Here is a 57,671-nt window from a genome sequence, read left to right as displayed (position 1 = left end):
CGGTGAACTGGAGCCTCGACACGCCGCCGTCCGCGTTGTCGGCCCCGGACGCACACGGCCGCCCGCTCTACGGCATCGGCGCCGACGTGTCGGTCGACACCGGTACGCTGACGATCCGCCAGGGCGTGCTGAGCAACGTGCGCTTCCTGCGCGACTTCAACGGCGGCGCCACGATTCCGCAACAGATCCTCACCGCGCCGACGGTTCAGGGCGGCACCGCGCAATGGCAACGCGACCGGATCGACGGCGCGCCCGGCTATGCGCTGCGCATCACGCTGCGCGACGGCGGCAGCATCGCGCCGGCAGCGGGCGGCAAGCTCGTGCTGAGCGCGCCGACGGGCTCGCACACGCTGAAGCTGCACATCGACGCGCTGTCGGGCGAGACGCCGCTGTCGCCGATCACGCACGCCGACCTGTTCGCCCCGTCCGTGAATCCCGATCCGGTCAGCCAGAACGTGCTCGAATTCCTCAGCTTCAACGACAAGCTGCTGGCCGGCTCGTGGCAGTACGACACGTACTTCGGCCGCGACACGCTGATCTCGGTGCGCATGCTGATGCCCGTGCTCGAACCGGCGGCGATCGAGGCCGGGCTGTCGTCGGTGTTGAGCCGCCTGTCGGCCGACGGCAAGGTCGCGCACGAGGAAGGCATCGGCGAGTTCGCGCTGATCGACAACCAGAAGAACGGGCGGCCGAACGATGCGACACCGACCTACGACTACAAGATGATCGACAGCGACTACCTGCTCGCGCCGATCGCGGCCGCGTGGCTGATCGACGATACGCGCGGCCAGGCGCGCGCGGCCGCGTACCTGGCGCAGCGCGGCAGCGACGGGCAGACCAACGGCAGCCGCCTCGTGGTCAATCTGCTGCACGTCGCGACGACCGCGCAGCCGTTCGCGCAGCAGCCGTCGGTCGCGAACCTGATCCATCTGCGGCCAGGCGAAATCGTCGGCAACTGGCGCGACAGCACCGACGGCCTCGGCGGCGGCGTGTACCCGTACGACGTGAACGCGGTGCTCGTGCCGGCCGCGCTGCGCGCGGCGAACGCGTTCCTCGCCCGCGGCCTGCTCGATCCGTACCTCGATGCCGGGCAGCGCGCAACGCTCGCCAACACGGCGAACGAAGCGGCTACCTGGGAAACGCAGGCGCCGCCGCTGTTCCAGGTCAGCGTGCCGGCCGCGCAGGCGGCCACCGACGTGTCGGCCTATGCGCCATCCGCCGGCGTGCCGGCCGGCGCCGCGCCTGCCGCACCGCTGGCCTTCTACGCGCTGTCGCTCGACCAGCAGGGCAACCCGATTCCGGTGATGAATTCCGACGGCGGCTTCGCGCTGCTGTTCGGCACGCCGCCCGACGACCAGCTTCAGCGGATCGTCGCCGACGTCACGCGGCCGTTCCCGAGCGGGCTCGTGACCGATGTCGGGATGCTGATCGCGAACCCCGCGTATGCGAACCCGTCGCTGTGGCCGAAGTTCACGAGCTCCGCGTATCACGGCACGGTGATCTGGTCGTGGCAGCAGGCGATGTGGGTGGCCGGGCTCGATCGCCAGCTTGCGCGCCAGGACCTGTCGGCCGCGACGCGCACGCTGCTCACGCAGGCGCGGCAGACGATCTGGCAGGTGATCTCGAACGGGCGCGACATGCGCACGTCGGAAATGTGGACGTGGTCCTACGTGAACGGCAAGTACCAGACCGACGCATTCGGCACGCGCAGCGCCGACGCGACCGAAGCCAACGCGGCGCAGCTCTGGAGTACGACGTATCTCGCGATCCGCGATCCGCAGCAGCGCGCGGGCAAGTACTGGTGGCAGGCGTCGCAGCCGATACAGGACGGACAGCCGAAGCAGGCGACGGCGGTGGCGTCGCGCTAACGCGTCGCTGCGGGTGTGCCCGGCGTGCCACCCGGCGTGCCCGGCGTGCCCGGCGTGCCGGGTGTGCCGGGTGTGCCGGGTGTGCCGGTGTGCCGGCCGGCACCGGCCCCGGCCTGCAAAAGCCCCGGTGGCGCTCCCGCCGCCGGGGCGTCGGCGAAATACGGATCATCGCGACACCACGCGATTGCGCCCTTCCCGCTTCGCCTGGTACAGCCGCTCGTCGACCACCCGCAGCAGCGCATCGACCGTGCCGCCGTCGATGCCGTATTGCGCGACGCCGACGCTGACCGTCACCTGCACGCGCTTGAAGTCGAGCCCGAACGGCGCACTCGCGATCGACGAACGCATGCGCTCGGCCGTCATCCGCGCGCCTTCGAGCGGCATCTCCGGCAACAGCGCCATGAACTCCTCGCCGCCGACCCGCGCAAGCGCGCCCGCCGGCCGGATCGCCTCGAGGCATTGGCGCACGACGCCGCGCAGCACCTCGTCGCCGATCTGGTGCCCGTATGCATCGTTGATGTTCTTGAAATTGTCGAGATCGAGCGCGAGCAGGCAGAACGGCGTGCCGTCGCGCTCGGCCCGCACGATCTCGCGCTCGACCTGTGCGATGAACTGGCGGCGGTTCGACGCCCCCGTCATCGGGTCGGTCGCGGCCATGTACTCGAGCTTCTGGTTCGTGCGCCGCAGCTCCTGCAGCGCGCTTTCGGTGCGCGCCATCGATTCCGACAGCCGGCTCATCAGATCTTCCTGGCTATAAATCGCCGAGAACGAGCGCGTCGTCTGCAGCGCCTGCACGACGCCGTAGCTGAGCAGGAAGAATCCGCCCGCGAAGATCGCATGCGCGAGCCACCACATGTGATTCCACGGCTTGCCGAGAATGAACGCGAGCGACGACAGCGCGAACGCCATGATCGACACGCCGTAGATCACCATCAGCGGCGAACGGATCCGCCGCGCGAGCAGCACGCACACGTTCAGCAGCGAGAGCACCAGCGCGCCGCCTTCCATCGACAGCCGCGTGCCGAGCGCGCCCGCGATCGGCGAATACGCGATGTACGCGACCGCCACGTTGACGATCACGAAGAACACGATCCACGGCAGCCACGTCCGCACGCTCGTGCGCTTGTCGATCCGGTCGGGCGGACGCGAATACGACAGCAGGCCCGTGAGCAGCAGCGCCGACATCACGAAACGCGACGCGGGCCCGTACAGCAGGAACAGCCAGATGTTGTGGTGCGCCATCCCGGTGAATGCACCGTGCAACGCATAGATCATCGCGAAGCCGAGAAAGCCGAGCGTCAGCCAGCGCAGCAGCGGCTCGCCCGACGACCGGTAGCACACCCACGTCACGTAGGTGACGAACGCACCTTCGATCGTCGCCGCCGCGATCGCGATTTCGTGGAAGGCGTGGCTCTCGAACACGACGCTCCGGTCGCTGAAGAACCACAGATAGGCAATCAGATAGGCAGGCAGCAACGCGAATCCGACCAGCAGGCATTTCGCGTAGAGCCTCGCGGCCGCGCTGACGACGCGCGGCGGTTCCCCGGCTGCATAGGTCGTACTCATTCGGTCCCCGGTCGGTCTGCTGCGTTGATTCGAATCTTCGCGGCGCGGATCGCGCGACGCACGATCCGGCCCATCGTGCCGAAAGGCAAATGTCAGAGCAAGTATAGGTGGGGCAATTCGTTTGACAAGTCAGGGGAAACGGCATTGCCGGGTGCATGCCGTTTGCTTCCCCGCCGTCGCGAATGGCGCGTCGGCCGCGCCGATTCGCTGCGGCGGCGTGCGGCCGCGCCAAAGCGTCGCCGCGGCCGCTACTCAAAGATCAGAGGATTTCGAACAGCCCGGCCGCGCCCTGCCCGCCGCCGATGCACATCGTGACGACCACGTACTTCACGCCGCGCCGCTTGCCTTCGATCAGCGCATGGCCGGTCAGGCGCGCGCCCGACACGCCGTACGGATGGCCGACCGCGATCGCGCCGCCGTTCACGTTCAGGCGATCCTCGGGAATCCCGAGCGTGTCGCGGCAGTACAGCACCTGCACCGCGAACGCCTCGTTCAGCTCCCACAGGCCGATGTCGTCGACTGTCAGCCCGGCCTGCTTCAGCAGCTTGGGCACCGCGAACACCGGGCCGATGCCCATTTCGTCCGGTTCGCAGCCGGCCACCGCGAAGCCGCGGAACGCGCCCAGCGGATGCAGCCCGTCGCGCTGCGCGGCGGCGGCGCTCATCACGACGCAGGCCGACGCGCCGTCCGAGAACTGGCTCGCATTGCCTGCGGTGATCACGCCGCCCGGCACGGCCGAACGGATCTTCGACACGCCTTCGAGCGTCGTGTCGGGGCGGATGCCTTCGTCGGCCGACACCGTCACTTCCTGCGTGAACAGGCGGCCCGTCGCCTTGTCGGCGATGCCCGCCAGCACGGTGATCGGCACGATCTCGTCGCGGAAACGCCCGGCTTCCTGCGCGGCCGCGGCGCGCAGTTGCGACTGCACGCCGTACGCGTCCTGCCGCTCCTTCGAGATGCCGTAGCGCTTCGCGACGTTCTCGGCGGTCTGCAGCATGTTCCAGTAGATCTCGGGCTTGTGCTCGACGAGCCAGCCTTCCTGGATCATGTGCCGGTTCATCTCGTTCTGCACGCACGAGATCGATTCGACACCGCCGGCCACATAGATTTCACCTTCGCCCGCGATGATCCGCTGCGCGGCCAGCGCGATGGTCTGCAGCCCCGACGAACAGAAGCGGTTCACCGTCATCCCCGGCACGCTCACCGGCAAGCCGGCGCGCAGCGCGATCTGCCGCGCGATGTTCGCGCCCGTCGCGCCTTCGGGGTTCGCGCAGCCCATGATCACGTCCTCGACGCGCGCCGGGTCGAGCTTCGCGCGTTCGAGCGCGGCCGCGACCACGTGGCCGCCGAGCGTCGCGCCGTGCGTCATGTTGAAGGCACCGCGCCAGGATTTCGCCAGCGGCGTGCGTGCGGTCGATACGATTACGGCTTCGGTCATGCGAGTCTCCTTCGGTCCTGCTTCATGTCCTGAATCGGATGGGGAATGCGCTACGCCGTCGGGCGCGCGCCCGCGGACGTCGCATGTACGACGCCCGCTGCCTGCATCTGCTGCCATGCGTGTGCGAGCGACCCGTTCAGGTCGATCGCACGGCACGCATCGTTGATCACCGCGGCTTCGAAACCGGCCGCGCGCGCATCGAGCGCCGACCACGCGACGCAATAGTCGGTCGCGAGCCCGCAGCACCACACGCGCTTCGCGCCGAGTTCGCGCAGGTAGCCCGCGAGCCCCGTGCGCGTCGTGCGGTCGGCTTCGACGAACGCGGAATAGCTGTCGACCTGTGCGTCGCCGCCCTTGCGGATCACCAGCCGCGCGTGCGGGATGTCGAGGTCGCGATGCAGCGCCGCGCCGTCGGTGCCCTGCACGCAGTGCACGGGCCACAGCACCTGCTCGCCGTACGGCAGCGCGAGCGTCGAAAACGGCTCGCGGCCCGGATGGTTCGCCGCGAACGACACGTGCTCGCGCGGGTGCCAGTCCTGCGTGAGCACGACCTGGTCGAAGCGTTGCGCGAGCGCGTTGATCACGGGCACGACCGCATCGCCGTCGGGCACCGCGAGCGCGCCGCCCGGCATGAAGTCGTATTGCACGTCGATCACGAGCAGGACGTCGTCGGTGCGTTTCATTGCGTGTCTCCAGACAGGATCGGACGCGCCGCGATGCGGCGGCGTCAGCCGTTGAACCCGCGGCCGGCCTTCGCCAGTTCCGCGATCGACGGCGCGAGCCGCCAGGCGTCGCCGTTCGGCGCCGCCGCATAGCGGCGAATCGCGCGCTCGACGTTGTAGAGGCCGACCGTGTCCGCGTACAGCATCGGGCCGCCGCGCCACAGCGGGAAGCCATAGCCGGTCAGGTAGACCATGTCGATGTCGGACGCCTTCGACGCGATCTTCTCTTCGAGAATCTTCGCGCCTTCGTTGACCAGCGCGAACACCAGCCGCTCGACGATCTCGTCGTCGCCGATCTTGCGCCGCTCGACGCCGCGCTCCTTCGAATACGCGACGACCATCTCGTCGACGAGCGACGATGGCTTCGCCTTGCGATCGCCCGACACGTAGTCGTACCAGCCGGCGCCCGTCTTCTGGCCGAAGCGGCCCTGTTCGCACAGGCGGTCGGCGATCTTCGAATACTGCAGCTCGGGCTGCTCGACGTAGCGCCGCTTGCGGATCGCCCAGCCGATGTCGTTGCCGGCGAGGTCGCTCATCCGGAACGGCCCCATCGCGAACCCGAACTTCTCGATCGCGCGATCGACCTGCGCGGGCAGCGCGCCTTCCTCGAGCATGAACAGCGCCTGGCGGATGTACTGCTCGATCATCCGGTTGCCGATGAAGCCGTCGCACACGCCCGACACGACCGCCGTCTTGCGGATCTTCTTCGCGACCGCCATCACGGTCGCAAGCACGTCCTTCGCGGTCTGCGCGCCGCGCACGACCTCGAGCAGCTTCATCACGTTCGCCGGGCTGAAGAAGTGCATGCCGACCACGTCCTGCGGACGCTTCGTGAACGCCGCGATCTTGTCGACGTCGAGCGTCGACGTGTTCGACGCGAGGATCGCACCCGGCTTCGCGACTTCGTCCAGCTTGCGGAACACCTGCTCCTTCACGCCGAGTTCCTCGAACACGGCCTCGACGATCAGGTCGGCGTCCTTCAGGTCGTCGTAAGACAGCGTCGGCGCGATCAGCGCCATGCGCGCGTCGAGCTTCTCCTGCGTGAGCTTGCCCTTCTTCACCTGCGCGTCGTAATTCTTGCGGATCGTCGCGAGGCCGCGCTCGAGCGCCTCCTGCTTCGTTTCGAGCAGCGTGACGGGCAGCCCCGCGTTGACGAAGTTCATCGCGATCCCGCCGCCCATCGTGCCGGCGCCGATCACGCCGACCCGGCGGATCTCGCGCAGCGGCGTATCGGCCGGCACGTCGGGAATCTTGCTCGCCGCGCGCTCGCCGAAGAACGCATGGCGCAGCGCGCGGCTTTCCGGCGTCATCATCAGCGCGACGAAACCTTCGCGCTCGGCGATGCTGCCCTTGTCGAAACCGTTCAGCACGCCGGCCTCGATCGCGTCGATGCACTTGTGCGGCGCGGGGAAATTCGGCGCGGCGGCCCGCGCGGAATTGCGTGCGAACTGGATGAAGCCCGCCGCGTTCTCGTGGACGATCTTGCGATCGCGCACGCGCGGATGCGGCCCCTTCTGCGCGCCGACCTTGCGTGCGAACGCGACGGCCGCGTCGAGCAGGTCGCCGTCGGCCATTTCGTCGAACAGCCCGCTCTTCGCGAGTTGCTCCGACGGCACGGGCGCGCCCGACACGATCATGTTCAGCGCGGTTTCGAGCCCGACCGCGCGCGGCAGGCGTTGCGTGCCGCCCGCGCCCGGCAGCAGCCCGAGCTTCACTTCGGGCAGCGCGACCTGCGCGCCGGGCGACGCGACGCGGTAATGCGCGCCGAGCGCGAGCTCCAGGCCGCCGCCCATCACGACGCTGTGCAGCGCCGCGACGACCGGCTTCGCGCTCGCCTCCACCGCACGGATCACGGTGTGCAGCGTCGGCTCCTGCAGGGCCTTCGGCGTATTGAATTCGGTGATGTCGGCACCGCCCGAAAACGCGCGGCCCGCGCCGGTCAGCACGATGGCCGTGACCGACGGATCCTGCGCGGCGCGATCGAGCGCGTCCATGACGCCCTGGCGGGTCGACAGGCCGAGCCCGTTGACGGGCGGGTTGTTGAGCGTGACGACGGCCACGCCGTCGCGAGTCGAGTAGTCCACTGCCATCTGCCTGCCTCCATGCATCGCGCGCCGGATTGGCTGCGCTTCATTGTGCGCGGTCGAACGGCCGCATGTCCGGATGAACGCAGGCAGCATACAACGAAAAAGCACGGTCGTTCAATTTGAATTTCGTTCCCGATCCGGGGACGGATCGGGCGACCGGTTCGCAGGCAGGGAACGGCCCGGGCGTCGGGCTTACGGCTCGCACACCGCCGTCGGCAACACGTAATCGCGGAACGTCTCGCGCAGCTTCAGCTTCTGCAGCTTGCCGGTCGCGGTGTGCGGCAGCGATTCGACGAACACGACGTCGTCGGGAATCCACCATTTCGCGACCTTGCCCTCGTAGAACGCGAGCAGCGTGTCGCGGCTCAGGTTCGCGCCTTCGCGCGGCACCACGACGAGCAGCGGCCGCTCGGTCCATTTCGGGTGCGCGCAGGCGATGCAGGCGGCTTCGGCCACCCCCGGGTGCGCGATCGCGACGTTCTCGATGTCGATCGAGCTGATCCACTCGCCGCCCGACTTGATCACGTCCTTGCTGCGGTCGGTGATCTGCAGGAAGCCGTCGGGGTCGATCGTCGCGACGTCGCCGGTCGGAAACCAGCCGTCCGACAGCGGCGACGCGTCGCCGCGAAAGTAGTGGTCGATCACCCACGGCCCACGCACCTGCAGCTCGCCGAACGCGACGCCGTCCCACGGCAGCTCGCGACCGTCCTCCCCGACGATGCGCATGTCGACGCCGCAGATCACGCGCCCCTGCTTCTCGAGCAAGCGGCGCTGCGCGTCGAGCGGCCGCTGCGACTGCGCCCAGTTGAGCTTCGCGAGCGTGCCGAGCGGCGACAGCTCGGTCATCCCCCACGCATGGATCACGCGCACGCCGTATTCGTCCTCGAACGTGCGCAGCATCGCGGGCGGGCACGCGGAGCCGCCGATCACCGTGCGGTTCAGCGTCGAGAAACGCACGCCGGCTTCGCGCATGTAGTTCAGCAGGCCGAGCCACACGGTCGGCACGCCCGCGGAAAACGTCACGCGCTCGGCCTCCATCAGCTCGTACAGCGACTTCCCGTCGAGATCCTTGCCGGGCAGCACCAGCTTGCCGCCCGTCAGCGGCACCGCGTACGGCAACCCCCATGCGTTGACGTGGAACATCGGCACGACGGGCAGCACGGCGTCCATCGCGGACAGGTTCATCGCGTCGGGCAGCGCGGCGCCGTACGCATGCAGCACGGTCGAGCGATTCGAATACAGCACGCCCTTCGGATTGCCGGTCGTGCCGGACGTGTAGCAGAGCCCCGACGCCTGCTGCTCGTCGAGACGCGGCCAGTCGTAGCGGCCGTCCTCCGCTTCGACGAGCGTTTCGTAGCAGAGGAACGGCGTGGCGCCGGACGGCAGATGCGCGGCGTCCGTCATCGCGATCCAGCCCTTCACGTGCGGGCATTGCGGCGCGATCGCGTCGACGAGCGGCGCGAAATTGATGTCGAACAGGACGTAGCGGTCTTCCGCGTGATTGACGATGTACGCGATCTGTTCGGGAAACAGGCGCGGGTTGATCGTGTGGCACACGGCGCCCATCCCGCCGATCCCGTAATACGCCTCCAGATGCCGGTAGCCGTTCCACGCCAGCGTGCCGACGCGGTCGCCGGTTTCGACGCCGAGCCGCACGAGCGCCTGCGCCAGCTGCTTCGCGCGGCGTTCGCAATCGCGGTACGTGTAGCGGTGCAGGTGGCCTTCCACGCGCTTCGACACGATCTCCGTGTCGCCGGCGTGCCGCGCCGCATGCGAAATCAGCGACGACACCAGCAGCGGCACATCCATCATCTGGCCCAGCAACGGCTTACTCATCGTCTTGTTCTCCCCGAGGATGCGAATCGGTGACCGTCCTGCGGGCCGTTTCCGTCCGGAAGCAGTCCCGCTGCGCGCCCGTCGGCGGCCCCGGACGGGCGTGGCGCGCGATGCGCGGGCCGCCATGCGGGCGGCGCGGCGCCGCCTTACAATATCGGCTTACCCAGAGGCGCTCAACATGTCGTTTTCCCGAAGCGCAGCCGATGCGGCTGACACCCTGCCCGACCTCGCCGCGACGCTCGGCGCGCCCGCCGAACATGCATTCGTCACGCTCGGCGACGCGTTTCATACGCGGCTGCCGGCCGCGCCGCTTGCCGCACCGTACGTCGTCGGCTTTTCCGACGAAGTCGCCCAACTGCTCGACCTGCCGCCCGCGATCGCCGCGCAGCCCGGCTTCGCCGAGCTGTTCGCCGGCAACCCGACGCGCGACTGGCCCGCGCACGCGATGCCGTACGCGTCGGTCTATTCCGGCCATCAGTTCGGCGTGTGGGCCGGCCAGCTCGGCGACGGCCGCGCACTGACGATCGGCGAATTGCCCGGCACCGACGGCCGGCGCTACGAACTGCAGCTCAAGGGCGGCGGCCGCACGCCGTACTCGCGGATGGGCGACGGCCGTGCGGTGCTGCGCTCGTCGATTCGCGAATTCCTGTGCTCGGAAGCGATGCACCACCTCGGCATCCCGACCACGCGCGCGCTGACGGTGATCGGTTCCGACCAGCCGGTGGTGCGCGAGGAGATCGAGACGGCGGCCGTCGTCACGCGCGTGTCGGAGAGTTTCGTGCGTTTCGGCCACTTCGAGCACTTCTTCTCGAACGATCGCCCCGATCTGCTGCGCCAGCTTGCCGATCACGTGATCGACCGCTTCTATCCGGCCTGCCGCGACGCGGACGATCCGTACCTCGCGCTGCTCGAAGCCGCGACGCTGCGCACGGCCGACCTCGTCGCGCAGTGGCAGGCCGTCGGCTTCTGCCACGGCGTGATGAACACCGACAACATGTCGATCCTCGGCGTGACCATCGATTACGGTCCGTTCGGCTTCGTCGACGCATTCGACGCGAACCACATCTGCAACCATTCCGATACCGGCGGCCGCTATGCGTACCGGATGCAGCCGCGCATCGCGCACTGGAACTGCTACTGCCTCGCGCAGGCGCTGCTGCCGCTGATCGGGCTGCAGCACGGCATCGCCGACGACGATGCGCGCGCCGAGCGCGCGGTGGACGATGCACAGGCCGTGCTCGCGACGTTTCCGGAGCGCTTCGGTCCCGCACTCGAGCGCGCGATGCGCGCGAAGCTCGGCCTCGAGCTCGAGCGCGAGCACGACGCCGATCTCGCGAACAAGCTGCTCGAGACGATGCATGCGAGCCGCGCGGATTTCACGTTGACGTTCCGCCGGCTCGCGCAGGTCTCGAAGCACGACGCAAGCCGCGACGCGCCCGTGCGCGACCTGTTCATCGATCGCGAAGCGTTCGACGCATGGGCGAACCTCTACCGCGCGCGGCTGTCCGAGGAAACGCGCGACGACGCGGCTCGCGCGGTTGCAATGAACCGCGCGAACCCCAAATACGTGCTTCGCAACCATCTCGCCGAAGTCGCGATCCGGCGCGCGAAGGAAAAGGATTTTTCGGAAGTCGAACGGCTCGCGCGGATCCTGCGCCGCCCGTTCGACGAACAACCGGAACATGAAGCGTATGCGGCATTGCCGCCCGACTGGGCCGGGTCGCTCGAAGTGAGCTGCTCGTCGTGACCGCACGACGCGTCCGACCCGACCGACCGATCAGGAGAACCCTCACATGTCACACGATTCCGACGACAAGACCTACCCGTACCAGAAGGACGACGCCGAACTGCGCCGCCGGCTCACGCCGATGCAGTACGAGGTCACGCAGCACGCGGCGACCGAGCGCGCGTTCACCGGCGAATACACCGACACCGAGGATGCCGGCATCTACAAGTGCGTCGTCTGCAGCACGCCGCTGTTCGAATCCGGCGCCAAGTTCCACTCGGGCTGCGGCTGGCCCAGCTACTTCAAGCCGCTCAACAGCGAGGTGATCGACGAGAAGATCGACTACTCGCACGGGATGGTGCGCGTCGAGGTGCGCTGCAACCATTGCGGCGCGCATCTGGGCCACGTGTTCGAGGACGGCCCGCGCGACCAGACCGGTTTGCGGTACTGCATCAATTCGGCTGCGTTAAACTTCGAGTCCCGACCCGAAAACGAATGAGCGGCGCCGGGCGGATCTGCCGGGCGGCCAGCCGCGGGCCGGACCGCCCCGATCCGCGACGGCGATGTCTGGCGGGTCCCTACAACGATGACAGGCCGCGCCGGCGGCCCGTCACGCAGCTGCGAGCGCCATGAAATTCCTGTTCGATCTGTTTCCGATCATCCTGTTTTTTGTCGCCTTCAAGGTCTGGGGCATCTTTACCGCCACCGCCGTCGCGATCGTCGCGACGCTGGCCCAGGTCGCATGGGTCGCCTTCCGGCACCGGAAGGTCGACACGATGCTGTGGGTCAGCCTCGGCGTGATCGTCGTGTTCGGTGGCGCCACGCTCGTCCTGCATGACGAGAAATTCATTCAATGGAAACCGACCGTGCTGTACTGGCTGTTTGCGATCGGGTTGCTCGCCGCGCGTTATGCGTTCAGCAAGAACCTGATCGAGAAGATGATGGGCAAGCAGCTCACGCTGCCGTCCCCCGTGTGGGACAAGCTGAATCTCGCGTGGGCGCTGTTCTTCGCGGTGCTCGGCATCGCGAACCTGTACGTGGTGCACAACTTCACCGAATCGCAATGGGTGAATTTCAAGCTGTTCGGTACGACGGGCGCGATGGTCGTATTCATCATCCTGCAGAGCCTGTGGCTCACGAAGTACCTGAAGGACGAGTGACATGAGCGACGCCTTTCTCCACGCTTCCCCCGACGAACGCATCGCGCTGATCGAAGCACGCCTCACCGCGTCGCTCGCGCCGCTGTCGCTCACCGTGCGCGACGACAGCGCGCAGCACGCAGGCCACGCGGGCGCGGCCGCCGGCGGTCATTTCACGGTCACGATCGTATCGTCCGCGTTCGCGGGCAAGCCGCGCGTCGCGCGGCACCGGCTGGTGTATGATGCGCTCGCTGATGCGATGCAGCGCGGCATTCACGCGCTCGCGATCGTGGCTTACACGCCCGAAGAATTCAACGAATCTTCAATCTAGTCTCATTAGGAATTCCCGATGATCCTGAAATCCCCCCGCCTGTGGGTCGCGGCGGCTGCTTTTGCAGCGGCACCGGCATTTGCCCAGAACATCGCCGTCGTGAACGGCACGCCGATTCCGAAGTCGCGCGCCGACGCGATGGTCGCGCAGCTCGTCCAGCAAGGCCAGACCGACGGCCCGCAACTGCAGCAGGCCGTGCGCCAGGAACTCGTGAACCGCGAAATCCTGATGCAGGAAGCGATTCGCGAAGGCATCCCGAATCGTCCGGACGTGAAGGCGCAAGTCGCCGTCGCGCAGCAGACCGTCGTGCTGCGCTCGATGATCGAGAGCTTCCTGAAGAAGAACCAGCCGACCGACGCCGAAGTGAAGGCGCGCTACGACGAACTCGTCAAGGGCGTGGGCGGCAACCGCGAATACCACCTGCACCACATCCTCGTCGACAACGAGCAGCAGGCGAAGGACCTGATCGCGAAGATCAAGGGCGGCGCGAAGTTCGAGGATCTCGCGAAGCAATACTCGAAGGATCCGGGTTCGGGCAAGAACGGCGGCGATCTCGACTGGTCCGACCCGAAGGCGTACGTGCCGGAATTCGCGGCGGCCGCGCAGAAGCTGCAGAAAGGCCAGATGACCGATACGCCGGTGAAGACGCAGTTCGGCTGGCACATCATCCGCGTCGACGATGTCCGCGACATCGCACCGCCGCCGTTCGACCAGGTGAAGGCGCAGATCGCGCAGCAGCTCGTGCAGCAGAAGCTGCAGGCGTTCGAGGAAGGTCTGCGCCAGCAGGCGAAGATCCAGTAACGCCGGCGCGCGTCATACACGCATCGAAAAGCCGCTCCTCGGAGCGGCTTTTTCTTTTGGCACGTACGAACATGGGTGTCGAGACGCGGCGACGCCTGGCCGACGCGCAATAAAAAGCCGCTCCGAAGAGCGGCTTTCCCGTGCCGGGCATCGCCCTGCCCCGCCGCGTTCGCTACGCGGGATAAAACACGTCGCGATAACGCGCTTCGCCCGACGGCAGCGGAGCCGATGCGTCGAACGGCAGCGCGAGGAAATACTCGGGCGGCACGCCCGGAAATACGATGTCGCCATGCGGTTCGAACCCGAAGCGCGCGTAATACGTCGGCTCGCCGAGCACCACGCAGCCGCGCGCGCCGAGCCGCCGCAACGCGTCGAGCCCCGTGCGGACGAGCCCCGCACCGATGCTTTTGCGCTGGCAATCGGGCCGCACCGCGAGCGGCGCAAGTCCGTACCACTGCTGGCTGCCGGCCGGCTCACCGCCGATCGCCACGGGCGAAAACGCGACGTGCCCGACGATACGCCCATCGCGCTCCGCGACGAGCGAGACGCTCAGCGCACCGTCTGCGCGCAGCGTCTCGACGATGCGCTGCTCGAACGCCCCGCCCTGCGGCTCGCCCGCGAAGGCCGCACGGATCACGCGGCCGATCGCATCGGCCTCGCCCGCACGTTCGTCGCGCAGCGTGACGACCTCGACCGGCGCGTTCGGGTCGAACATCATCCGGATCAGCCGATCCAGCGGCGCGCGTTGCGGAACACACGCATCCACGGGCTCGCTTCACCCCAGCCTTCCGGGTGCCAGCTCATCGTGACCGTGCGATGCACGCGCTCCATGTGCGGCATCAGCACCGAGAAGCGGCCGTCGGCCGTCGTGACCGACGTGATGCCGGCGGGCGACCCGTTCGGGTTGAACGGATAGCGCTCGGTCGCTTCGCCGCGGTGGTCGACGTAACGCATCGCGACCGCGACGCGATCGATGTCGCCCTGCTGCGAGAAGTCCGCATAGCCTTCGCCGTGCGCGACCGCCACCGGAATGCGCGAGCCTTCCATCCCCGCGAAGAAGATCGACGGCGACTTCTCCACTTCGACGAACGAGAAGCGCGCCTCGAACTGCTCGGACTTGTTGCGCGTGAACTTCGGCCACGCTTGCGCGCCGGGGATCATCGACGCAAGGCTCGACAGCATCTGACAGCCGTTGCAGATACCGAGTGCGAACGTGTCGGGACGCGCGAAGAAGGCCGAGAACATGTCGGCGAGGTTCGCGTTGAAACGGATCGTCTTCGCCCAACCTTCGCCCGCGCCCAGCACGTCGCCGTACGAGAAGCCGCCGCACGCGACCGCGCCCGCGAAATCGGCCAACGTCGCGCGGCCCGCGAGCAGGTCGCTCATGTGCACGTCGTGCGCGTCGAAGCCTGCGCGGTCGAACGCATACGCGGTTTCCAGATGCGAGTTCACGCCCTGTTCGCGCAGGATCGCGACGCGCGGCCGTGCGCCGGTCGCGATGAACGGCGCGGCGACGTCGTCAGCCGGATCGAACGTCAGCACCGGCGAGAGGCCCGGATCGGCCGCGTCGAGCAGCGCGTCGTATTCGGCATCCGCACAGGCGGGGTTGTCGCGCAGGCGCGCGATGCGCCAGCTCACTTCGCTCCATGCGCGATGGAGTTCGGTACGCGGCGCGTCGAAGATCTTCTTCGCATCGCGGTACACCTCGATCACGTCGCGATCGTTGACCGAGCCGATCACGTGCGAACACGTCGACAGGCCGAACTCGCGCAGCGCACCCAGCACCGCGTCGCGATCGGACGCACGCACCTGCACGACGGCGCCGAGCTCTTCGGAGAACAGCGCGCGCAGCGTGCGGTCGTCGCGAAGGCCGCTCGTCTGCTTCGCCCAGTCCTTCGCATCGCCGTAGTCGGATTCGTGGTCCGGGTCGAGCGTCAGCATGTCGACGTTCAGCGACACGCCCGCATGGCCCGCGAACGCCATTTCGCACACGGTCGCCCACAGGCCGCCGTCCGAGCGGTCGTGGTACGCGAGCAGCTTGCCTTGTGCGTTGAGCGACTGAATCGCGTTGAAGAAGCGCTTCAGGTCTTCCGCGTCGTCGACGTCCGGCGTCGCATTGCCGACCTGCTGCGTGACCTGCGCGAAGATGCTGCCGCCCATCCGGTTCTTGCCGCGGCCGAGGTCGATCGCGATCAGCACGCTGTCGCCCGCGTCCGCCACGCGGCGCAGTTGCGGCGTGAGATGACGGCGCACGTCCTCGACCGGCGCGAACGCCGAGATGATCAGCGACACCGGCGACACCACTTCCTTCGCGACGCCCTGCTCGTCCCACTTCGTCTTCATCGACAGCGAATCCTTGCCGACCGGGATGCCGATCCCGAGCGCCGGGCACAGCTCCATGCCGATCGCCTTGACCGTGTCGAACAGCGCGGCGTCCTCGCCGGCCGTGCCGCACGCGGCCATCCAGTTCGCCGACAGCTTCAGCTTGTCGAGCGACGCGATCGGTGCGCTCGCGATGTTCGTGATCGCTTCGCCGACGGCCATGCGGCCCGATGCCGGCGCGTCGATCACCGCGAGCGGAGTACGCTCGGCCATCGTCATCGCCTCGCCCTTGAAGCCCGCATAGTCCAGCGCGGTGATCGCGCAGTCGGCCACCGGCACTTGCCACGGGCCGACCATCTGGTCGCGCACCGACGTACCGCCGACCGAACGGTCGCCGATCGTGATCAGGAACGACTTGCTGCCGACTGTCGGATGCTTCAGCACGTCGAGCGCGACTGCCGACAGCGCGACGCCCGTCACGTCGACCGGCGCACGCTCGGTGCGCACGCGCGCGACGTCGCGGTGCATGCGCGGCGGCTTGCCGAGCAGCACTTCCATCGGCATGTCGACCGAGTATTGGTCGGCGCCCGTCGCTTCGTCGTCGACGAGCTTCAGTTGGCGTTCGTCGGTCGCGACGCCGACCACCGCGAACGGGCAGCGCTCGCGCGCGCAGATCGCCTCGAAGCGCGGCAGGTCGGCCGGCGCGATCGCCAGCACGTAACGCTCCTGCGCCTCGTTCGACCAGATTTCGCGCGGCGACAGGCCCGACTCCTCGAGCGCGACCTTGCGCAATTCGAAACGCGCGCCCTTGCCCGCGCCGTCGACGATCTCGGGGAACGCGTTCGACAGGCCGCCCGCGCCGACGTCGTGGATGCTCAGGATCGGGTTTTCCGCGCCGAGCTGCCAGCAGCCGTTGATCACTTCCTGCGCGCGCCGCTCGATTTCCGGGTTACCGCGCTGCACCGAGTCGAAGTCGAGCTCGGCCGTGTTCGCGCCGGTCGCCATCGAGCTGGCCGCGCCGCCGCCCATGCCGATGCGCATGCCGGGGCCGCCGATCTGGATCAGCAGCGAGCCCGCCGGCACGTCGTGCTTGTGCGTGTGCTGATCCGCGATGTTGCCGAGGCCGCCCGCGATCATGATCGGCTTGTGATAGCCGTGCACCGTGCCGCCGACGTTCTGCTCGTACACGCGGAAGTAGCCGCCGAGGTTCGGGCGGCCGAATTCGTTGTTGAACGCGGCGCCGCCGAGCGGGCCGTCGATCATGATCTGCAGCGGCGACGCGATGCGGTCCGGGCGACCGTACGGGCCGTGCTGCTCGTTCGGGTTGCGCTCGGCCACCGGCTGCGCCGCGTCGCGTGCGTTTTCCCACGACTGGCGGGCGTCGGGCAGGTCGAGGTTCGACACGGTGAAGCCCGTGAGGCCGGCCTTCGGACGCGCGCCGCGGCCCGTCGCGCCTTCGTCGCGAATCTCGCCGCCCGCGCCGGTCGCCGCACCCGGGAACGGCGAGATCGCCGTCGGGTGGTTGTGCGTCTCGACCTTCATCAGCGTGTGCGTGAGCTCGGTGTGGCGGCCGTAACGCTCGCCCGGCTCGCCGGCCGCGCCCGCCTTGCGCGGGAACCAGCGCTCGGCTTCTGCGCCGACCATGATCGACGAGTTGTCCGAATACGCGACGATCGTGCCCTGCGGGCTCAGCTTCTCGGTGTTGCGGATCATCGCGAACAGCGACATGTCCTGCGCTTCACCGTCGATCGTCCACTGCGCGTTGAAGATCTTGTGGCGGCAGTGCTCGCTGTTCGCCTGCGCGAACATCATCAGCTCGACGTCGGTCGGGTTGCGTTCGAGCTTGCGGAACGCGTCGACCAGGTAGTCGATCTCGTCGTCGGCGAGCGCGAGGCCCAGCTCGACGTTCGCGCGCTCCAGCGCGCCGCGGCCGGCGCCCAGCACGTCGACGCTCGCGAGCGGCTTGGCCGGCAGTTCGTCGAACAGGTGCTTCGCGTCGTCGCGCGCCGCGACCACGCTTTCGGTCATCCGGTCATGCAGCGCAGCCGCGACGGCCGCGCGTGCGTCGTCCGACAGCGCCTTCTTGCCGCCGAGGAGGCCCGACTTCAGCGTGACCGTGAATTCGACGCCGCGCTCGATGCGGCGCACGTGCGTGAGGCCGCAGTGTTGCGCGATGTCGGTCGCCTTGCTCGCCCACGGCGAGACCGTGCCGAAGCGCGGCAGCACGACGAAGGTCTCGGTCGCGCCCTTCTCGCCCGCCGGCTGGAACGGCTCGCCGTAGTGCATCAGCGCATCGATGCGCGCGCTGTCGTCGGCCGACAGCGGCTCGGCCGCATTGACGAAGTGCAGGAACTGGCCGCGCACCGCGACGATGTTGGCGTCGATTTGCCTGAGCGTGTCGAGCAGACGGGTTTGACGGAAATCGGAGAGGGCCGAAGCGCCGGGAAAACACGAGAAGTGAGCCATGGGCTGGACTGACGTCGATGAGTCGCGCGAGGTGGCGACGTGGGGCGAAAGGAAGGCCGTAATTATACCCGGAAGTCGGCCTGCCAAGACCGCCGATCGGTCGTCCGCATGCACCGCACCGGTGCCCGGACGCGTGGCGCGCGGGCTGCGGGCCGGACCGGGCCCGCGCGGGCCTGCACGCCGGCCGCCGTGGCGCGACCGCGCGGCCCATGCTCGGCCGGCGCCGGCTCGCGCGCTTTTGGCGCTATCATTCCGGGTTCACCGGGCCCGGCCCTCAGCGAATTCTCACCGGGCGGCGTGCGCGCCGCCCGTCATCGAAGCAATCCAATGGATGTCATCGTCATCGGCGGCGGAATCAGCGGCGTCGCCACCGCCTACCAGTTGCGCGCGGCCGGCCATCGCGTGTGCGTGGTCGAACGCCATGCGACCGTCGCGCAAGGTGCGACCTACGGCGACGGCGGCGCGCTGCTGCCGAGCCCGCTCGACGTCTGGTTCGGCCCGACTTTCATGCGCCAGCGCCAGTCGCGCGACAGCGGCGTGGTCTACAAGCCGGGCTTCAACGGCGGCGTGCGCCAATTCGTCAAGCAGCTCGGCACGCTGCGCGAGCCCGACGCGTTCGCCGCGCAGTACGCGCGGCTGCGCCCGCTGATCGACGTGTCGCGCGACGCGCTCGCCGATATCGAGGCGCGCCTCGAGCTCGAATTCGAGCAGAAGCCCGGCATCCTGCACGTCGTGCGCGATCCGCGCGACTGGGACGCGCTGCAACCGGCGCTCGACCTGCTGCGCACGCTCGACCAGCCGTACCGCACGCTCACCGCCGACGAATGCGCGGCGCTCGAACCGTCGGTGCCGGCCGAGCCCGGCTTTGCCGGCGGCGTGCTGCTCGAAACCGAGCGCACCGGCAACTGCCCGCTGTTCGCGAAACTGGTCAAGCAGACGCTCGACGAGCACGGCGTGCAGTTCCGCTTCGGCGCGGACGTCGCCGCAATCCGCGTCGACAACGGCCGCGCGGCGGTCGAGCTCGTGCCGCCGGGCCACCGGAGCGCGGCGACGGCGCGCGAGGTCGACGTGATGTCCGCCGACGCGATCGTGGTCGCCGCCGGCGCAGGCAGCCTCGCGCTGCTCGAACGGCTCGGCTGGCGCCTGCCGCTGCACCCGGTGCGCGTCCATACGCTCACCGCGCCGGTTGCGTACGAAGAACACGCACCGCATCTGAGCGTCGTCGATTCGATCAAGCGGATCTCGATCACGCGCACCCACCAGCGGCTGCGCGTCGGCGGAGCCGCCGTGCTGCAGAGCCTGACCGACACCGCGAAACCGCTCGCCGAGCCGCTGTCCGAAGCCGCGCTCGCGCTGCTCGGCCAGGCCGTCCACGACTGGGTGCCGGGCGCCGCGAAGATCTCGGCCGCGCTGTCGTGGCAAGGCATGCAACTGCTGTCGCCGGACGGCCTGCCCGTCGTGGGTCCGACCCCGCATCCGCGCGTGTTCGTCAATTTCGGCCATGGCCCGGCCGGCTGGGGGCTCGCGTGCGGGTCTGCTAAAGTGGTGGCCGACTATCTGGGCGGCAACGTCCAGCACTGGCCCGCCGACACGCTCGCCGCGCTGAGCGCCGGCCGCTTCACGACCTGACCGCCGCCGCGGGCCGACCCGTGGCGGCATCCTTGCCAGCCGCCACGATCCCGCGATGACCGTTACCCGCCCCCTTCCCGATTCCGATCCGATCGCGCTGCTGCGCGTCGCCGACCTGCGCGCGGCCGAAGCCGATGCAACCGCCGCGCTGCCGCCGCACACGTTGATGGGCCGCGCGGGCGCCGCCGCCGCGCGCTGGCTGTCCGAGCGCGTCGCCGGCGACGATCGCCCCGTCTGGTTCGCGGTCGGCCCCGGCAACAATGGCGGCGACGCGCTGGTGGCCGCCGCGCAGCTCCAGCAGCTCGGCGTCGCGACGCATGCGTGGATGCCGGTGCCGGTCAAGCCGGATGACGCGCAATGGGCACTCGGTCTCGCACGCACGGCGGGTGTGCCGTTGTCGACCACCCCGCCCGCGTCGCTGGAAGGCTACGCGTGGGTCGTCGACGGGCTGTTCGGCATCGGTCTCGGCCGCGCGCTCGACGGCGCGTTCGCCGAGCAGGCCGCACGCATCGCCGCTCATGCGCGCGGCGGCGGCCGCGTGCTCGCGCTCGACGTGCCGAGTGGGCTCGACGGCGACACGGGCCGGATCGTCGGCGCGGGCGTCGCCGTCGCGGCCACCCATACGCTCACCTTCATCGGCGCGAAGCCCGGCCTCTACATGGGCGACGGCCGCGATCTCGCCGGCGAGATCCACGTCGCGTCGCTCGACGTCGCGCCGCCCGCCGCGCCGGCCATCGTGCTGAACGCGCCCGCGCGGTTCGCCGCGGCGCTGCCCGCGCGCGCCTTCTCGTCCCACAAGGGCACCTACGGCAGCCTCGCGGTGCTCGGCGGCGACACGGGCATGTGCGGCGCCCCGATCCTCGCCGCTCGCGCCGCGCTGTTCGCGGGCACCGGCAAGGTGCACGTCGGCTTTTTGGGCGCGGGCGCGCCGCCGTACGATCCGCCGTTTCCCGAACTGATGTTGCATCCGGCCGATACCCTGGACCTCGGCGCGATGACCGCCATCGCGGCCGGTTGCGGGCTCGGCACGCGCGAGGCCGCGGCGACGCTCGTACGCGACGTGCTCGCACGAGACATCCCGACGCTGCTCGATGCCGACGCGCTGAACCTCGTCGCGACGCACGCGGACCTCGCGGCCGACGTCGCCGCGCGCGGCACGCCGTGCGTGCTGACGCCGCATCCGCTCGAAGCCGCGCGACTGCTCGGCGGCGACACGGCAGCCGTGCAGCGCGATCGCGTCGCGGCCGCGCAGGCGCTCGCCGCCCGTTACGCGGGCATCGTCGTGCTGAAAGGCGCGGGCACGGTGATTGCCGCGCCCGACGGGCGGGTGACGATCAACCCGACCGGCAACGCGGCGCTCGCCACCGGCGGCACCGGCGACGTACTCGGCGGCCTGATCGGCGCGCTGCTCGCGCAGCGGGTCGCGCCGTACGAAGCCGCGCTGGCCGGCGTCTATCTGCACGGCCTCGCGGCCGATACGCTGACCGCGAACGGCACCGGCCCGGCCGGGCTGACCGCGGGCGAGCTCGCGCCGATGGTGCGCACGCTGATCAATCGCCTTTTTTATCCGTCGCCGCGCGCCGACACGTAACGCCGCTATACTGACTGCCCCGCCGCACGGCGGGCCTTCTCGTCCGCCGGCTTTCCGATCACGATGAGCCGGCGCGGCATTCCTCCCGATTCACGCTTCACTCGAACCGCCATGACGCTGAAATCGCTCCCCGCCTGGACTGCCCTTCAATCCCACTTCGAACGGATCCGCCACGCGCGGCTGCGCGACTGGTTCGCGCCGGAAAACGACCGCGCGCCGACCCGCGCCGAACGCTTTACGATTCCAGGCGGCGGTCTCGCGGCCGATTTCTCGAAGAACCGCATCGACGACGAAACGCTGCGCCTGCTCGTGCAGCTCGCGCGTGACGCGGGCGTCGAAGCGCGCCGCGACGCGATGTTCGCGGGCGAGATCGTCAACCCGACCGAAGGCCGCGCCGCGCTGCACACCGCGCTGCGCGCGACCGACCCGCAGGCGCCGTTCCACGCGCAGGTGAGCGCCGAGCGCGCGAAGATGGCGACGTTCGCGCGCGCCGTGCGCGGCGGCACGTGGACGGGCTATACGGGCAAGCGCATCCGCCACGTGATCAACATCGGCATCGGCGGCTCCGATCTCGGGCCGAAGATGGTCGTGCATGCACTGCATCACGTCGCGACGCCCGACATCTCGACCCACTTCGTGTCGAACGTCGACGGCGCCGATCTCGCACGCGTGCTCGAACAAGTCGATCCAGAGGAAACGCTCGCGATCGTCGTGTCGAAGACCTTCACGACGCTCGAGACGATGACGAACGCGCGCTCGCTGCGCGACTGGTTCGTCGCGCGCGGCTGCCCCGAGGAGGCGCTCGCGAAGCACTTCGTCGGTGTGTCGGCGAACCCGGCCGAAGTCGTGAAGTTCGGTATCGCCGCCGACAACGTGTTCGAAATGTGGGATTGGGTCGGCGGCCGCTATTCGCTGTGGTCGGCGGTCGGCCTGTCGATCATGATCGCGGTGGGCCCCGAACAGTTCGACGAGCTGCTGGCCGGCGCGAACGACATGGATCGCCACTTCCGCGAAGCGCCGCTCGAGCGCAACCTGCCGGTGCTGCTCGGCCTGATCGGCATCTGGTACCGGAATTTCTTCGGCTCGCAGAGCTACCTCGTCGCGCCGTATTCGGAAGCGCTGCACTACCTGCCGTCGTACCTGCAGCAGCTCGAAATGGAGAGCAACGGCAAATCCGCGCGCCTGGACGGCGCCTTCGTCGACTACCCGACGTCGGCCGTCACGTGGGGCGAGCCGGGCACCAACGGCCAGCATGCGTTCTTCCAGATGCTGCACCAGGGGCCGACGATCGTGCCGATCGACTTCATCGCGGTGCTGACGCCCGAGCATCCGCTTGCAAGCCACCATCCGAAGCTGCTCGCGAACTGCTTCGCGCAGAGCGAGGCGTTGATGCTCGGCCGCACGCTCGAAGAAGCGCGCAAGGTCGCCGGGCCCGGCAAGGAAGCGCTCGCACCGCACCTGACGTTCCCCGGCAACCGCCCGACCACGACGCTGCTCGTCGATGCGCTGACGCCGCGCACGCTCGGCGCGCTGATCGCGCTTTACGAGCACAAGGTGCTGGTGCAGGCGACGGTGTGGGACATCAATCCGTTCGACCAGTGGGGCGTCGAGCTCGGCAAGATTCTCGGCAAGGTCGTCGAAGCCGACCTGTCGGCCGAATCGGTCGATCCGGCGAAGCACGACTCGTCGACCACGGCGCTGATCGCGCGCGCCCGCGCGGCGCTCAAGCGCTGACGCGACGGCGTCATGCCCGTGCCGGCCGCGCGATCCACGCTGCGCGGCCGGCACAAACATTCACGCGTTGCGCGAAGCCGCGTGCGGCACGACGATGCGCCCCGCCTCGATCGTGACCGTCGTTGCGCAGCGGCGCGCGAGTTCGGCATCGTGCGTGACGAGCACGAGCGTCGCGCCATGCGTGCGGTTCAGTTCGAACATCAAGTCGATGACCGCGTGGCCCGTTGCGGCGTCGAGGCTGCCGGTCGGCTCGTCGGCGAACAGGATCGCCGGGCGCGTGACGAACGCGCGGGCGAGTGCGACGCGCTGCTGTTCGCCGCCCGACAGCAGCTTCGGATAATGCGCGGTACGCTCGCCGAGACCGACTTGCACGAGCAACGCCCGGGCGCGGTCGGCCGCATCGCGCGCGCTGATGCCGCCCTGCAGTTCGAGCGGCAGCATCACGTTCTCGAGCGCCGTCAGGTGCGGCATCAACTGGAACGACTGGAATACGAATCCGACCGCGCCGTTGCGCAGCGCCGCGCGTTCGTCCTCGTCGAGTTGATCGAGCGCGCGACCGAGCAGGCGAACCGTGCCGCTCGTCGCGCTGTCCAACCCCGCAAGCAGGCCGAGCAGCGTCGATTTGCCCGAACCCGACGCGCCGACGATCGCGAGGCTGCTGCCCGGCTGCACGGCGAGCGTGATGCCGTCGAGAATCGTCAGCTCGCCCGTTGCATCGGCAACCCGCTTGCACACGTCATGGACTTCGATGATCGGATCGGTAATCTTGAACATGGACACGACATTCCGCTGGAAAAGACGCGCGGCGGCCGCCGCGCTGCTGGGCATCCTGCTGGCCGTCACCGCGCCCGCACGCGCCGCGACGGCGCCGGCATCGAGCCCGCCCGTGATCGTCGTGCTCGGCGACAGCCTGTCGGCCGAATACGGATTGCCGCGCGACACCGGCTGGGTGTCGCTGCTGCGGCAACGGCTTTCGACCGAGCGAATCGATTATAGCGTCGCGAACGCCAGCGTCAGCGGCGACACCACGAGCGGCGGCCGCGCGCGGCTGCCCGCGGTACTGCAGCGGCTCAAGCCGTCGATCGTCGTCGTCGAGCTCGGTTCGAACGATGCGCTGCGCGGCGTGCCGCTCGCGACGACCGAGCAGAACCTGCGCGACATCATCGCGAGCGCGCGGCGCGCCCAGGCGAAAGTCGTGCTGGTCGGCATGTACGTGCCGCCCAATTACGGCCCCGACTACACGCAGAAGTTCCACGCGGTCTATACGCGGCTGTCGAAAGATCTCGGCGTGCCGCTCGTGCCGTTCCTGCTGGCCGGCATCGAGGACAAGCCCGACATGTTCCAGGCCGACCAGATGCATCCCGCGCAGCAGGCCCAGCGCATTCTGCTCGACAACGTGTGGCCGACGCTGAAGCCGTTGCTCGGCAAGCCGCACGGCTGACCGCAGTCGCGCGCCGGAAAACAAAAAGCCCCGCTTCGAGCGGGGCTTCTTGATGGTTGCGGGCGAAACGATGCTCAGTTGTCGCCGTCCTGCTGCTGGCTGGCCGTCGTGCTGCCATACAGTTTCACCTTCGAGCGATCGCGCAGCGCCGCGAGATACGCTTCGCCTTCGCTCTGCGCATCGACCTGCGCCATCTGCTGCTGCGCGGCCGCCAGTTGCTGCGGATCGACCGCCGAACCGGGGATCACCGCGTTCACACGGTAGATCGCGTAGCCGTCCGCGCCGAGGTCGACACCGACGTAAGCCGGCAGCGTCTTCGCATCGACCTTGTAGACGGCGCTCAGCGCAGCCGGCGTCAGGCCCTGCGATTGCGTGCGCGACACCTTCTGCGCGGCCGCGAACCCGTCGGTCGACTTCGACTTCTGCAGTTCGGCCAGCTTCGCCGCACCGTCCTTCTTCGCGAGTTCCGCGGCCTGCTCGGCGATGACCTTCTGGCGCACGGCGTCCTTGATCGCGTCGAGCGCGGGCACGGCCGCCGGCTTGTAGTCGGTCACGCGCGCCGAGATCAGCGTGTTGTTGCCGACGTCGATCGCCTGCGTGTTGTTCTGGTTCTTCACGGCGTCGTTCGCGAACACGGCGGCCAGGAACTTCGGATTGTTCAACGGGCTCGTCGGCGGCAGTTGCGGATTCGGCGTCGGCGTGACGGTGGCCGTCTGGATCGTCAGCTTGTACTTGTCCGCGGCCGGCTGCAGCGTCTTCGCCTTTTCGTAGACGGTCGACGTGAAGCCTTCCGCGTTGTCCGAGAACGCTTTCGATGCGTACTGCTGCTTCAGGTCGGCCGCGATCTGGTCCTTCACTTCCGCGAACGGCTTGACGACGGCCGGCTTCACTTCGGTCGCCTTCAGGATGTGGAAACCGAGATCCGACTGCACGATCCCGCTCACGTCGCCCTGCTTGAGCGAGAACGCGGCATCGTCGAACGCCTTGCCGCCCGCGGTCGAGCCGCGCGTGATGAAGCCGAGATCGCCGCCCTTCGCTGCCGACGGCGCGTCCTGCGAGTTCTTCTGCGCGATCTGCGCGAATTGATCCGGATGTGCCTTCACGTCGGCGAGCAGTTGCTCGGCCTTCGCTTTTGCCGCCGCCTTGTCGGCCGCGCTGGCGCTGCCCGGCGCGGCGATGAAGATGTGGCTCACGCGCACCTGCGCTTCGGTCCGGAAGTGCGTCGGGTTGTCGTCGTAGAACTTCTTGATGTCCGCATCGGTCGGCTGCGCGCTTGCGGCCGCTGCGGCCGGCGAATAGACGAGGTACTGGATCGTCGCGGTTTCCGGCGTCGCGAAGCTCTGCTTGTGCGCGTCGTAGTACGCGGTGAGCTGTGCGTCGGTCGGCTGAACCTTCGCCGCGAAGTCGCTCGTCTTCAGCACGAGCGCCTGCACTTCACGCTGCTGCGCGGCGAGTTCGGACAGGTGTTGCGCGAGGCTCTTCGGCGTGAACGCGCTCGACACGATGCTCGCCGGAATCTGCTGCAGCGAGAGGCTGTAACGCACGCGCTCCTGGTACTGCTCGGGCGTCATCCCCTGGAACGACAGCAGTTGCGCATAGCGTTCGACGTCGATCGAACCGTCGGGCTTCTTCAGCGCCGCGATCATCGGGTCGCTCATCAGCGCGTCGCGCACGGCGTTGTCGGATGCGGTCAGGTGCAGGCGTTGCGTCTCGTCGGCCAGCACGCGTTGCTGGATCAGGCCGTCGAGCACCTGCTTGCGATGCTCGGGCGTGTCGAACATCTTGATGTCGAACTGCCCGCCGAGCGCCTGGCGCGCCTGATCGATCTGCTGGCGGAACGCGCCGTCGAATTCGACCCGCGTGATCTTGTGCCCGTTGACTGCTGCGACGTTCGCACTGTCGTCGAAGAAGCCGCGGAAGCCTTGGATTCCGACGAAACCCAGCCCCGGCAAGACGATCAGGAGCAGGAGCGCCATCATCAGGCGCTGGTGATTACGGAAGAAATCGAGCATGCGTGACGGGAAAATTGGACAAAACGTCCGATATTACAACATACGGGGTGGGACGGGCGAAAAGCGGCCCTCGCCCGCGTGGTCGGCACTCCGACCACGGCCGCGCGCACTCCCCGCTCACGGCGATTCGTTCGCGAAGCCGGCTTGCCGCACCGACGGCCGTCGAAGCACGATGCACCGCGAGCGCATCCGTGGCCAGCGGCCGAGTGGAACGTGACGGGCAGAAAAAAGACCGGGACCGGCCGCGCTCCCGCGACCGGATCACCACCGGGATCGTGACAGCCAAGCCCGAGCCCGCCGACGGCATACCGCACGACGCCGATCGATCGACGCCTCGCCGACGCGTCATCGGACTTTGCATATCGAAAATCGTTCGTTCGTCCCGCATACCAAGCCGTATACGCTAATCGCGCCATGCAACCCGTGCCATGCTCGTCGGCCGAGCGACGAAGGGGCACGGCCTATTCGACCATTCAACCAAACCGACCCATTCGATGAGTTTTCTTCACCAGGCGCGCATCGTCGCATTGGCCGTCTCGCTCGGCCTTCTGGCGGGCTGCAACGGCGATAGCGTCGACCGCTCGAACGTTTCACCCGTCGCTACGGAGAACGCGGCAAACGGCGCGACGATATTCACGATTCCGCTGTATCAGTTCTACGCCACGCGACAGAGCTACATCGCTCAGGGCCTTGCGCCGAATACGTTTCTTCACAGTCGCCGGCTCTCCGATGCGTCATCCACCGCGGTGACGAAGCCCAATCACGACACGCTGTATTCCATCGCCATGCTGCAACTGGACGCGGGCCCCGTTCAAATCGATACGCCCTCGAGCGGTAGCCGTTACTTCTCCCTCGCGTTGATGGACGCCTATACGAACAACTTCGCGATTCGCGGCACGAGCGCCGACAACGGCGTTGCGAAGGTCTTTTGGGTCGTCGGGCCGAACTGGCAGGGAGAAGCGCCCGCAGGGGTCATCGTGCTCCGCTCGTCGACCAACGCGGTCTGGGCCCTGGCACGGACTTACGTGAGCGACGCGAGCGATTATCCGGCCGCGTGGGCGGTTCAGAACCAATTGGTCGCGTCGCAACCCGCTGGAACCGGCGGCACGACGTGGGACAGCGTGGACAAGCAAAAGCCGCCTGGTTATACCCACTGGCCATCGTATTTCCAGTACGTGAACCAGCTGCTGAAAAAGAGCCCGCCCACGCCGCAGGACACGGCCGTGCTGGCGGCGCTCGATGCGATCGGCATCGGCCCGGCGCAGACCTTCGACCCGTCGTCTGCCGACATCGCGTCGATCAGCGCCGGCGCAACGCAGGCGTTGGCGAGCCTGACGACCGGCAGCAGAACGCAGCAAGCGTCGACCCAGACGAGTACCGGCGTAAATGGCTGGACAGGCGGTCCGGCGAACGTCGGAAACTATGGAACCCACTACACGTTGCGAGCGAACGTTGCGCTGAACGGCCTCGGTGCGCTCCCCGGCAGCGAAGCGATCTATTACACCAGCACGGAAGCGGCGAACACGCCGGGTGCGAACTACGACGGCAACGGCGTCTATCAGATGACGTTTCCCGCCGGGCAGCTTCCGCCGGCACGCGCGTTCTGGTCATTGACGCTGTACGGCGGCACGAACCAGGCGCAGGCATTCTTCTATTCGAATCCCGATCAAGTCTACGCGCTGTCCTATCCGGCCTCGAACTTTCAGTTCGCCAGCGACGGCTCGCTCGTGCTCACCATCAGCCACGCGCGACCCGCGGGCGTACCGGCCAGCAATTGGTTGCCCGCTCCTGCCGGCGCGTTCAACCTGACGCTGCGCACGTACTTGCCCGATACGCCGCTCCTGAGCGGAACCTACAAACTGCCACCGGTGATACGCGTTCAATGAGGTGCCGTTTGCGCACGCCGGAAACAACCAGTGCTCCTGCGGCGTGAAATTCCGGCGGAACGGACGGGACGCGTGTCCGCAGGCCGCACGTGCGCGTCCCGCCGGAAAACCGCGCAGGCGGTTTCCTTCCCTGCGCGATCATTGCATCTACGCGGGCGGCACCGGAAGGCACAAATGAAAAAGCCCGCACGAGGCGGGCTGTTTCATTTGTTTGGCGGAGCGGACGGGACTCGAACCCGCGACCCCCGGCGTGACAGGCCGGTATTCTAACCGACTGAACTACCGCTCCTTGGTCTGGCTGAATCGTGAAACTGGTGGGTGCTGAGGGGTTCGAACCCCCGACCTACGCCTTGTAAGGGCGCCGCTCTACCAGCTGAGCTAAGCACCCGTTTCCGATTCGTTCCGACTGCGATCTGCGTTTGCGCATCAACAATCAGCGAGCCCGCAAGTTTAATTCATCCCCGATCATTTTGCCAAGCCTGCGCGTGAATTTTTTTAACGCACGCGTTCGCACGATTCCGATCCATATAAAAAAACCCGCGGACACCGCCGCGGGTTTCGTGAACAACCGTCAGCAACGACGGTGCTCGGAGCCTCAGTGCTTGACGACTTCCGTCGAGCCGGCGTCCTTCGCCGCCTCGCCGACCGGCGCCGCTGCCTTCGCTTCTTCTTCCGGCGGCAGCGGAGTCGGCGAACGCTCGAGCGCGAGTTCCAGCACCTTGTCGATCCAGCGGACCGGCACGATCTCGATCGCGTTCTTCACGTTGTCCGGAATGTCCGCGAGATCCTTCACGTTCTCTTCCGGAATCAGCACGAGCTTGATACCGCCGCGGTGAGCCGCCAGCAGTTTCTCCTTCAGCCCGCCGATCGGCAGCACTTCGCCACGCAACGTGATTTCGCCCGTCATCGCGACGTCGGCCCGCACGGGAATACCCGTCAGCACCGACACCAGCGCGGTCGTCATCGCACCGCCGGCGGACGGACCGTCCTTCGGCGTCGCGCCTTCCGGCACGTGGATATGGATGTCCTGCTTCTCGAACGCTTCGTCCTTGATACCGAGACGACGCGAACGCGAGCGCACGACCGAACGTGCGGCCTCGACCGACTCCTTCATCACGTCGCCGAGCGAACCCGTACGGATCACGTTGCCCTTGCCCGGCATCACCGCGGCTTCGATCGTCAGCAAGTCGCCGCCGACTTCCGTCCACGCGAGGCCCGTCACCTGACCGACCTGGTTTTCCTTCGCCGCGAGGCCGAAGTCGTACTTGCGCACGCCGAGGAACGTATCGAGGTTCTCGCCATCGACCTTGATCGCGCCCGATGCCTTCTTCAGCAGCAGCATCTTCACGACCTTGCGGCAGATCTTCGACACTTCCCGCTCGAGCGAACGCACACCGGCTTCGCGCGTGTAGTAGCGGATGATGTCGCGGATCGCCTGCTCGGTGACCTCGATCTCGCCTTCCTTCAGCCCGTTGTTCTTCTTCTGCTTCGGCAGCAGGTAACGCTGGGCAATGCTGACCTTCTCGTCTTCCGTGTAGCCCGACAGACGGATCACTTCCATCCGGTCGAGCAGCGGCGGCGGGATGTTCAGCGAGTTCGACGTCGCGACGAACATCACGTCCGACAGGTCGAAGTCGACCTCGATGTAGTGGTCGGCGAACGTGTGGTTCTGTTCCGGATCGAGCACTTCGAGCAGCGCCGACGACGGATCGCCGCGGAAATCCATGCCCATCTTGTCGACTTCGTCGAGCAGGAAGAGCGGATTGCGCACGCCGACCTTCGCGAGGCTTTGCAGGATCTTGCCCGGCATCGAACCGATGTACGTGCGGCGGTGGCCGCGGATCTCGGCTTCGTCACGCACGCCGCCGAGCGCCATCCGGACGAACTTGCGGTTCGTCGCACGGGCGATCGACTGGCCGAGCGAGGTCTTGCCGACGCCCGGAGGCCCGACGAGGCACAGGATCGGCGCCTTGACCTTGTCCACGCGCTGTTGCACCGCGAGATACTCGAGGATCCGTTCCTTGACCTTCTCGAGGCCGAAGTGATCCTCGTCGAGCACCTGCTCGGCGTTCGACAGGTCGTTGTTGACCTTGCTCTTCTTGCGCCACGGCAGGCCGATCAGCGTGTCGATGTAGTTGCGCACGACGGTGGCTTCCGCCGACATCGGCGACATCAGCTTCAGCTTCTTCAGCTCGGCATCGGCCTTCTTCTTGGCTTCCTTCGGCATGCGCGCGGCGTTGATGCGCTTCTCGAGTTCCTCGAGATCCGCGCCCTCCTCGCCTTCGCCCAGTTCCTTCTGGATCGCCTTGACCTGTTCGTTCAGGTAGTACTCGCGCTGGCTCTTTTCCATCTGGCGCTTCACGCGCCCGCGGATGCGCTTTTCGACCTGCAGGATGTCGATCTCGGCTTCGAGTTGCGCGAGCAGGTGCTCGAGACGCTCGATGACCGGGAACATTTCGAGAATGTGCTGCTTCTGGTCGAGCTTCAGCGGCAGGCGCTCGGCGATCATGTCGGCGAGACGGCCCGCTTCGTCGATGCCCGACAGCGACGTGAGAATCTCCGGCGGGATCTTCTTGTTCAGCTTCACGTACTGGTCGAACTGCGACACGATCGCGCGACGCAGCGCTTCCGTCTCGGCGCTGTCGGCGTGGTCGGGCTCGAGCGGCATCACTTCGCAGGAGAACTGCGTCTCCTGTTCTTCGATGGACAACGCCTTCGCACGCTGCAGGCCCTCGACGAGCACCTTCACGGTGCCGTCCGGCAGCTTCAGCATCTGCAGGATGTTGGCGATACAACCGACCTCGTACATGTCCTTTTCGGTCGGTTCGTCCTTGGCCGCGGTTTTCTGGGCGACGAGCATGATGTGCTTGCCGCCTTCCATCGCTGCTTCGAGGGCCTTGATCGATTTCGGTCGGCCCACGAAGAGCGGAATGACCATGTGCGGGAAAACGACGACGTCCCGCAGCGGCAGCAGCGGGAGCGTGATGCGTTCCGGCGGGAGAAGTTGGGTGCCTGACATTTCATTTCCCCATGAGTGGAATCAATTGTTCGGTAATTGAGGCCGCCACAACGAATTGCAAGCCTTCAAGTGCGGGAAATATTCGGTAAGAAAGTAACCACCGCGTGTCGAGTCAGAGTTACCCACAAGATAAACGAAAAAAAGCCGCCCACGGACTCATGAACGGCCTTTTTCGCTGAACATCGTCGGCAAGCCGGTCAGTTCGAACCCGCCACCTTCGGCGTGTCCTCGTAGATCAGCAAGGGCTTGCCGTCCCCATCGATGACGTTCTCGTCGATGATGACCTTGCTGACCCCTTTCATCGTCGGCAGCTCGTACATCACGTCGAGCAACGCCTGTTCGATGATCGAACGCAAACCGCGCGCGCCGGTCTTGCGGCGGATCGCCTTGCGGGCGACTGCCTGCAACGCGCCCGGCCGGATTTCCAGCTCGACGCGCTCCATTGCGAACAGCTTGTGATACTGCTTGACGAGCGCATTCTTCGGCTCGACCAGGATCTTCATCAGCGCGGCTTCGTCGAGCTTGCCGAGCGTCGCGACCACCGGCAGGCGGCCGATCAATTCGGGGATCAGACCGAATTTGATCAGGTCTTCCGGTTCCGTTTCGCGCAGCACTTCGCCCGCGTCGCGCTCCTGCTTGCTCTTGACCGTCGCGCCGAAGCCGATGCCGGTTTTTTCGGTACGATCGGTGATCACCTTTTCGAGACCGTCGAACGCGCCGCCGCAGATGAACAGGATGTTGGTCGTGTCGACCTGGATGAAGTCCTGGTTCGGGTGCTTGCGGCCGCCCTGCGGCGGCACCGACGCCATCGTGCCCTCGACGAGCTTCAAGAGCGCCTGCTGGACACCCTCGCCCGACACGTCGCGCGTGATCGACGGGTTGTCCGACTTGCGGCTGATCTTGTCGATTTCGTCGATGTAGACGATCCCGCGCTGGGCCTTGTCGACCTCGTAGTTGCAGTTCTGCAACAGCTTCTGGATGATGTTCTCGACGTCCTCGCCGACGTAGCCGGCTTCGGTCAGCGTCGTCGCATCGGCGATCACGAACGGCACGTTGAGCAACCGCGCGAGCGTCTGTGCGAGCAGCGTCTTGCCGGAGCCCGTCGGGCCGATCAGCAGGATGTTGCTCTTCGACAGCTCGACGTCGTCCTTCTTGTCGAGATGCTTCAGGCGCTTGTAGTGGTTGTACACGGCCACCGCGAGGATCTTCTTCGCGCGCTCCTGGCCGATCACGTACTGATCGAGGATGTCGCGAATTTCCTGCGGGCTCGGCAGATCCGACCGGGACAGGCTGGCCTCGACGCCGGCGGCAGCCGCCTCGTCGCGAATGATTTCGTTGCAGAGATCGATACATTCATCGCAGATGAACACCGACGGGCCAGCGATGAGTTTTTTCACCTCATGCTGGCTTTTCCCGCAAAACGAGCAATACAACAGCTTCTCGCTGTTCGAACCTTTTTTGTCCGCCATGAATGTAGAGCCTCCGGACAGGTAAATGACATGATACGCCGATTGCTCCGGACGCCGCGCCTAGGGCGCGACCGGAGCCGGCTGGATGCGCTTGCCGCAGATGCTCAGGGCACTCGGGACATTGCGGGGGCGCCGCACGAATCGGGGCGGCACCCCGTTTAAGCTCACGGGCGCTTCAACAGCACCTGATCGATCAGCCCGTACGCCTTCGCGTCCTCGCTCGACATGAAGTTATCACGGTCGGTGTCGCGCGCGATGCGCTCGACGTCCTGGCCCGTGTGCTGCGCGAGCAGGTTGTTCAACCGCTCCTTCAGGTAGAGGATTTCGCGCGCCTGGATCTCGATGTCGGACGCCTGGCCGCGCGCGCCGCCCAGCGGCTGGTGAATCATCACGCGCGAATTCGGCAGCGCGAAGCGCTTGCCCTTCGCACCCGACGCGAGCAGGAACGCACCCATGCTGGCCGCGAGACCCATGCACAGGGTCGACACGTCCGGCTTGATGAACTGCATCGTGTCGTAGATCGCCATCCCGGCCGACACCGAGCCGCCCGGGCTGTTGATGTAGAGGCTGATGTCCTTGTCGGGATTCTCGCTCTCGAGGAACAGCAATTGCGCGACCACGAGGTTGGCGGTCTGGTCGTTCACTTCGCCGACCATGAACACCAGGCGCTCCTTCAGGAGACGCGAATAGATATCGTACGAACGCTCGCCGCGGCCGCTCGTTTCGACGACGATCGGCACCAGCCCCAGCGCTTGCGCCTCGAAACCCTGCGGCGCGTTCGAAGCAAGCATGTCCAGCAATTCAGCGCGAGTGATCATTCAATGAACCTTGTTCGAATGGAAAATTGAACGGAAGGAAGCCGCCCGCTCAATCGCCATATTAATGGCAACCGTGCGCTTGACGTAAAAACGGCGTGCGGGCCGTCGCTCCGACAGCCGGCACGCCGCTAGAGCGACACTTACGCTTGCGCCGATGCGCTCGCGAGTGCCTCGAAGCTCACTTCCTTGTCCGTCACCTTTGCCTTGCCCAGCACGAAGTCGACGACGTTGCTTTCAACGACGAACGCTTCCATCTCGGCGAGGCGCTGCTGGTTGGAATAATACCAGCGGACCACTTCCTTCGGGTCTTCGTAGCTCTTCGCGAACTCGTCGACTTCCGCGCGGATCTGTTCCGGCTTCGCTTCGAGGCCGTTCGCCTTCACGAGTTCTGCCAGCACGAGGCCCAGCTTCACGCGACGCTCGGCCTGCTCGGCGAACATCTCGGCCGGGATCGGCGCGTCCTTCGCGTTCGGCACGCCGCGCTGCGCCAAATCCTGGCGAGCCATTTCGACGAGACGTTGCTGATCCTGCTCGATCAGCGCCTTCGGCACGTCCAGCTCCGAAATCTTCAGCAGCGCGTCCATCACCTGGTTCTTGACGATCGACTGCGTGCGGCGCTTCGCTTCGCGCTCGAGGTTTTCCTTGATCTCGGCGCGCATCTTCGTGAGGTCGCCGTCTTCGATGCCGAGCGACTTCGCGAATTCGGCGTCGATTTCCGGAAGGTGCGGCCACTCGATCTTCTTCATCGTGACCGTGAACTGCGCCGTTTTGCCGGCGACGTCCTTGCCGTGGTAGTCATCCGGGAACTTGAGGTCGAACGTACGCTGTTCGCCGACCTTCAGGCCCAGCGCTGCCGTTTCGAATTCCGGCAGCATGCGGCCTTCGCCGAGCACGAACGGGAAATCTTCGGCCGTGCCGCCCTGGAACGCGACGTCGTCGATCTTGCCGACGAAGTCGACCGTCACGCGGTCGCCGTTCTTCGCCGCGGTGTCCGCGCCGCCGTCGCCATGCTCGCCGGCTTCGCCGCGTGCGTGGTAGTGCACGCGTTGCTTGCGCAGGATGTCCAGCGTGCGGTCGATTTCGGCGTCGCCGATCGACGTCGTCGAGCGCTCGACTTCAGCCGTCGCCAGATCGCCGATCTTCACTTCCGGGTAGACCTCGAACGTCGCGTCGAACGCGTACGCGTCTTCAGCCTGCTCCTGCTTCGGCTCGAAGCTCGGCTGGCCGGCCACACGCAGGTTTTCCGCGCGGCTGATCGTGAAGAATTCCTGGCCGATCTTGTCGCTCAGCACTTCCGCCTCGACCTGGCCCGAGTATTGTTGCGCGACCATCTTCACCGGCACCTTGCCCGGGCGGAAACCCGGCATGCGCACGGTCTTCGCGAGTTTCTGGATACGGGCGTCGATTTCCTTCTGCACGGTGTCTTTCGGCAGGGAAATCGTCACGCGGCGTTCAAGCTTGCCGAGGTTCTCAACAACGTTAGCCATGGCTTCAATCGTCCTAAAATTATTCGAGCGAATCGGGTTTTCCTTGCCGTGCCTGCCTGCGGCGTAGGGTGCATCGCATGCACCCGCCGCGCCGGAGCGCCACGCCATCCCTGCACGCGCCGAATGGCTAGCGCAAGCGGCTCGGAGCACGGCTTTGGCCGGAAGAATCGACTATTCTAGCAAACAATTTTCCTCATACCGCCAGATCGGCGCGACACGTGTGCGTCCCGCCCCATCGACGGCCCGCTGCACGACCATGCGCGCGGATCGTCGCTATGCCGAACGGCGTATCCACCCCGGGCCCACCATCCTGTAAGCTCCGATAGCGTGTGAGCCACCTTCACGGCCCACCCGTTCATTCCTCATACCAAACACGCCTTCCGGAGACACCATGCCGCAACACTCGTCCGCGCCTGTCGTCGTCATCGCGCCCGATTCGTTCAAAGGCTCGCTTTCCGCCGAGCAGGTCGCGAACGCGATCGCCACCGGCATTCGCCGCGCCCGGCCCGACGCGGTCGTGCGCTGCTGCCCGATGGCCGACGGCGGCGAAGGCACGCTCGACGCGATGCTGGCGGGCGGCGGCACGCGGCGCACGCTGCAGGTGGCCGGCGCGTCGCTGGCGGCGCGCGACGCGGCGGTGGGCGTGATCGATGCGCGCACCGCGATCGTCGAGACGGCCGAGATCGTCGGGATTACCGACCCGGTCGGCATGAGCGTGCCGGTCGACGCGCGCAGCACGCGCGGGATGGGCGAGGCGATCCGCGCACTGCTCGACGACGGCGTGCGCCGCTTCTTCGTCGCGCTCGGCGGCAGCAGCACCAACGACGCGGGCGCCGGGCTGCTCGCGGGCCTCGGCCTGCAGTGCTTCGACGCGGGCGGCCAGCCGGTCGAGCCCGTGCCGTCGCGGTTGGCCGACATCGCGCGCATCGACGCGTCGGGGCTCGATCCGCGCCTGAAGGAAACGGAGTTCGTCGGCATGTCCGACGTCGACAATCCGCTGACGGGCGCGCATGGCGCCACCGCCGTGTTCGGTCCGCAAAAGGGCGTGACGGCGGCGCAGGTCGCGACCCTCGATACGGCCCTCGCCCACTTCGCCGACCTGCTCGAAGCCGCACTCGACCGCCGCGGCCGCGACCTGCCGGGCGCGGGCGCCGCGGGCGGCCTCGGTTTCGCGCTGCACATGCTCGGTGCACGCTTCGAGGCCGGCGCCGAAGTGGTGGCCCGCCAGGTCGGGCTCGACGCCGCCCTGGCCGGGGCCGACTGGCTGATCACCGGCGAAGGCCGCTCCGACGTGCAGACGCTGCACGGCAAGGCGCCGTTCATCGCGTGCCGGCACGCGCAGGCAGCCGGCGTGAGCGCATCGCTGCTGTCGGGCGCGGTCGACCCGGCCGCGCTGCCGCGCCTGTCCGAGCACTTCGCCGGCTGCTTTTCGCCGGCTCCCGGGCCGATCACGCTCGACGTCGCGATCCGCGACGCGGCCGACCTGCTCGCGAACGAAGCGGAACAGTTGACACGCCTGAAGTACGGTGCACACTGACCGTTGACCCGAGCGCGCGATACAGGAACAATCGGGCCCGCCCTTTTTCTTCAGGATTCGACATGAAAGGCCGCCAAGCCGGGCTCGATCAGTTTCTGACCTATCGCCTCCATGCGCTCACGAAGCGCTCCGACCGCGGGATCGGCGAGGTGTACCGGCACAAGCTCGACATCTCGCTACCCGAGGCGCGCGTGATCGCCGCCGTCGGCGCGTTCGGCCCGTTCTCGATCATGGATCTCGCGCGCCACACCAATCTCGACAAGAGCCAGGCAAGCCGCGCGGCCGAAGCGCTGCTGCGGCAGGGGCTGCTCGAGCGCAGCGCGAGCGACGAAGACGGCCGGATCGTGCTGATCGCGCTGACCGCCGACGGCCGAGCGCTGCATCGCAAGATCATGCCGATCGTGCGCAAGTGGAACGACGGCCTGCTCGCGTGCCTGTCCGACAGCGAACGTCAGACGTTCGAGCGGCTGCTCGACAAGATCGTTGCGCACGCAGTCGAGCGCGACGACTGAGTAACCGGCTTCGAAGTCAAGCGCGATGAAGTGAATCGTCCCAAGGCGTGTCGGCCCCGCCGTCGCCGGTTCGCGAAGCGCAGCAGGCGGCATTGATCAGACGAATCGGACGGGCCGTCCGCGTTGCGTCATGCACGATCCAGGCGGCTTGTCTGGGCGCACCGTCCGGGCGGCCCGTCTTGCACCGCGACGGCATCGTGCGAAGCGCGCGCGGTCGCGTTGCCGGCGTTGCCGACAGCCGCGAATCCGGTGGCTTCGTGCGCACTACAACCCGCTGTTCGTCGCGCGCTGACGCAACAATCCGAGCACCGCGTCGCAGTACGGCGTCGGCACGCCAAGCTTGCGACCGAGTTCCGGAAACACGCCGAGGATCGGCCCGATCTCGAGCGAGCGCCCCGCCTCGAAATCCTGCAGCATCGACGTCTTGAACGCGCCGAGCTTGCGCGTGACCGCGATCCGCTCGGGGCCGCTCATCCCGGCGGACAAGCCGAGCTTCGCGCCGATCGCAGCCGCTTCCTCCATCATCCGCAGCGCGAGATCCTGCGTGAACGGATCGTCGAGCAACTGTTCGGCCGTCGACCCGGTCAACGCGCTCAGCGGGTTCATGTTCATGTTGCCCCACAGCTTCGTCCAGATCTCGGTCCGGATCGCGGGCGTCGTCTCGACGTCGAAACCGCCGGCCGCGAGCGCCGCGGCGAACCGCGCCGTAGCCCTGTCGAGCCGCGGATCGGGCGTGCCGACGATCAGCCGGTTGCCGCGCCCGCGCCGCACGACGCCCGGCGCGTCGGTACTCGACGACAGATGCACGACGCAGCCGATCGCCTGCGCGGGCGGCAACGCGGCCGATACCGCGCCGGCCGGATCCACCGCATCGAGCGGCACGCCGTCGATCGCCCCTTCGAGCCCGTGCGTGAACCACCACGGCAGCCCGTTCATCGCCGCGACGATCACCGTATCCGGTCCGACCAGCGGCGCAATGCGCGCGGCCAGCGCCGGCAGCGCCTGTGCCTTCAGCGCGATCACCACGTAGTCCTGCACACCGAGCGCGGCCGCATCGTCGCTTGCGCGCACCGGCACCGACGCGATTGCGCCCGCCTCGTCGATCACGCGCACGCCGTGGGCATTCAGCGCATCGAGCGTCGCGCCGCGTGCGTACGCGCTCACGGTCATGCCGGCTCTCGACAACGCGGCCGCGAGCAATCCGCCGATCGCGCCGACCCCGACCACCGCCGCGCGCACCGACCCTGAATTCGTGTCGTTCATGATGGAATTCCGTCTCCCAGGAGCTGACGAGCATAACGCTCAATGGTTGCGGGCACAACCATTTGCGCGGCGTACCGTGCATCGGGCGGCACGCGTTCGTGCACCTCAGCGCGGTATGCCGCCCGCATCCACCGCTTCGTCGTCGATCGCGCCGCTGGTCGCGCCGAGCACGCCGGCGATCTGGCTCTTGTCGTGCATGCCGAGCTTGCGGTACGCGCAGCGCAGGTAGTGGCGCACGGTCGTCGGCGAGATCGCCATCTGCTGGGCGACTTCCTTGTGCGAACGCCCGGCGCCGTAATAGCGGATCGCCGCGAGCTCGCGCGGGCTCAGCCGGTCGAGCAGCGAGCGCGGCCGCGCCTCGATCTGGAACAGCCCCGCGACGGGCACGCACTGGATGCGCAGCGCGTCGCCGACGAACGGCCGGCCCGGCTGGCGCCGCAGATGCGCGACAAGCGGCTCCGGTACGCGCGCACCGGCCCAGGCCGGCCATTCGGTGCGCAGCACGTCGTCGAAATCGTGATCGGCATGGTGCAGCACACCGAAGTTGTCGCACAGCGCACGCGCCGCCGGCACGACCGTGTCGGCGCGCTCGCGTTCGCGCGTGAGCTGCGCGGCACGGTTGATCGTCAATGCGGCCGCGAGATGCGGAATGACCTCCTCGAAACGATGTGCTTCGTCGTCGCTGAACGGCCGGTTCAGGCCCTGCCGATAGATCGACACGAACGTCGTCAGGCCGAAGCGGCGATCGAGCGTACATACGAACATCAGTTGCGCGAGCCCGTACTTCACGCACCAGTCGCGAAACCGCGCATCGAGCCCCGGCTCGACGACCGACAGCCGCACCGCGCGGCCGTGCGCGCCGTGCAGCGTGCGGCGCGCGAGCGGGTCGCAATCGCGCACGCGCTTCCAGTCGATGAAGAACGCGTGCGGCAACCGGTACAAAAAGCTGTTGTGCATCACCGGACCGGTCGGCACATGGGTCGCGACGCCCGTCCACGCGGCATCGAACGGAACGAGCGCCTGCAGCAGCGAAAAGAACCGGTATTCGAATTCGCCGATGGCGGACTGCGCGGCCACCGCGTACAGGTCGAGCAGCATCAGGCCGAGTTCGCGCTGCGCTGCGTCGCCACGCGTGACGCCATCGAAATCGGCGCGCCGGGACGGCAGCGGCGGCCACGCGAATTCGTCGAGCGCGATGGCGGCCGGCACGTCGCGCAGCGCGTCGAGGTCCTGCCCGATATCCGTCGTGATCCTCACCTTCCGCTCTCCTGTCCGGTCGGGCCGCCGATGTGCGCAACGATACCGGCCGATTATAGCGAGCGACTTTTTTGGCGGGCCACGGCGCCGAAACGCTCGCCAATCCCATCCATTTGAACGGTACACCGCACGTTGCTGCTGCGCAGCACGGCGCGCGACGGCATCGCGCGGCGTTCGCGCCGCGCACCGCGGGTTTTCCGCACCGTTCATCTGGACGACTGTTCGACGGTTTTCCCGCTGCGGACACTGCGTCGCGACCACACCAACGACGAGCCGATGCAGGAAGGCATGGAGAACCCCACGTGACGACACCCCGCTTCATCCGCACGGCCATGGCCGCCGCGGCGCTTGCCGCATGCAGCGGCGCCGCGCACGCGCAGTCCGCCCTCACGCTGTACGGCGCGCTCGACGTCGGCGTGCAATATCTGACGCACGCCGACGGGCACCGTTCGGCCGTGCGGTTGCAGAACTACGGCATCCTGCCTTCGCAGTTCGGGATCAAGGGCCACGAGGATCTCGGCGGCGGCTGGCGGGCGCTGTTCAAGCTGGAACAGGGCTTCAACGTCAACGACGGCACCCCGACCGTGCCCGGCTACGCGTTCTTCCGCGGAGCATACGCCGGCATCACGGGACCGGTCGGCACCGTCACGCTCGGCCGCCAGTTCAGCGTGCTGTTCGACAAGACACTGTTCTACGACCCGCTCTGGTACGGGTCGTACAGCGGCCAGGGCGTGCTCGTGCCGATGAACGCGAACTTCATCGACCACTCGGTCAAATACCAGTCGCCGACGTTCGCCGGCTTCGACGTCGAAGCCCTCGCCGCGACCTCCGGCGTCGCGGGCAATACGCGCGCCGGACGCGTGCTCGAGCTCGGCGGCCAGTACGCGAGCAACGGCCTGTCGGTGAGCGCGGTGCTGCATCAGGCGCACGGCGACGTATCGGCGGCGGCCGACGCGTCCGCGCGGCGTCGCGAACTCGGCACGCTCGCCGCACGTTATGCGTTCGCCACGCTGCCGCTCACCGTGTATGCGGGCGTCGAACGCCTGACCGGCGACCTCGACGCGGCCCGCACGATCGTCTGGGGCGGCGCGCGCTACCTGACGTCGAACGGGATCGGCCTGAACGCGGGCGTCTACCACACCGATGCGCGCACGCCGGCGATCGGCCACCCGACGTTGTTCATCGCGAGCACCACGTACGCGCTGTCCAAGCGCACCGTCGCATACGTGAACCTCGGCTATGCGCGCAACAGCGGCCAAAGCTCGCAGACCGTCTACGAATACGACCCGACGTCGCTTGCCGGCGCGTCGCAGTTCGGCGCGATGGTCGGTATGTACCACCTGTTCTGATTCCCCCAACGAGATCCTGTCATGAAGACCCTGCCCCCGGATGTCGCCCTCTCGCGCGACGGCCATGCGTCGACGTTCGCGCGCTCGACGCTCGTCGCGCTCGTCGTGTTCGCGGCCATCACGCCGCTGTTGCTGCTCGTGGCGCCCGCCGTCGCCGGTCAGCTCGCCACGCAGCTCGGCTTGTCCGCGTCGCAGATCGGCACCTACTTCTTCGTCGAACTCGGCGCGTTCAGCCTCGCGACCGTGCCGTCGTACCTGTGGCTCGGACGTGTCGACGCGCGTCGCGTCGCGGCGTTCGCCATCGCACTGTTCGGCGCGGGCAACCTGCTGACTGCGCTGTGGATGCCGGGGTTTGCCGCGCTGCTCGCGCTGCGCGCCGTCACCGCCCTCGGCGGCGGCTCGCTGATGGTGCTCTGCATGACGAGCGCGGCGACGAGCACGAACAGCGACCGCGTGTACGGCCTGTGGGTCGTCGGCCAGTTGATCGCGGGCGCGATCGGCCTGTTCGTGCTGCCGCACGTATTCGCCGCGTTCGGGCTACGCGCGCTGTACGTCGCGCTCGCCGTGCTCGCGCTGCTCGCGGCGCCGCTGTCGCGCGGCTTTCCAACGTCGCTCGGCACGCGGGCGGCGTCCGCGTACGCGGCGCGCGGCGACGCGCCGCCGACGCCGCGACGCTTCGTCGCGCTCGCCATCGGCGCGGTGCTGACGTTCTATCTCGCGATCGGCAGCGTGTGGACGTTCGCGAGCCGTGCGGCGGCCGAGGCCGGGCTCGATCCGCAGTCGACCGGCAACGTGCTCGCGATCGCGAGCGTGATGGGGATCGCCGGCGCGGCGCTCGCGTCGTGCGCGGGCGGCCGGCTCGCGCGGCGCGCGATGCTGGCGACCGGCTATGCGCTGCTCGCGGCGTCGCTCGTCGCGCTCGCTGCGATGCGTGACACCGGCGGCTACGGCGCGGCGATCTTCGCGTTCAAGTTCGCGTGGACCTTCGTGCTGCCGTTCATTCTCGCGACTGTCGCGCAGATCGACACGTCGGGCCGCCTCGTCGCAACACTCAATTTCGTGATCGGCGCGGGGCTCGCCGCCGGCCCGCTGCTGGCCGGCCTGATGCTCGACGCCGGCGGCACGATGCGCGCGCTGTTCGCGGCCGCGACGGCCGTCGCGATCGTGTCGTTCACCGCGCTGCGCCACATCGATCGCCGCGCGCGCCCCTCCGCTTCCTCCCAACCGTGACAGGTCACGCATCCATGAATCGCACTGCCTTCTTCACCGACGAACGCACTTTCTGGCATACCGGCGGCACGCACGCGCTGTTCTTTCCGGTCGGCGGCTGGGTCCAGCCACCGTCGAGCGCGGGCTACGCGGAATCGCCCGATTCGAAGCGCCGCTTCCTGTCGCTCGTGCAGGCGTCGGGCCTGGCCGCGCAGCTCGACCTGCGCGGCGCCGAGCCCGCGACCACCGCCGACCTGCTGCGCATTCATCCGGCACACTATCTCGACGCATTCCGCGCGCTGAGCGACGCGAACGGCGGCGACCTCGGCGATCTCGCGCCATTCGGCAAGGGCAGCTACGAGATCGCCGCGCTGTCGGCCGGTCTCGCGATCGCGGCGGTCGATGCGGTCGTCGGCGAGCACGCGGCGAATGCGTTCTCGCTGTCGCGGCCGCCCGGCCATCACTGCCTGCGCGACCGCCCGATGGGCTTCTGCATGCTCGCGAACATCCCGATCGCGATCGAGGCTGCCCGTGCGAAGCACGGCATCGAGCGCGTCGCGGTGATCGACTGGGACGTGCATCACGGCAACGGCACACAGTCGATCTACTACGACGATCCGGATACGCTAACGATCTCGCTGCACCAGGACCGCTGCTTCCCGCCCGGCTATAGCGGCGCGGGCGATCGCGGCGAAGGCGCGGGCGTCGGCGCGAACCTGAACGTGCCGCTGCTCGCGGGCAGCGGCGACGATGCCTACCGGTATGCATTCGAGCGAATCGTGCTGCCGGCGCTGGCACGCTTCCGCCCCGATCTGATCGTCATCGCGAGCGGCCTCGATGCGAGCGCGGTCGATCCGCTCGCGCGCATGCAGTTGCATACCGACAGTTACCGGTTCATGACCCGCGCGGTGAAGGACGCCGCGCAACGCTATTGCGGCGGGCGGCTCGTGATCGTTCACGAAGGCGGCTATTCGGAGGCGTACGTACCGTTCTGCGGGCTGGCGATCGTCGAGGAACTGGCCGGCCTGCGCACCGAGGTCGCCGATCCGATGCTCGACCTGGCGATCGCGCAGCAGCCGGGCGAGCGGTTCGTCGCGTTCCAGCGCGAACTGCTCGACGAACTGGCCGTGTCGTTCGGGTTGTAACGCGCGCTGACGAACGATACCGGGCCGGCATGCGCCGGCCCTTGCGCGATCGGTACGGATGGGGTTTCCTGTGTCTTTACTCCCGTTCCGGCCCGAGGCCGCACTCTTCCGATGAAATCGTCCCCGCGCGATAACAACGACACCACCAAAACGCGCCGCCAGCCATCGAAGCTGGCCCTGAACATCGCCGCCGTGACGGTCGGCCTCATCACGTTCGCGATCGGCGCGGCGTGGGTGATCTATAGCTGGATCGTCGATCGCGAAGCGCAGTATTTCGCGATTCCGCTGGTGTTCTCGGTGCCGGTGATCGTGGCCGTCGCGATCCGCAGCTTCTGGGAATAGGCGCGCCGGAAACGACGAAGCGCCGCGGTCGGGCGACGCGCGGCGCTTCGTATCGTGCGCGTTTCAACTGAAGCGGTGCGCTCCGCGATCCGCTTGCCAGCGAGTCACAGGCCGGGACGCGGGCACGGATTGGGGGCTGCGCCCTGATATCCGCAGGCGACGGCGCCCAGCGCGGCGGCGGCCAGGGACGTGCCGAGCGCTTTCAACACCCCCTCCGTCGACAACGGCTCGCCGCTCGACATCACACGCCCCGAATACGCGGAGCATGCGGACGACGATGCAACCGTCTTCACGGGCCTGGCACTCCACGCGATATTGTCGGCAGGCGTGTTGGCGAAGGCTGGCGCGGCCAGCATCAATGCCAGAACGGAAATCGGGATACGGACGGTGTGTTTCATCGGCGGGCCCCTCGGTGCGTTGTACTTCTTGTGCGAAAAGTGCGCACGATATTACACGCGGCCGGTTTTTCGAGCGAGGTCCGATGCCGGGCGGCGAAATCGGCGTCAATAAAAAAGCGCTGCGGTCAGCCGACCGGCAGCGCTTTTTCGCGAACGGCCCCTGCCGGGGGCACGTTCGACTTCTGGTGCGTGAGGCCGGACTCGAACCGGCACACCCTTGCGGGCGTCAGGACCTAAACCTGGTGCGTCTACCAATTTCGCCACTCACGCGCATTTCCGTCGCCTGATCGCGCGTGACGCAAGATGCGTGCTCCACGCGCCCGGGACCGCTCGGGACACTTCAGCCGGCCCGAAAACCGGCACGCCCGATCAGGCGAGCGCGAGATTCTACCCGATCCGTGCGGCGTTGTCTCGCCCCGCCGGCACCTGTCGTGCCGCGGTGCTAGAATGCCGCGCTCGACGTTTCGGCAGCGCGCCGCCGCGCGTCCCCCGAACCCGCCCCATCCGATTGAGCCCGTGAACTTCGACGACTACTGTCAGCAAAAGGCCGCCCCCGCAGGCTCCAGCGTCTACTACGCGCTGCGTCAGGTGCCGCTCGCCACGCAGCCGCGCCTGACCGCGCTGTTCGCGCTGCGCCGCGAACTCGAGGAAACCGTCAAGGAAACCAGCGATCCGACCGTCGGACACACGAAGCTCGCGTGGTGGCACAAGGAACTCGCGGCGCTGGCCGACGGGCAACCGTCGCACCCCGTCACGAAGGCGCTCGCGCAGCATCACCCGACGATCGCCGCCGAGGCCGACGCGCTGCGCACGCTCGTCAACGGTTACGGGATGGACCTCGAACAGGCGCGCTACCTCGATTTCGCGAATCTGCAGCGCTATATCGCGCAGGTCGGCGGCACCTTCGCGTCGCTGGTGGCACGCGCCAGTTCGACGCACCCGGCCGACCCGCAGCCGTGGGCCGCGGACGTCGGCCGCGCGCTGATGCTTGCGCAATTCGTGCAGGAGCTCGGCAACGACGCACGCCACGGCCGCATCTATCTGCCGATCGACGAACTGCAGCGCTACAACGTGACCGCGGCCGATCTGCTGAACCGCCGCTACAGCCCCGCGTTCACCGAATTGCTGCAATTCCAGACGACCCGCGCGCGCGAAGCGCTCGCGGCTGCCGATGCGGCGATTCCCGCCACCGAACGCCGCGCGCAGCGCACGCTGCGCGCGCAGATCGCGCTGGCCGGCGCGCTGCTCGACGAAATCGCGCGCGACGGCTACCAGGTGCTGCATCAGCGCATCGCGCTGACGCCGATCCGCAAGCTGTGGATCGCGTGGCGCGCCGCGCGCCGCCGTTGAGCGGCGCGCCTCACGCCCTCAGCAACGGCAGCGTGTCGAAACGCTGCTGCAGCACGCGCGTCGCGTCGAGCCCCCACCAGGACCCGAGCACGGTCGCGTAAAGCTGGCGGAAATCGACCGCGACCGGCAGGTTGCCGTTGCCGTCGAGCCGCCCGAGCGCGGGCGGTGCACCGTACAGCCCACCCGCCACGCGACCGCCCATCACGAAATGCGGTGCGGCCGTGCCGTGATCGGTGCCGTTGCTCTGGTTCTCGCGCACGCGCCGGCCGAATTCCGCATACGTCATCACGAGCGTCTCGTTCCAGCGCCCGAGTTCGATCAGCGCCGCGCGCATCGCGCTCATCCCGTCCGCGAACTGCTTGAGCAGCGCGGCGTGCTGCCCCGGCTGGTTCTGGTGCGTGTCGAAGCCGTTGAGCGTCAGGCGCAGCACCGCGACACCGTCCTGCGCGCCGGGCCCCGACGCTTCGCACGCGGCCAGCACCTGCATCGCGGTCTTCACCGACGTGCCGAACGCACCGGCCGGAAAGGCCGTCCTGAATTCGCGCATCCCGCCGCGCGGGCGCAGCCGGTCGGCCGCCGTCACGATGTCGTTCTCGACGTCGATGATGTGCGCGAGCGCCGGGTTCTGTTCTCGCAGCGACGACGGCTCGGCGAGCCGGGCCGCACGGATGAACTGCGCGGGATTGACGAGCGCGATCGCGCGCGCGCCGTTCGACAACGGCCCCATCTCGGCGCTGCCGAGCACGACGCCGTCCGCCGCGAAACCGGGCGGCACGGGCGCCTGCGCGAACGTGCGCGTGAGCCAACCCTCGTGCAGGTACTGATCCGAGCGCGACGCGGTGTCCCAGATCTCGATCGAGCGGAAATGCGACAGGTTCGGCTGCGGATAGCCGACACTCTGCACGACCGCGACCTGCCCGTCGCGCCAGAGCGGCATCAGCGGCGCGAGCGACGGATGCAGCCCCGTCTGCGCGTCGAGCTGCAGCACCTGCTCGCGCTTGATGCCGATGCCGCGCCGGAACGAGTAGTACAGCGGGTCCGCGTACGGCACCACCGTGTTGAGGCCGTCGTTGCCGCCCTTCAGCTCGACGAGAATCAGCACGTTCGCATACCCGGCCGCAGGCTTTCGGCCGGCCTGCGGCGCGGCAGCCGCCACCGCGTTCGCCTGCCACATCGACACGCCGGCCGCCGCCGCGGCGCCCGTCAGCGTCAGAAAATCACGTCGGTTCATCGCACATCCTTTGGTTCGCCGCCCGCCGCCTTGGCCGCGGCCGCCGCCCGCTTCGTCGTCGTTCGCATCATTTCAGTTGATAGGCCGGATCCATCAGCAGCGCCTCGAGATACGCGCTGCCGGTCGAATCCGTGTCGATCGCCGCGACCGGCGAGAGTTGCAGCACCGCGTGCTGCAATTGCAACTCGGTGGACAATCCCGCGATCGCCTGAGGCCGCGCACGATACTGCGCGAGCCAGCGCTCGAGGTCGAAACGCAAGCCGCCGCGCGCGGGCTTGGCGGGCATGCCGCGCGGGCCGGCGGCGGACGCCGCGTCGGCCACCGGCATCGCGTGCGCGCTCGGCGACGGCGCGATCGCACGGGCCGGCGGCCGCATGCCGGCCGTCTCAGTCGCGCGGAACAACTGCTCGACGAACTGCTTGCGCGACAGCAGCGTCGTGCTGTTGATCCACAGCGCGCCGCCTGGCCAGCCCTTCACGCTCGGCGGATAGAACAGGTTCTGTCCGAGCGTGCGCACGGTGTTCGCGAGCATCTGCGGATCGCCGTACGCCACGTCGAACAGCCGCACCGAGCCGACCACGAATTCCGCCGGCGACTTGACCAGCACGCCGCGGTTGCGCGGATCCCAGAACGCGTCGGTCGACCACAGCGCGGCGAGCGCCGCGCGAATGTCGTAGCCGCTCGCGCGAAACCGCTCGGCCACCGCGTCGAGCGCGCGCGGCTCCGGCGTATCGGACACGAACTCGCGCCACAGCTTGCCGGCGATGAAGCGCGCGGTGTCCGGCCGCTTCAGCAGGATGTCGAGAAAGCCGTCGCCGTCGAACGGCCCGGTTTCGCCGAGGATCGTCTTGTCGCCGGCATCGTGCCATTCGGGCCGCACCGCGAAGCGCAGCGTGTCGGGATCGACCGTCCAGCCCGTCATCGCGCGCGCGGCCTCGGTCACGTCGTATTGCGTGTAATGCCCTTCGCCGAGCGTGAACAGCTCCATCACCTCGCGCGCGAAATTCTCGTTCGGGCGCCCCTTGCGATTGCTCGCGCCGTCGAGATACTGCAGCATCGCCGGATCCTTCGCGACCGCGTGCAGCAGCGAGCCGAAGTTGCCGAGCGCCTCGCGGCGAAACAGCGCGTTCTGCGCGGCCATCGTCTGCGGGTAAGGCACCTTGTCCTGCCCGGACGTGAAATGCCCGTGCCAGAACAGCGTCATGCGCTCGGTGAGCGGCGACGGCGTCGCGACCATCTCGTTGACCCAGGCCGCGCGCAACGCATCGTAGCGGCGATTGCGCTCGCGCTGCTCGTCGCGCCGCATGTCGGGCGTCAGCGCCTGGCGCTGCGCGCGTGTCGGCGGCGGCTCGGCGAGCCAGTCGGGCCACGTCGTGACGGGTTCGCGTCGTGCATTGCCGAGCGTATCGGCCACGACCTGCGCGCGCGTCATGCCGACGATGCGTGCGACTTCGGCGGGAGCGGGAGAAAAACCGGTGCGGCCGAGAAAAAACACCGCGTCGTCGGCATCGAGCGGCGACTGCATGGCAGGCGACGACGCCGGTGCGGCAGCGTTCGCTTTCATCGTCATGGACTCCCGGAACGCACCGGCGGTGCGGATGCCCGTACAACGGCATTCGGCAGCCGAAAGTTGACGAAAAAAATGCTACGAATTCTTTCCGCGCGGGGATTTCCGCGCAAGGCGAACGACGGCACGCATCAGCGCTTGTACAACTCGCGCACGGCGTCTTCGATGTGCTGGCGCAACAGGTGCCGCTCTTCGGGCGTCATGTGCCCGTCGCGACGGCGCTGTTCGAGATCGGGAGGCACGGCGGAACGGGCCGTCATATCGGCGGCGCGATCGGGCTGCGGCGCTTTGCCGCGCGGCAGCTTGCGCGACGATGCGCCCTGCTCGGGGCGCTGCGCATACGCGAGGTTCGACGCATACGGACCGGCAAGCGCGATCGTCAGCATCAGTGCAATCCGGGCAGATCGCATGACCGTCCTCGCTTCTTTGGTCGATTTGTTCCCTTCGTCACGCGGCAACCGGCTACCTCTGGTACTTGAAAAACCCTGCGGAATTCGGGTGTACAAAGATGAAAGATGGAGTGCAGGGGAGTATCTACCGAATTTCGGCTTCGAGTAAAGGAATCTCTATAGCCTGCCTTTACTCGGCGCGACACTACGGGTAAATTTTGTAACCGACTGTAACGCACGAAAATACGCGGCCGTGCGCCAATTCCCATTCGCGATAAGATGCCGATCATGGAAACGAAAAACCCCTCCAAGATTCTCGTCGTCGACGACGACCCTCGCCTGCGCGATCTGCTGCGCCGCTATCTCGGCGAACAGGGTTTCAACGTCTACGTCGCGGAAAACGCAACCGCGATGAACAAGCTCTGGGTCCGCGAGCGTTTCGACCTGCTCGTGCTCGACCTGATGCTGCCCGGCGAAGACGGCCTGTCGATCTGCCGCCGGCTGCGCGGCAGCAACGACCGCACGCCGATCATCATGCTCACCGCGAAGGGCGAGGACGTCGATCGCATCGTCGGCCTCGAGATGGGCGCCGACGATTACCTGCCGAAGCCGTTCAATCCGCGCGAACTGGTCGCGCGCATTCATGCGGTGCTGCGCCGCCAGGCGCCGGCCGAACTGCCGGGCGCACCGTCGGAAACCACCGAGGTATTCGAGTTCGGCGAATTCTCGCTGAATCTCGCCACGCGCACGCTGACCAAGTCCGGCCAGGAAATTCCGCTGACCACCGGCGAATTCTCGGTGCTGAAAGTGTTCGCGCGTCATCCGCGCCAGCCGCTGTCGCGTGAAAAGCTGATGGAGCTCGCACGCGGCCGCGAATATGAAGTGTTCGACCGCAGCCTCGACGTGCAGATCTCGCGCCTGCGCAAGCTGATCGAACCGGATCCGGGCAGCCCGCGCTTCATCCAGACCGTCTGGGGCCTCGGCTACGTGTTCATCCCGGACGGCGCTGCCTGAGCTTTCTCCTTCCCGGTTTCGCCCCGCCCACGGCCCGTCCCATGCGTATCGACCGGCGCCTTCTGCAGCTTGCGTTCGGCGGGCTGTTCTGGCGCACCTTCCTGCTGATCGCGCTGCTGATCTCGGTCAGTCTCGCCGCGTGGTTCCAGAGCTTTCGCGTGATCGAGCGCGAGCCGCGTGCGCAACGCGTCGCGCTCCAGCTCGTCGCGGTCGTGAAGCTCACGCGCACCGCCCTGCTCTATTCCGATCCCGACTTGCGGCGCGCGCTGCTGCAGGATCTCGAGAGCAACGAGGGCGTGCGCGTGTACCCGCGCGAAAAAACCGACAAGTTCAAGCTGCAGCCCGACGAATCGCTGAACCGCCTGATCGAACACGACATCCGCAGCCGCCTCGGCGACGATACCGTGATCGCGCAGTCGGTCAACGACATTCCCGGCGTGTGGATCAGCTTCAAGATCGACGACGACGATTATTGGGTCGCACTCGATCGCGACCAGCTCGACAACGTCACGGGCCTGCAATGGGCCGGCTGGGGGCTGTTCGCGCTCGCGCTGTCGCTGTTCGGCTCCGCGTTCATCACCAGCCTCGTGAACCGGCCGTTCTCGCGGCTCGCGCTCGCCGCGCGCCAGGTCGGGTCAGGCCAGGCGCCCGAGCCGCTGCCCGAGCGCGGGATGGGCGTCGCGGCCGAGACCAACCGCAGCTTCAACCAGATGGTGCGCGACCTCGAACAGCTCGAGGCCGATCGCGCGCTGATGCTCGCGGGCATCTCGCACGACCTGCGCACGCCGCTTGCGCGGCTGCGGCTCGAAACCGAGATGAGCCCGTCCGACCAGGCGACCAAGGACGCGATGGTCGACGACATCGAACAGATGGACCGCATCATCGCGGCCTTCATCGACTACGCGCGCCCGTCGCAGCGCAAGCCCGAGCCCGTCGATCTATCGTCGGTCGCGCAGGACGTCGCCGCGCGCGTGTCGGGCGAGGACGGCGTCGAAATCCGCACGCGGCTCGCGCCGAGCGCGATCATCGAAGCCGACGAGACCGACATGCGGCGCGTGATCGGCAACCTCGTCGAGAACGCGCGCAAGTACGGCCAGAGCAAGCAGGACGGCATCTCGCGGATCACGCTCGAGACGCGCGTGTCGCATGCGCGCGTCGAACTGTCGGTGAGCGACGAAGGCCCCGGCATTCCCGAGGATCAGCTGCCGCTCGTGATGCGGCCGTTCTACCGCGTCGACACCGCGCGCACCAAGGCGGACGGCACAGGCCTCGGCATGGCGATCGTGCTGCGGCTCGTCGGCCGCTACCGCGGCGCGCTGCGCCTGCGCAACCGCCACCCGGACGCCGGCCTCGAAGTCACGCTCGAATTCCCCGGCGCCGGCAAGGCGCGTGCGACCGCATGACACGTTCGCGCACGCATCTTGCGCGTCACACTATCGATCCGGTTGACAAAAGCTATGAAGGACGTTAGTCAAAATCTATTGAAGCGAAACATCAATAGTGTTATAGTCCCTTTCATGCTGTCACATCATCGTTGCAGCACCGAGGTAGCTTGACTCAGTCTTCTTCCCAACTCACACAGGAGTATCCGCATGAAAACCGTGGGCGATAAACTCGAAGCTTTCACCGTCGTAGCCGCGAAGCCGGGCTTCAACAATCACGAGGAAAACGGCCAGTCGGCGTTCGAGACCGTCACCGAAGCGTCGTTCCCGGGCAAGTGGAAGATCATCTACTTCTATCCGAAGGATTTCACGTTCGTGTGCCCGACGGAAATCGTCGAGTTCGCGAAGCTCACGAAGCAGTTCGAAGAGCGCGACGCCGTCCTGCTCGGCGGCAGCTCGGACAACGAATTCGTCAAGCTCGCATGGCGCCGTGAGCACAAGGACCTCGACAAGCTGAACCACTACTCGTTCGGCGACGTCAAGGGCGAACTGATCGACCAGCTCGGCGTGCGCGACAAGGAAGCCGGCGTGGCCCTGCGTGCGACGTTCATCGTCGATCCGGACAACACGATCCAGCACGTTTCGGTGAACAACCTGAACGTCGGCCGCAGCCCGGAAGAAGTCCTGCGCATTCTGGACGGCCTGCAAACGGACGAACTGTGCCCGTGCAACCGTGCAGTCGGCGGCGCAACGCTGTAAGCGCATCGATGCACGAAGCCCGCGGCGCACGTCCTGCCTGCGGGCTTTTTTAACGGCCAACCCATAGGAGATATCAATGGAATTCATCGACTCGATTAAGGCACGTATTCCCGACTACGCGAAGGACATTCGCCTGAACCTCGACGGCACGATCTCGCGCTCGTCGCTCGAAGGCACCGACGCGGTCGGCGTGGCGCTGGCGGCGGCCATCGCGGCGAAGAGCACGGTGCTCGTCAAGACGATTCGCGAAGCCGGCGTGCTGTCGCCCGAGGAGACGAACGCCGTGCTGACGGCGGCCGCGCTGATGGGGATGAACAACACCTGGTATCCGTATGTCGAGATGGCCGACGACGCCGACCTGAAGACGCAGCGCGCCGAATTGCGGATGGGCGCGTATGCAACGCACGGTGGCGTCGACAAGCGCAAGTTCGAGATGTACGCGCTCGCCGCGTCGATCGTCGGCAAGTGCCACTTCTGCGTGAAGTCGCACTATGCGCTGCTGAAGAACGAGCAAGGGATGACCGTCACGCAGCTGCGCGACGTCGGCCGCATCGCGTCGGTGATCAACGCCGCCGCGCAGGTGATCGCCGCCGAAGGCGAATAAGCGATCCGGTCGCGCGGCCGCGAGAGCCGTGCCGGCTGCCAACGAAAATGCCACGCATTCGCGTGGCATTTTTCATTTCGGCGGTGTGGCGTGCGGCGCGAACCGCACGCCACGCCGGACGTCAGCCGCTCCGCTTCACCAGCAGCGCGGCGGCCTGCGCCTCGATACCCTCGCCGCGGCCGAGATAGCCGAGCTTCTCGTTGGTCTTCGCCTTCACGTTCACGCGGTCGAGCGGCAGCCCGAGATCGGCCGCGATGTTCGCGCGCATCCCGTCGATATGCGGCGCGAGCTTCGGCGCCTGCGCGATCACGGTGCTGTCGACGTTCTGGATCGCGAAGCCGGCCGCGTTCACGCGGGCGACGCACTCGCGCAGCAGCACGCGGCTGTCCGCGCCCTTGAACGCCGCATCCGTGTCGGAGAAATGGCGGCCGATGTCGCCGAGCGCGGCCGCGCCGAACAGCGCGTCGGTGATCGCGTGCAGCAGCACGTCCGCGTCCGAGTGGCCGAGCAGGCCGCGCGCGTACGGAATCGTCACGCCGCCGATGATGAGGGGGCGCCCTTCGACGAGCTGGTGCACGTCGTAGCCTTGTCCGATTCTGAAATCCATGCGTAATCCGGTTTGAGATGGGGGGAAAGTCAGGAAGCGTTCGCGGCCCGCGCGAGAATCGCTTCCGCGAGCGCGAAATCTTCCGGGTACGTGACCTTGAAGTTGCGCAGGCTGCCCTGCACGACGCGCGGCGTGTGGCCGGCCCATTCGATCGCGCTCGCTTCGTCGGTCAGGTCGTGCCCTTCGCGCTGCGCCTGCAGGATCGCGTCGCGCAGCATGCCGATGCGGAACATCTGCGGGGTCTGCGCCTGCCACAGCGCGTCGCGCGACTCCGTGCGCGCGATCGCGTCGCCGCCGGCCGGCACGCGCTTGAGCGTGTCCGCCACCGGCAGCGCGACGATGCCGCCGACCGGGTCGTCCTTCAGCGTCGCGACGAGCGTGCGGATCAGCGCCGGTGTGATACCCGGGCGCGCGGCGTCGTGCACGAGCACCCAATCGTGGTCGGTCGCGCCGAATTCGGCCAGCTCCAGCAGCCCGTTGAGCACCGACGCCTGCCGCGAGCCGCCGCCGCAGCGGCGCACCGCGAAGCGCAGGCCCGCGAAGCGGCGTGCGTCGAAATGGGAATCGTCGGGCGCGAGCACGACGAGCGTCTGCGCGAACTCGCTGCACGCGTCGAACGCGGCGAGCGTGTAGTGCAGCAGCGCGCGGCCGGCCAGCGTGCGATATTGCTTCGGCACGGCGGAGCCGGAACGGCTGCCCGTGCCGGCACAGGGAATCAGGGCGAAAAGTCGGGGAGTCACGAAGGCAAACGCCGGAAAGATGAAATCGAGAAGCGGATTTTATAATAGGTCTTTCGTCTCGACCGGCGCACCGCGATGCGCCCGTGCACGCCACCCCTGTCGTCCCTATGCCAGATAACGCTTCCACCCCGTCCGCTTCACCCGTTGCCCGCGTCAAGCCCGGCCAGCGTTTCGCCTTCGACGGCGCGCACGGCTCCGCCGACGCGCTCGCCATCGCCCGTTATCTCGCCGACAACCGTCCGGACGTGCCGCTGCTCGCGGTGATCTGCGCGAACGCGGTCGACGCGCAGCGGCTGTCGCAGGAAATCCCCTACTTCTCGCCCGATGCGCGCGTGCGCCTGCTGCCCGACTGGGAAACGCTGCCGTACGACACCTTCTCGCCGCACCAGGACCTCGTGTCCGAGCGGCTCGCGACGCTGCACGACCTCGGCGAGGGCCGCTGCGACATCCTGCTCGTGCCCGCCACGACCGCGCTGTACCGGATGCCGCCGGCGTCGTTCATGGCCGCGTACACCTTCGCGTTCGCGCAGGGCGAGCGGCTCGACGAGGCGAAGCTGAAGGCGCAGCTCACGCTGGCCGGCTACGAGCACGTGAGCCAGGTCGTGCGCCCCGGCGAATACTGCGTGCGCGGCTCGCTGATCGACCTGTTCCCGATGGGCTCGCCGCTGCCGTACCGGATCGACCTGTTCGACGACCAGGTCGATTCGATCCGCGCGTTCGATCCCGACACGCAGCGCAGCCTCTACCCGGTGCGCGACGTGCGCCTGCTGCCCGGCCGCGAGTTCCCGTTCGACGAAGCCGCGCGCACGGCCTTCCGCAGCCGCTGGCGCGAAACCTTCGAAGGCGACCCGAGCCGCGCGCCGATCTACAAGGACATCGGCAACGGCGTGCCGTCGGCCGGCATCGAGTATTACCTGCCGCTCTTCTTCGACGAGACGGCCACGCTGTTCCACTACCTGCCGCAGGACGCGCATCTCGTGTTCGCCGGCGATCTCGACGCATCGATCCGCCGCTTCACGGCCGATACGAAGCAGCGTCACGCGTTCCTCGCGCACGATCGCGAGCGGCCGATCCTCGAGCCGCAGCGGCTGTTCCTGTCCGACGAGGATTTCTTCGCGTTCGCGAAGCCGTTCGCGCGCATCGTGCTGCCCGCGCAGCCGGCCGGCGGCTGGGCGACCGCGCTGCCCGAACTCACCGTCGACCGCCATGCCGACGATCCGCTCGCATCGCTGCGCACGTTCGTCGAATCGTCGGGCAAGCGCGTGCTGCTGACGGTCGAATCGGCCGGCCGCCGCGAGACGATCCTGCAACTGCTCGCGGAGCACCACCTGCGCCCCGCGTCGAACGACCACTTCGCGGGCTGGCTCGCGAGCGACGAACGCTTCGCGCTCGGCGTCGCGCCGCTCGCGACCGGCTTCGCGGTGCCCGCCGAAGGCTATGCGATCGTCACCGAGACCGAGCTGTACGGCGCGCTCGGCCGCCGCGCGGGCCGCCGCCGGCAGGAACAGGCGAGCAACGTCGACGCGATGGTGCGCGACCTGTCGGAACTGAAGGTCGGCGACCCGGTCGTCCACGCGCAGCACGGCATCGGCCGCTACATGGGCCTCGTGTCGATGGATCTCGGCGAAGGCGAGACCGAATTCCTGCATCTCGAATACTCGGGCGACAGCAAGCTCTACGTGCCCGTCGCGCAACTGCACGTGATCTCGCGCTACAGCGGCGCCGATCCCGACAGCGCGCCGCTGCACGCGCTCGGCTCCGGCCAGTGGGAGCGCGCGAAACGCAAGGCCGCGCAGCAGATCCGCGATACGGCCGCCGAGCTGCTGAACCTGTACGCGCGCCGCGCGGCCCGCGAAGGCCACGCGTTCTCGCTCGATCCGCGCGACTACGTGAAATTCGCGGAAAGCTTCGGCTTCGAGGAAACCCCCGACCAGGCCGCGGCGATCGCGGCCGTGATCGGCGACATGACGAGCGGCAAGCCGATGGATCGCCTCGTGTGCGGCGACGTCGGCTTCGGCAAGACCGAGGTCGCGCTGCGTGCGGCGTTCATCGCGGTGCTGGGCGGCAAGCAGGTCGCGCTGCTGTCGCCGACCACGCTGCTCGCCGAGCAGCACACGCAGACCTTCGCCGACCGCTTCGCGGACTGGCCGGTGCGGATCGTCGAGCTGTCGCGCTTCAAGACCGCGAAGGAAGTGAACGCGGCGATCGCGCAGATCAACGAAGGCAGCGTGGACATCGTGATCGGCACGCACAAGCTGCTGTCGTCGGACGTGCAGTTCAAGCGCCTCGGCCTCGTGATCATCGACGAGGAACACCGCTTCGGCGTGCGCCAGAAGGAAGCGCTGAAGGCGCTGCGCGCGGAAGTCGACGTGCTGACGCTCACCGCGACGCCGATTCCGCGCACGCTCGGGATGGCGCTCGAAGGGCTGCGCGATTTCTCGGTGATCGCGACCGCGCCGCAGAAGCGGCTCGCGATCAAGACCTTCGTGCGTCGCGAGGAAGAAAGCGTGATCCGCGAAGCGATGCTGCGCGAGCTGAAGCGCGGCGGCCAGGTGTACTTCCTGCACAACGAAGTCGAGACGATCGAGAACCGCAAGGCGATGCTCGAGGCGCTCGTGCCAGAGGCGCGCATCGTGATCGCGCACGGCCAGATGCACGAACGCGAACTCGAACGCGTGATGCGCGACTTCGTCGCGCAGCGCGCGAACGTGCTGCTGTGCACGACCATCATCGAGACCGGCATCGACGTGCCGAGCGCGAACACGATCATCATGCACCGCGCGGACAAGTTCGGCCTCGCGCAGCTTCACCAGCTGCGCGGCCGCGTCGGCCGTTCGCACCATCAGGCGTATGCGTACCTGCTGGTCCACGATCCGCAGGCGCTGACCAAGCAGGCGCAGCGCCGGCTGGAAGCGATCCAGCAGATGGAGGAACTGGGCTCGGGCTTCTATCTCGCGATGCACGACCTCGAGATCCGCGGCACCGGCGAAGTGCTCGGCGACAAGCAGTCGGGCGAAATCCACGAGATCGGCTTCCAGCTCTATACGGACATGCTGAACGACGCGGTGAAGGCGCTGAAGAACGGCAAGGAACCCGACCTCACCGCCCCGCTCGCCGCGACGACCGAAATCAACCTGCACGCGCCCGCGATCCTGCCGGCCGACTACTGCGCGGACGTACAGGAGCGGCTGTCGCTGTACAAGCGGCTCGCGAACTGCGAGCACGGCGACGCGATCGACGGCATCCAGGAGGAACTGATCGACCGCTTCGGCAAGCTGCCGCCGCAGGCGCACGCGCTCGTCGAGACGCACCGGCTGCGGATCGCCGCGAAGCCGCTCGGCATCGTGAAGATCGACGCGAGCGAGGCCGCGATCGGGCTGCAGTTCGAGCCGAATCCGCCGATCGATCCGATGCGGATCATCGAGATGGTGCAGAAGCATCGCCACATCAAGCTCGCGGGCCAGGACAAGCTGCGCATCGAGACGCGCTCGCCCGACCTCGCGATCCGCGTGTCGACGATCAAGGAAACGCTGCGCGCGCTCGGCCCGAAACAGGGGGCGGCCGTCGCGGCCCGTTGACGCGATCCTGACGGGCGCGACGTTGCTGCACCGCATCGCGCCCGACGAAG

45 protein-coding genes and 3 tRNA genes (1 of these 48 running past the window's edge) are annotated in these 57,671 nt (G+C 67.6%); 24 read left to right on the top strand and 24 right to left on the bottom strand.

Going from position 1 to position 57,671, the window contains the following annotated elements:
* Positions 1–1,868 carry the 3' portion of a hypothetical protein gene (locus WT24_RS13045; RefSeq protein ID WP_060033869.1) on the top strand. Its footprint begins 274 nt before the window's first position, so the window shows 1,868 of its 2,142 coding nt (coding positions 275–2,142); the start codon falls outside the window, past its left edge; it ends in the stop codon at positions 1,866–1,868.
* 165 nt (positions 1,869–2,033) lie between these two features.
* On the opposite strand, the gene WT24_RS13040 is transcribed toward WT24_RS13045, so the two are convergent.
* The 5 genes from WT24_RS13040 to WT24_RS13020 all read right to left on the bottom strand — a co-directional run bounded on the left by WT24_RS13040 (position 2,034) and on the right by WT24_RS13020 (position 9,517).
* Positions 2,034–3,434, bottom strand: a complete 1,401-nt coding sequence (locus tag WT24_RS13040; RefSeq protein WP_060033866.1) for a sensor domain-containing diguanylate cyclase — start codon at positions 3,432–3,434, stop codon at positions 2,034–2,036.
* Positions 3,435–3,693: 259 nt separating this feature from the next.
* Positions 3,694–4,872 carry an acetyl-CoA C-acyltransferase gene (locus WT24_RS13035; RefSeq protein WP_060033864.1) on the bottom strand — a complete coding sequence of 393 codons (1,179 nt, stop codon included), beginning with the start codon at positions 4,870–4,872 and terminating at the stop codon, positions 3,694–3,696.
* Positions 4,873–4,922: 50 nt separating this feature from the next.
* Positions 4,923–5,555: a bifunctional nicotinamidase/pyrazinamidase gene (gene pncA, locus WT24_RS13030; RefSeq protein ID WP_060033858.1), complete on the bottom strand. Its 633-nt coding sequence runs from the start codon at positions 5,553–5,555 to the stop codon at positions 4,923–4,925.
* Between the two features lie 44 nt (positions 5,556–5,599).
* On the bottom strand, positions 5,600–7,684 hold the full coding sequence (locus WT24_RS13025; protein WP_060033855.1) for a 3-hydroxyacyl-CoA dehydrogenase NAD-binding domain-containing protein: 2,085 nt from the start codon (positions 7,682–7,684) through the stop codon (positions 5,600–5,602).
* Positions 7,685–7,873: 189 nt separating this feature from the next.
* Complete coding sequence (locus WT24_RS13020) at positions 7,874–9,517, bottom strand: 3-(methylthio)propionyl-CoA ligase (protein ID WP_060033852.1); 1,644 nt, start codon at positions 9,515–9,517, stop codon at positions 7,874–7,876.
* Here WT24_RS13020 and WT24_RS13015 point away from each other — a divergent pair.
* The 5 genes from WT24_RS13015 (at position 9,429) to WT24_RS12995 (ending at position 13,514) form a co-directional block, all read left to right on the top strand.
* Entirely contained in the window at positions 9,429–11,264 is a 1,836-nt protein-coding gene (locus WT24_RS13015) for a YdiU family protein (RefSeq protein ID WP_373557227.1), read from the top strand. The genes WT24_RS13020 and WT24_RS13015 overlap by 89 nt on opposite strands.
* A 46-nt stretch (positions 11,265–11,310) precedes the next feature.
* Complete coding sequence (msrB, locus tag WT24_RS13010; protein ID WP_059790665.1) at positions 11,311–11,742, top strand: peptide-methionine (R)-S-oxide reductase MsrB; 432 nt, start codon at positions 11,311–11,313, stop codon at positions 11,740–11,742.
* A gap of 130 nt (positions 11,743–11,872) precedes the next feature.
* A complete protein-coding gene (locus WT24_RS13005; RefSeq protein ID WP_059790662.1) occupies positions 11,873–12,403 on the top strand; it encodes a septation protein A in 531 nt (176 codons plus the stop codon).
* 1 nt (position 12,404) lies between these two features.
* Positions 12,405–12,713 (top strand): BolA family transcriptional regulator, encoded by a 309-nt coding sequence (locus WT24_RS13000; RefSeq protein WP_034207535.1) that lies wholly within the window; start codon positions 12,405–12,407, stop codon positions 12,711–12,713.
* Between the two features lie 18 nt (positions 12,714–12,731).
* On the top strand, positions 12,732–13,514 hold the full coding sequence (locus WT24_RS12995) for a peptidylprolyl isomerase (protein WP_059506034.1): 783 nt from the start codon (positions 12,732–12,734) through the stop codon (positions 13,512–13,514).
* Positions 13,515–13,686: 172 nt separating this feature from the next.
* Here WT24_RS12995 and WT24_RS12990 read toward each other — a convergent pair whose 3' ends face one another.
* Both WT24_RS12990 and purL read right to left on the bottom strand, forming a co-directional pair.
* Positions 13,687–14,232, bottom strand: a complete 546-nt coding sequence (locus WT24_RS12990) for a GNAT family N-acetyltransferase (protein ID WP_060033848.1) — start codon at positions 14,230–14,232, stop codon at positions 13,687–13,689.
* Between the two features lie 5 nt (positions 14,233–14,237).
* Complete coding sequence (gene purL, locus WT24_RS12985; RefSeq protein ID WP_060033845.1) at positions 14,238–18,302, bottom strand: phosphoribosylformylglycinamidine synthase; 4,065 nt, start codon at positions 18,300–18,302, stop codon at positions 14,238–14,240.
* A 327-nt stretch (positions 18,303–18,629) separates the two neighbouring features.
* Between purL and WT24_RS12980 the strand changes: the two genes are divergently transcribed.
* The 3 genes from WT24_RS12980 to pgi all read left to right on the top strand — a co-directional run bounded on the left by WT24_RS12980 (position 18,630) and on the right by pgi (position 23,256).
* Positions 18,630–19,931, top strand: coding sequence for an FAD-dependent oxidoreductase (locus WT24_RS12980; protein WP_059506029.1), 1,302 nt, complete (start codon positions 18,630–18,632; stop codon positions 19,929–19,931).
* Positions 19,932–19,986: 55 nt separating this feature from the next.
* Complete coding sequence (locus WT24_RS12975; protein WP_060033842.1) at positions 19,987–21,522, top strand: NAD(P)H-hydrate dehydratase; 1,536 nt, start codon at positions 19,987–19,989, stop codon at positions 21,520–21,522.
* 111 nt (positions 21,523–21,633) lie between these two features.
* Positions 21,634–23,256 (top strand): glucose-6-phosphate isomerase, encoded by a 1,623-nt coding sequence (gene pgi, locus WT24_RS12970; protein ID WP_059790653.1) that lies wholly within the window; start codon positions 21,634–21,636, stop codon positions 23,254–23,256.
* Between the two features lie 60 nt (positions 23,257–23,316).
* Here the strand turns inward: pgi and WT24_RS12965 are convergent, their stop codons facing one another.
* Positions 23,317–24,030, bottom strand: a complete 714-nt coding sequence (locus WT24_RS12965; protein WP_060033840.1) for an ABC transporter ATP-binding protein — start codon at positions 24,028–24,030, stop codon at positions 23,317–23,319.
* Here WT24_RS12965 and WT24_RS12960 point away from each other — a divergent pair.
* On the top strand, positions 24,029–24,697 hold the full coding sequence (locus WT24_RS12960) for an arylesterase (protein ID WP_060033836.1): 669 nt from the start codon (positions 24,029–24,031) through the stop codon (positions 24,695–24,697). The two genes, WT24_RS12965 and WT24_RS12960, sit on opposite strands and share 2 nt — an antisense overlap.
* A gap of 74 nt (positions 24,698–24,771) precedes the next feature.
* Here WT24_RS12960 and WT24_RS12955 read toward each other — a convergent pair whose 3' ends face one another.
* Entirely contained in the window at positions 24,772–26,709 is a 1,938-nt protein-coding gene (locus WT24_RS12955) for a SurA N-terminal domain-containing protein (protein ID WP_059790648.1), read from the bottom strand.
* Between the two features lie 494 nt (positions 26,710–27,203).
* Between WT24_RS12955 and WT24_RS12950 the strand changes: the two genes are divergently transcribed.
* Positions 27,204–28,595, top strand: a complete 1,392-nt coding sequence (locus tag WT24_RS12950) for a DUF1254 domain-containing protein (protein ID WP_060033833.1) — start codon at positions 27,204–27,206, stop codon at positions 28,593–28,595.
* A gap of 212 nt (positions 28,596–28,807) precedes the next feature.
* On the opposite strand, the gene WT24_RS12945 is transcribed toward WT24_RS12950, so the two are convergent.
* From WT24_RS12945 to tig, 6 genes are all read right to left on the bottom strand, one after another.
* A tRNA-Asp gene (locus WT24_RS12945) sits at positions 28,808–28,884 on the bottom strand.
* Between the two features lie 23 nt (positions 28,885–28,907).
* A tRNA-Val gene (locus tag WT24_RS12940) sits at positions 28,908–28,983 on the bottom strand.
* Between the two features lie 207 nt (positions 28,984–29,190).
* Positions 29,191–31,614 (bottom strand): endopeptidase La, encoded by a 2,424-nt coding sequence (gene lon / locus WT24_RS12935; RefSeq protein WP_050013282.1) that lies wholly within the window; start codon positions 31,612–31,614, stop codon positions 29,191–29,193.
* Positions 31,615–31,811: 197 nt separating this feature from the next.
* On the bottom strand, positions 31,812–33,083 hold the full coding sequence (gene clpX / locus WT24_RS12930) for an ATP-dependent Clp protease ATP-binding subunit ClpX (RefSeq protein ID WP_006489345.1): 1,272 nt from the start codon (positions 33,081–33,083) through the stop codon (positions 31,812–31,814).
* A 164-nt stretch (positions 33,084–33,247) separates the two neighbouring features.
* Positions 33,248–33,901 carry an ATP-dependent Clp endopeptidase proteolytic subunit ClpP gene (clpP, locus tag WT24_RS12925; RefSeq protein WP_006496351.1) on the bottom strand — a complete coding sequence of 218 codons (654 nt, stop codon included), beginning with the start codon at positions 33,899–33,901 and terminating at the stop codon, positions 33,248–33,250.
* Between the two features lie 140 nt (positions 33,902–34,041).
* Positions 34,042–35,388 (bottom strand): trigger factor, encoded by a 1,347-nt coding sequence (gene tig / locus WT24_RS12920; RefSeq protein WP_059790645.1) that lies wholly within the window; start codon positions 35,386–35,388, stop codon positions 34,042–34,044.
* 391 nt (positions 35,389–35,779) lie between these two features.
* On the opposite strand from tig, the gene WT24_RS12915 reads away from it, so the two are divergent.
* Complete coding sequence (locus WT24_RS12915; protein ID WP_060033829.1) at positions 35,780–36,925, top strand: glycerate kinase; 1,146 nt, start codon at positions 35,780–35,782, stop codon at positions 36,923–36,925.
* A 62-nt stretch (positions 36,926–36,987) separates the two neighbouring features.
* A complete protein-coding gene (locus tag WT24_RS12910) occupies positions 36,988–37,437 on the top strand; it encodes a MarR family winged helix-turn-helix transcriptional regulator (protein WP_060033826.1) in 450 nt (149 codons plus the stop codon).
* A 264-nt stretch (positions 37,438–37,701) separates the two neighbouring features.
* Here WT24_RS12910 and WT24_RS12905 read toward each other — a convergent pair whose 3' ends face one another.
* Both WT24_RS12905 and WT24_RS12900 read right to left on the bottom strand, forming a co-directional pair.
* Positions 37,702–38,700 (bottom strand): 2-dehydropantoate 2-reductase, encoded by a 999-nt coding sequence (locus WT24_RS12905; protein ID WP_060033824.1) that lies wholly within the window; start codon positions 38,698–38,700, stop codon positions 37,702–37,704.
* A gap of 105 nt (positions 38,701–38,805) precedes the next feature.
* Positions 38,806–39,957, bottom strand: a complete 1,152-nt coding sequence (locus tag WT24_RS12900; RefSeq protein WP_060033821.1) for a helix-turn-helix transcriptional regulator — start codon at positions 39,955–39,957, stop codon at positions 38,806–38,808.
* Between the two features lie 132 nt (positions 39,958–40,089).
* Here WT24_RS12900 and WT24_RS34875 point away from each other — a divergent pair, with 132 nt between their 5' ends.
* The 5 genes from WT24_RS34875 to WT24_RS12880 all read left to right on the top strand — a co-directional run bounded on the left by WT24_RS34875 (position 40,090) and on the right by WT24_RS12880 (position 44,002).
* Positions 40,090–40,263 carry a hypothetical protein gene (locus tag WT24_RS34875; protein ID WP_179949340.1) on the top strand — a complete coding sequence of 58 codons (174 nt, stop codon included), beginning with the start codon at positions 40,090–40,092 and terminating at the stop codon, positions 40,261–40,263.
* Entirely contained in the window at positions 40,260–41,306 is a 1,047-nt protein-coding gene (locus WT24_RS12895; RefSeq protein WP_060033818.1) for a porin, read from the top strand. Before WT24_RS34875 ends, WT24_RS12895 begins: the two co-directional genes overlap by 4 nt.
* 21 nt (positions 41,307–41,327) lie before the next feature.
* Positions 41,328–42,536 (top strand): MFS transporter, encoded by a 1,209-nt coding sequence (locus tag WT24_RS12890; RefSeq protein ID WP_060033816.1) that lies wholly within the window; start codon positions 41,328–41,330, stop codon positions 42,534–42,536.
* 14 nt (positions 42,537–42,550) lie between these two features.
* Positions 42,551–43,660 (top strand): class II histone deacetylase, encoded by a 1,110-nt coding sequence (locus WT24_RS12885; protein ID WP_060033813.1) that lies wholly within the window; start codon positions 42,551–42,553, stop codon positions 43,658–43,660.
* A gap of 111 nt (positions 43,661–43,771) precedes the next feature.
* Positions 43,772–44,002, top strand: a complete 231-nt coding sequence (locus WT24_RS12880; RefSeq protein ID WP_059505998.1) for a hypothetical protein — start codon at positions 43,772–43,774, stop codon at positions 44,000–44,002.
* Between the two features lie 104 nt (positions 44,003–44,106).
* Here WT24_RS12880 and WT24_RS12875 read toward each other — a convergent pair whose 3' ends face one another.
* Positions 44,107–44,400: a hypothetical protein gene (locus WT24_RS12875; RefSeq protein ID WP_060033810.1), complete on the bottom strand. Its 294-nt coding sequence runs from the start codon at positions 44,398–44,400 to the stop codon at positions 44,107–44,109.
* A 183-nt stretch (positions 44,401–44,583) separates the two neighbouring features.
* Positions 44,584–44,670 (bottom strand) — tRNA-Leu (locus WT24_RS12870).
* Between the two features lie 246 nt (positions 44,671–44,916).
* Between WT24_RS12870 and hpnD the strand changes: the two genes are divergently transcribed.
* Complete coding sequence (gene hpnD / locus WT24_RS12865; RefSeq protein ID WP_060034001.1) at positions 44,917–45,750, top strand: presqualene diphosphate synthase HpnD; 834 nt, start codon at positions 44,917–44,919, stop codon at positions 45,748–45,750.
* A 10-nt stretch (positions 45,751–45,760) separates the two neighbouring features.
* On the opposite strand, the gene WT24_RS12860 is transcribed toward hpnD, so the two are convergent.
* From WT24_RS12860 to WT24_RS12850, 3 genes are all read right to left on the bottom strand, one after another.
* Positions 45,761–46,981 carry a DUF1501 domain-containing protein gene (locus WT24_RS12860; protein ID WP_060033808.1) on the bottom strand — a complete coding sequence of 407 codons (1,221 nt, stop codon included), beginning with the start codon at positions 46,979–46,981 and terminating at the stop codon, positions 45,761–45,763.
* A 67-nt stretch (positions 46,982–47,048) separates the two neighbouring features.
* Positions 47,049–48,545, bottom strand: coding sequence for a DUF1800 family protein (locus WT24_RS12855; protein WP_060033998.1), 1,497 nt, complete (start codon positions 48,543–48,545; stop codon positions 47,049–47,051).
* A 134-nt stretch (positions 48,546–48,679) separates the two neighbouring features.
* A complete protein-coding gene (locus tag WT24_RS12850) occupies positions 48,680–48,958 on the bottom strand; it encodes a hypothetical protein (protein ID WP_034207558.1) in 279 nt (92 codons plus the stop codon).
* Between the two features lie 258 nt (positions 48,959–49,216).
* On the opposite strand from WT24_RS12850, the gene ompR reads away from it, so the two are divergent.
* From ompR to WT24_RS12830, 4 genes are all read left to right on the top strand, one after another.
* Positions 49,217–49,951, top strand: a complete 735-nt coding sequence (ompR, locus tag WT24_RS12845; protein WP_006478565.1) for a two-component system response regulator OmpR — start codon at positions 49,217–49,219, stop codon at positions 49,949–49,951.
* A 41-nt stretch (positions 49,952–49,992) separates the two neighbouring features.
* Positions 49,993–51,354 carry an ATP-binding protein gene (locus WT24_RS12840; RefSeq protein WP_059505991.1) on the top strand — a complete coding sequence of 454 codons (1,362 nt, stop codon included), beginning with the start codon at positions 49,993–49,995 and terminating at the stop codon, positions 51,352–51,354.
* 189 nt (positions 51,355–51,543) lie between these two features.
* A complete protein-coding gene (locus WT24_RS12835; protein ID WP_006478563.1) occupies positions 51,544–52,092 on the top strand; it encodes a peroxiredoxin in 549 nt (182 codons plus the stop codon).
* Between the two features lie 76 nt (positions 52,093–52,168).
* Positions 52,169–52,696, top strand: a complete 528-nt coding sequence (locus WT24_RS12830; RefSeq protein ID WP_006478562.1) for a carboxymuconolactone decarboxylase family protein — start codon at positions 52,169–52,171, stop codon at positions 52,694–52,696.
* Positions 52,697–52,817: 121 nt separating this feature from the next.
* Here the strand turns inward: WT24_RS12830 and ispF are convergent, their stop codons facing one another.
* Positions 52,818–53,303 carry a 2-C-methyl-D-erythritol 2,4-cyclodiphosphate synthase gene (gene ispF / locus WT24_RS12825; protein WP_059505989.1) on the bottom strand — a complete coding sequence of 162 codons (486 nt, stop codon included), beginning with the start codon at positions 53,301–53,303 and terminating at the stop codon, positions 52,818–52,820.
* Positions 53,304–53,332: 29 nt separating this feature from the next.
* A complete protein-coding gene (gene ispD, locus WT24_RS12820; RefSeq protein ID WP_059505987.1) occupies positions 53,333–54,043 on the bottom strand; it encodes a 2-C-methyl-D-erythritol 4-phosphate cytidylyltransferase in 711 nt (236 codons plus the stop codon).
* A gap of 107 nt (positions 54,044–54,150) precedes the next feature.
* Between ispD and mfd the strand changes: the two genes are divergently transcribed.
* The gene (mfd, locus tag WT24_RS12815) at positions 54,151–57,621 is read left to right on the top strand and encodes a transcription-repair coupling factor (RefSeq protein WP_059505985.1); all 3,471 of its coding nucleotides are present in this window, start codon (positions 54,151–54,153) and stop codon (positions 57,619–57,621) included.
* Positions 57,622–57,671 lie beyond the last annotated feature (50 nt).

The sequence above is a fragment of the Burkholderia sp. MSMB1078WGS genome (assembly GCF_001528895.1).
In the GTDB taxonomy this organism is placed as follows: domain Bacteria; phylum Pseudomonadota; class Gammaproteobacteria; order Burkholderiales; family Burkholderiaceae; genus Burkholderia.
Note: the sequence above shows the minus strand (reverse complement) of the source record. Positions and strands in the feature narration are given on the sequence as shown.

Excerpts from the sequence above, each read along its gene's own strand:
- WT24_RS13040 (WP_060033866.1), bottom strand. The coding sequence starts at position 3,434 with ATGAGTACGACCTATGCAGCCGGGGAACCGCCGCGCGTCGTCAGCGCG.
- WT24_RS13035 (WP_060033864.1), bottom strand. The coding sequence starts at position 4,872 with ATGACCGAAGCCGTAATCGTATCGACCGCACGCACGCCGCTGGCGAAA.
- pncA (WP_060033858.1), bottom strand. The coding sequence starts at position 5,555 with ATGAAACGCACCGACGACGTCCTGCTCGTGATCGACGTGCAATACGAC.
- WT24_RS13025 (WP_060033855.1), bottom strand. The coding sequence starts at position 7,684 with ATGGCAGTGGACTACTCGACTCGCGACGGCGTGGCCGTCGTCACGCTC.
- WT24_RS13020 (WP_060033852.1), bottom strand. The coding sequence starts at position 9,517 with ATGAGTAAGCCGTTGCTGGGCCAGATGATGGATGTGCCGCTGCTGGTG.
- msrB (WP_059790665.1), top strand. The coding sequence starts at position 11,311 with ATGTCACACGATTCCGACGACAAGACCTACCCGTACCAGAAGGACGAC.
- WT24_RS13005 (WP_059790662.1), top strand. The coding sequence starts at position 11,873 with ATGAAATTCCTGTTCGATCTGTTTCCGATCATCCTGTTTTTTGTCGCC.
- WT24_RS13000 (WP_034207535.1), top strand. The coding sequence starts at position 12,405 with ATGAGCGACGCCTTTCTCCACGCTTCCCCCGACGAACGCATCGCGCTG.
- WT24_RS12995 (WP_059506034.1), top strand. The coding sequence starts at position 12,732 with ATGATCCTGAAATCCCCCCGCCTGTGGGTCGCGGCGGCTGCTTTTGCA.
- WT24_RS12990 (WP_060033848.1), bottom strand. The coding sequence starts at position 14,232 with ATGATGTTCGACCCGAACGCGCCGGTCGAGGTCGTCACGCTGCGCGAC.
- purL (WP_060033845.1), bottom strand. The coding sequence starts at position 18,302 with ATGGCTCACTTCTCGTGTTTTCCCGGCGCTTCGGCCCTCTCCGATTTC.
- WT24_RS12980 (WP_059506029.1), top strand. The coding sequence starts at position 18,630 with ATGGATGTCATCGTCATCGGCGGCGGAATCAGCGGCGTCGCCACCGCC.
- WT24_RS12975 (WP_060033842.1), top strand. The coding sequence starts at position 19,987 with ATGACCGTTACCCGCCCCCTTCCCGATTCCGATCCGATCGCGCTGCTG.
- pgi (WP_059790653.1), top strand. The coding sequence starts at position 21,634 with ATGACGCTGAAATCGCTCCCCGCCTGGACTGCCCTTCAATCCCACTTC.
- WT24_RS12960 (WP_060033836.1), top strand. The coding sequence starts at position 24,029 with ATGGACACGACATTCCGCTGGAAAAGACGCGCGGCGGCCGCCGCGCTG.
- WT24_RS12965 (WP_060033840.1), bottom strand. The coding sequence starts at position 24,030 with ATGTTCAAGATTACCGATCCGATCATCGAAGTCCATGACGTGTGCAAG.
- WT24_RS12955 (WP_059790648.1), bottom strand. The coding sequence starts at position 26,709 with ATGCTCGATTTCTTCCGTAATCACCAGCGCCTGATGATGGCGCTCCTG.
- WT24_RS12950 (WP_060033833.1), top strand. The coding sequence starts at position 27,204 with ATGAGTTTTCTTCACCAGGCGCGCATCGTCGCATTGGCCGTCTCGCTC.
- lon (WP_050013282.1), bottom strand. The coding sequence starts at position 31,614 with ATGTCAGGCACCCAACTTCTCCCGCCGGAACGCATCACGCTCCCGCTG.
- clpX (WP_006489345.1), bottom strand. The coding sequence starts at position 33,083 with ATGGCGGACAAAAAAGGTTCGAACAGCGAGAAGCTGTTGTATTGCTCG.
- clpP (WP_006496351.1), bottom strand. The coding sequence starts at position 33,901 with ATGATCACTCGCGCTGAATTGCTGGACATGCTTGCTTCGAACGCGCCG.
- tig (WP_059790645.1), bottom strand. The coding sequence starts at position 35,388 with ATGGCTAACGTTGTTGAGAACCTCGGCAAGCTTGAACGCCGCGTGACG.
- WT24_RS12915 (WP_060033829.1), top strand. The coding sequence starts at position 35,780 with ATGCCGCAACACTCGTCCGCGCCTGTCGTCGTCATCGCGCCCGATTCG.
- WT24_RS12910 (WP_060033826.1), top strand. The coding sequence starts at position 36,988 with ATGAAAGGCCGCCAAGCCGGGCTCGATCAGTTTCTGACCTATCGCCTC.
- WT24_RS12905 (WP_060033824.1), bottom strand. The coding sequence starts at position 38,700 with ATGAACGACACGAATTCAGGGTCGGTGCGCGCGGCGGTGGTCGGGGTC.
- WT24_RS12890 (WP_060033816.1), top strand. The coding sequence starts at position 41,328 with ATGAAGACCCTGCCCCCGGATGTCGCCCTCTCGCGCGACGGCCATGCG.
- WT24_RS12885 (WP_060033813.1), top strand. The coding sequence starts at position 42,551 with ATGAATCGCACTGCCTTCTTCACCGACGAACGCACTTTCTGGCATACC.
- WT24_RS12880 (WP_059505998.1), top strand. The coding sequence starts at position 43,772 with ATGAAATCGTCCCCGCGCGATAACAACGACACCACCAAAACGCGCCGC.
- WT24_RS12875 (WP_060033810.1), bottom strand. The coding sequence starts at position 44,400 with ATGAAACACACCGTCCGTATCCCGATTTCCGTTCTGGCATTGATGCTG.
- WT24_RS12860 (WP_060033808.1), bottom strand. The coding sequence starts at position 46,981 with ATGAACCGACGTGATTTTCTGACGCTGACGGGCGCCGCGGCGGCGGCC.
- WT24_RS12855 (WP_060033998.1), bottom strand. The coding sequence starts at position 48,545 with ATGAAAGCGAACGCTGCCGCACCGGCGTCGTCGCCTGCCATGCAGTCG.
- WT24_RS12850 (WP_034207558.1), bottom strand. The coding sequence starts at position 48,958 with ATGCGATCTGCCCGGATTGCACTGATGCTGACGATCGCGCTTGCCGGT.
- ompR (WP_006478565.1), top strand. The coding sequence starts at position 49,217 with ATGCCGATCATGGAAACGAAAAACCCCTCCAAGATTCTCGTCGTCGAC.
- WT24_RS12840 (WP_059505991.1), top strand. The coding sequence starts at position 49,993 with ATGCGTATCGACCGGCGCCTTCTGCAGCTTGCGTTCGGCGGGCTGTTC.
- WT24_RS12835 (WP_006478563.1), top strand. The coding sequence starts at position 51,544 with ATGAAAACCGTGGGCGATAAACTCGAAGCTTTCACCGTCGTAGCCGCG.
- WT24_RS12830 (WP_006478562.1), top strand. The coding sequence starts at position 52,169 with ATGGAATTCATCGACTCGATTAAGGCACGTATTCCCGACTACGCGAAG.
- ispF (WP_059505989.1), bottom strand. The coding sequence starts at position 53,303 with ATGGATTTCAGAATCGGACAAGGCTACGACGTGCACCAGCTCGTCGAA.
- mfd (WP_059505985.1), top strand. The coding sequence starts at position 54,151 with ATGCCAGATAACGCTTCCACCCCGTCCGCTTCACCCGTTGCCCGCGTC.